Annotated in this window: 61 protein-coding genes, 1 tRNA gene and 1 other annotated feature (2 of these 63 running past the window's edge); of the genes, 49 read left to right on the top strand and 13 right to left on the bottom strand. The window is 33.0% G+C overall.

What is annotated here, in order from left to right; genetic code table 11:
- Together rpoB and rpoC are read left to right on the top strand one after the other, a co-directional pair.
- Nucleotides 1-1,107 carry the 3' portion of a DNA-directed RNA polymerase subunit beta gene (rpoB, locus tag H9L18_RS13435; RefSeq protein WP_126792891.1) on the top strand. 2,469 nt of this gene lie to the left of the window's left edge, so only the last 1,107 of its 3,576 coding nucleotides appear in the window; its start codon lies beyond the left edge, outside the window; the stop codon is at nt 1,105-1,107.
- 54 nt (nt 1,108-1,161) lie between these two features.
- On the top strand, nt 1,162-4,812 hold the full coding sequence (rpoC, locus tag H9L18_RS13430; RefSeq protein ID WP_126792889.1) for a DNA-directed RNA polymerase subunit beta': 3,651 nt from the start codon (nt 1,162-1,164) through the stop codon (nt 4,810-4,812).
- A gap of 44 nt (nt 4,813-4,856) precedes the next feature.
- Here the strand turns inward: rpoC and H9L18_RS13425 are convergent, their stop codons facing one another.
- Nucleotides 4,857-5,558, bottom strand: coding sequence for a prepilin peptidase (locus tag H9L18_RS13425; protein ID WP_126792887.1), 702 nt, complete (start codon nt 5,556-5,558; stop codon nt 4,857-4,859).
- A gap of 120 nt (nt 5,559-5,678) precedes the next feature.
- Here H9L18_RS13425 and H9L18_RS13420 point away from each other — a divergent pair, with 120 nt between their 5' ends.
- From H9L18_RS13420 to H9L18_RS13390, 7 genes are all read left to right on the top strand, one after another.
- Complete coding sequence (locus H9L18_RS13420) at nt 5,679-6,389, top strand: DUF5105 domain-containing protein (protein ID WP_126792885.1); 711 nt, start codon at nt 5,679-5,681, stop codon at nt 6,387-6,389.
- Between the two features lie 71 nt (nt 6,390-6,460).
- Nucleotides 6,461-6,922: a Dps family protein gene (locus H9L18_RS13415; protein WP_126792883.1), complete on the top strand. Its 462-nt coding sequence runs from the start codon at nt 6,461-6,463 to the stop codon at nt 6,920-6,922.
- Nucleotides 6,923-7,050: 128 nt separating this feature from the next.
- Nucleotides 7,051-7,869: a hypothetical protein gene (locus tag H9L18_RS13410; RefSeq protein ID WP_126792881.1), complete on the top strand. Its 819-nt coding sequence runs from the start codon at nt 7,051-7,053 to the stop codon at nt 7,867-7,869.
- Between the two features lie 143 nt (nt 7,870-8,012).
- Nucleotides 8,013-8,867, top strand: a complete 855-nt coding sequence (locus H9L18_RS13405) for a PRD domain-containing protein (RefSeq protein ID WP_126792879.1) — start codon at nt 8,013-8,015, stop codon at nt 8,865-8,867.
- Between the two features lie 128 nt (nt 8,868-8,995).
- On the top strand, nt 8,996-10,855 hold the full coding sequence (locus H9L18_RS13400) for a beta-glucoside-specific PTS transporter subunit IIABC (RefSeq protein ID WP_126792877.1): 1,860 nt from the start codon (nt 8,996-8,998) through the stop codon (nt 10,853-10,855).
- 45 nt (nt 10,856-10,900) lie between these two features.
- The gene (locus H9L18_RS13395; RefSeq protein ID WP_126792875.1) at nt 10,901-12,370 is read left to right on the top strand and encodes a glycoside hydrolase family 1 protein; all 1,470 of its coding nucleotides are present in this window, start codon (nt 10,901-10,903) and stop codon (nt 12,368-12,370) included.
- An 84-nt stretch (nt 12,371-12,454) separates the two neighbouring features.
- Nucleotides 12,455-13,300 carry an HAD family hydrolase gene (locus tag H9L18_RS13390; RefSeq protein ID WP_126792873.1) on the top strand — a complete coding sequence of 282 codons (846 nt, stop codon included), beginning with the start codon at nt 12,455-12,457 and terminating at the stop codon, nt 13,298-13,300.
- A gap of 47 nt (nt 13,301-13,347) precedes the next feature.
- Here the strand turns inward: H9L18_RS13390 and H9L18_RS13385 are convergent, their stop codons facing one another.
- Nucleotides 13,348-15,957, bottom strand: a complete 2,610-nt coding sequence (locus H9L18_RS13385) for a YfhO family protein (protein ID WP_260590286.1) — start codon at nt 15,955-15,957, stop codon at nt 13,348-13,350.
- Between the two features lie 272 nt (nt 15,958-16,229).
- Between H9L18_RS13385 and H9L18_RS13380 the strand changes: the two genes are divergently transcribed.
- From H9L18_RS13380 to H9L18_RS13310, 15 genes are all read left to right on the top strand, one after another.
- Nucleotides 16,230-16,625, top strand: a complete 396-nt coding sequence (locus H9L18_RS13380) for a YjdF family protein (protein WP_126792871.1) — start codon at nt 16,230-16,232, stop codon at nt 16,623-16,625.
- Nucleotides 16,626-16,740: 115 nt separating this feature from the next.
- Nucleotides 16,741-17,184, top strand: a complete 444-nt coding sequence (locus H9L18_RS13375) for a GNAT family N-acetyltransferase (RefSeq protein WP_126792868.1) — start codon at nt 16,741-16,743, stop codon at nt 17,182-17,184.
- 218 nt (nt 17,185-17,402) lie between these two features.
- A complete protein-coding gene (locus tag H9L18_RS13370) occupies nt 17,403-19,406 on the top strand; it encodes a KUP/HAK/KT family potassium transporter (protein ID WP_126793019.1) in 2,004 nt (667 codons plus the stop codon).
- 179 nt (nt 19,407-19,585) lie between these two features.
- Nucleotides 19,586-20,113, top strand: coding sequence for a dCTP deaminase/dUTPase family protein (locus tag H9L18_RS13365; protein ID WP_246433292.1), 528 nt, complete (start codon nt 19,586-19,588; stop codon nt 20,111-20,113).
- A gap of 128 nt (nt 20,114-20,241) precedes the next feature.
- Complete coding sequence (gene radA, locus H9L18_RS13360; RefSeq protein WP_126792864.1) at nt 20,242-21,612, top strand: DNA repair protein RadA; 1,371 nt, start codon at nt 20,242-20,244, stop codon at nt 21,610-21,612.
- A gap of 18 nt (nt 21,613-21,630) precedes the next feature.
- Complete coding sequence (locus tag H9L18_RS13355) at nt 21,631-22,728, top strand: PIN/TRAM domain-containing protein (protein ID WP_126792862.1); 1,098 nt, start codon at nt 21,631-21,633, stop codon at nt 22,726-22,728.
- A 107-nt stretch (nt 22,729-22,835) separates the two neighbouring features.
- Nucleotides 22,836-24,299, top strand: a complete 1,464-nt coding sequence (gltX, locus tag H9L18_RS13350; RefSeq protein ID WP_126792860.1) for a glutamate--tRNA ligase — start codon at nt 22,836-22,838, stop codon at nt 24,297-24,299.
- Nucleotides 24,296-24,514 (top strand) — a binding site (T-box leader). (Overlaps the previous gene by 4 nt.)
- Before the next feature lie 55 nt (nt 24,515-24,569).
- Complete coding sequence (gene epsC / locus H9L18_RS13345; protein ID WP_126792858.1) at nt 24,570-25,085, top strand: serine O-acetyltransferase EpsC; 516 nt, start codon at nt 24,570-24,572, stop codon at nt 25,083-25,085.
- Nucleotides 25,086-25,098: 13 nt separating this feature from the next.
- On the top strand, nt 25,099-26,505 hold the full coding sequence (cysS, locus tag H9L18_RS13340; RefSeq protein WP_126792855.1) for a cysteine--tRNA ligase: 1,407 nt from the start codon (nt 25,099-25,101) through the stop codon (nt 26,503-26,505).
- On the top strand, nt 26,505-26,912 hold the full coding sequence (locus tag H9L18_RS13335) for a Mini-ribonuclease 3 (protein WP_246433291.1): 408 nt from the start codon (nt 26,505-26,507) through the stop codon (nt 26,910-26,912). Before cysS ends, H9L18_RS13335 begins: the two co-directional genes overlap by 1 nt.
- Nucleotides 26,902-27,675, top strand: a complete 774-nt coding sequence (gene rlmB, locus H9L18_RS13330) for a 23S rRNA (guanosine(2251)-2'-O)-methyltransferase RlmB (protein ID WP_126792851.1) — start codon at nt 26,902-26,904, stop codon at nt 27,673-27,675. The genes H9L18_RS13335 and rlmB overlap by 11 nt, the downstream gene beginning before the upstream one ends.
- A gap of 17 nt (nt 27,676-27,692) precedes the next feature.
- Nucleotides 27,693-28,211, top strand: coding sequence for an NYN domain-containing protein (locus tag H9L18_RS13325; RefSeq protein ID WP_126792850.1), 519 nt, complete (start codon nt 27,693-27,695; stop codon nt 28,209-28,211).
- A gap of 107 nt (nt 28,212-28,318) precedes the next feature.
- The gene (locus tag H9L18_RS13320) at nt 28,319-28,900 is read left to right on the top strand and encodes a sigma-70 family RNA polymerase sigma factor (RefSeq protein WP_126792848.1); all 582 of its coding nucleotides are present in this window, start codon (nt 28,319-28,321) and stop codon (nt 28,898-28,900) included.
- 155 nt (nt 28,901-29,055) lie between these two features.
- Entirely contained in the window at nt 29,056-29,316 is a 261-nt protein-coding gene (locus H9L18_RS13315; RefSeq protein ID WP_126792846.1) for a Veg family protein, read from the top strand.
- Nucleotides 29,317-29,376: 60 nt separating this feature from the next.
- Nucleotides 29,377-29,850, top strand: coding sequence for a low molecular weight protein-tyrosine-phosphatase (locus tag H9L18_RS13310; protein WP_126792844.1), 474 nt, complete (start codon nt 29,377-29,379; stop codon nt 29,848-29,850).
- A gap of 47 nt (nt 29,851-29,897) precedes the next feature.
- On the opposite strand, the gene H9L18_RS13305 is transcribed toward H9L18_RS13310, so the two are convergent.
- The 3 genes from H9L18_RS13305 to H9L18_RS13295 all read right to left on the bottom strand — a co-directional run bounded on the left by H9L18_RS13305 (nt 29,898) and on the right by H9L18_RS13295 (nt 31,866).
- On the bottom strand, nt 29,898-30,902 hold the full coding sequence (locus H9L18_RS13305; RefSeq protein ID WP_126792842.1) for a peptidylprolyl isomerase: 1,005 nt from the start codon (nt 30,900-30,902) through the stop codon (nt 29,898-29,900).
- Between the two features lie 171 nt (nt 30,903-31,073).
- Nucleotides 31,074-31,442, bottom strand: coding sequence for a YtxH domain-containing protein (locus tag H9L18_RS13300; protein ID WP_126792840.1), 369 nt, complete (start codon nt 31,440-31,442; stop codon nt 31,074-31,076).
- 1 nt (nt 31,443) lies between these two features.
- The gene (locus tag H9L18_RS13295; protein WP_126792838.1) at nt 31,444-31,866 is read right to left on the bottom strand and encodes an HIT family protein; all 423 of its coding nucleotides are present in this window, start codon (nt 31,864-31,866) and stop codon (nt 31,444-31,446) included.
- Nucleotides 31,867-32,003: 137 nt separating this feature from the next.
- On the opposite strand from H9L18_RS13295, the gene H9L18_RS13290 reads away from it, so the two are divergent.
- The 4 genes from H9L18_RS13290 to trmB all read left to right on the top strand — a co-directional run bounded on the left by H9L18_RS13290 (nt 32,004) and on the right by trmB (nt 35,591).
- Nucleotides 32,004-32,738 (top strand): ABC transporter ATP-binding protein, encoded by a 735-nt coding sequence (locus tag H9L18_RS13290; protein WP_126792836.1) that lies wholly within the window; start codon nt 32,004-32,006, stop codon nt 32,736-32,738.
- Nucleotides 32,739-32,740: 2 nt separating this feature from the next.
- Nucleotides 32,741-33,967, top strand: a complete 1,227-nt coding sequence (locus H9L18_RS13285) for an ABC transporter permease (protein WP_185847448.1) — start codon at nt 32,741-32,743, stop codon at nt 33,965-33,967.
- A gap of 102 nt (nt 33,968-34,069) precedes the next feature.
- Nucleotides 34,070-34,849 (top strand): phosphotransferase family protein, encoded by a 780-nt coding sequence (locus H9L18_RS13280; RefSeq protein ID WP_126792832.1) that lies wholly within the window; start codon nt 34,070-34,072, stop codon nt 34,847-34,849.
- 88 nt (nt 34,850-34,937) lie between these two features.
- Complete coding sequence (gene trmB, locus H9L18_RS13275) at nt 34,938-35,591, top strand: tRNA (guanosine(46)-N7)-methyltransferase TrmB (RefSeq protein WP_126792830.1); 654 nt, start codon at nt 34,938-34,940, stop codon at nt 35,589-35,591.
- Here trmB and H9L18_RS13270 read toward each other — a convergent pair.
- On the bottom strand, nt 35,588-36,169 hold the full coding sequence (locus tag H9L18_RS13270; protein WP_126792828.1) for an LOG family protein: 582 nt from the start codon (nt 36,167-36,169) through the stop codon (nt 35,588-35,590). The genes trmB and H9L18_RS13270 overlap by 4 nt on opposite strands.
- A 65-nt stretch (nt 36,170-36,234) precedes the next feature.
- On the opposite strand from H9L18_RS13270, the gene H9L18_RS13265 reads away from it, so the two are divergent.
- Nucleotides 36,235-36,552 (top strand): MazG nucleotide pyrophosphohydrolase domain-containing protein, encoded by a 318-nt coding sequence (locus H9L18_RS13265; protein WP_126792826.1) that lies wholly within the window; start codon nt 36,235-36,237, stop codon nt 36,550-36,552.
- Between the two features lie 255 nt (nt 36,553-36,807).
- On the opposite strand, the gene H9L18_RS13260 is transcribed toward H9L18_RS13265, so the two are convergent.
- A complete protein-coding gene (locus H9L18_RS13260; protein WP_126792824.1) occupies nt 36,808-37,254 on the bottom strand; it encodes a universal stress protein in 447 nt (148 codons plus the stop codon).
- A 112-nt stretch (nt 37,255-37,366) separates the two neighbouring features.
- Here H9L18_RS13260 and H9L18_RS13255 point away from each other — a divergent pair, with 112 nt between their 5' ends.
- Together H9L18_RS13255 and mtnN are read left to right on the top strand one after the other, a co-directional pair.
- Nucleotides 37,367-37,858, top strand: a complete 492-nt coding sequence (locus tag H9L18_RS13255; protein WP_126792822.1) for a P-loop NTPase family protein — start codon at nt 37,367-37,369, stop codon at nt 37,856-37,858.
- A 534-nt stretch (nt 37,859-38,392) separates the two neighbouring features.
- On the top strand, nt 38,393-39,064 hold the full coding sequence (mtnN, locus tag H9L18_RS13250; RefSeq protein WP_185847447.1) for a 5'-methylthioadenosine/S-adenosylhomocysteine nucleosidase: 672 nt from the start codon (nt 38,393-38,395) through the stop codon (nt 39,062-39,064).
- Between the two features lie 67 nt (nt 39,065-39,131).
- Here mtnN and H9L18_RS13245 read toward each other — a convergent pair whose 3' ends face one another.
- Nucleotides 39,132-39,770 (bottom strand): helix-turn-helix domain-containing protein, encoded by a 639-nt coding sequence (locus tag H9L18_RS13245; RefSeq protein WP_126792818.1) that lies wholly within the window; start codon nt 39,768-39,770, stop codon nt 39,132-39,134.
- A gap of 169 nt (nt 39,771-39,939) precedes the next feature.
- Nucleotides 39,940-40,293, bottom strand: coding sequence for a PepSY domain-containing protein (locus H9L18_RS13240; protein WP_126792816.1), 354 nt, complete (start codon nt 40,291-40,293; stop codon nt 39,940-39,942).
- 165 nt (nt 40,294-40,458) lie between these two features.
- On the opposite strand from H9L18_RS13240, the gene pepA reads away from it, so the two are divergent.
- The 6 genes from pepA to ruvX all read left to right on the top strand — a co-directional run bounded on the left by pepA (nt 40,459) and on the right by ruvX (nt 43,795).
- A complete protein-coding gene (gene pepA / locus H9L18_RS13235) occupies nt 40,459-41,535 on the top strand; it encodes a glutamyl aminopeptidase (RefSeq protein ID WP_126792814.1) in 1,077 nt (358 codons plus the stop codon).
- Between the two features lie 8 nt (nt 41,536-41,543).
- Entirely contained in the window at nt 41,544-41,855 is a 312-nt protein-coding gene (locus H9L18_RS13230; protein WP_126792812.1) for a thioredoxin family protein, read from the top strand.
- Between the two features lie 18 nt (nt 41,856-41,873).
- Complete coding sequence (locus H9L18_RS13225) at nt 41,874-42,326, top strand: universal stress protein (RefSeq protein WP_126793017.1); 453 nt, start codon at nt 41,874-41,876, stop codon at nt 42,324-42,326.
- A gap of 65 nt (nt 42,327-42,391) precedes the next feature.
- Nucleotides 42,392-43,021 carry a YtpR family tRNA-binding protein gene (ytpR, locus tag H9L18_RS13220; RefSeq protein ID WP_126792810.1) on the top strand — a complete coding sequence of 210 codons (630 nt, stop codon included), beginning with the start codon at nt 42,392-42,394 and terminating at the stop codon, nt 43,019-43,021.
- Nucleotides 43,022-43,109: 88 nt separating this feature from the next.
- Nucleotides 43,110-43,376, top strand: a complete 267-nt coding sequence (locus H9L18_RS13215; protein ID WP_126792808.1) for an IreB family regulatory phosphoprotein — start codon at nt 43,110-43,112, stop codon at nt 43,374-43,376.
- The gene (gene ruvX / locus H9L18_RS13210) at nt 43,376-43,795 is read left to right on the top strand and encodes a Holliday junction resolvase RuvX (RefSeq protein ID WP_126793015.1); all 420 of its coding nucleotides are present in this window, start codon (nt 43,376-43,378) and stop codon (nt 43,793-43,795) included. Before H9L18_RS13215 ends, ruvX begins: the two co-directional genes overlap by 1 nt.
- A gap of 42 nt (nt 43,796-43,837) precedes the next feature.
- On the opposite strand, the gene H9L18_RS13205 is transcribed toward ruvX, so the two are convergent.
- Nucleotides 43,838-44,164: a DUF1292 domain-containing protein gene (locus tag H9L18_RS13205; RefSeq protein ID WP_126792805.1), complete on the bottom strand. Its 327-nt coding sequence runs from the start codon at nt 44,162-44,164 to the stop codon at nt 43,838-43,840.
- An 84-nt stretch (nt 44,165-44,248) separates the two neighbouring features.
- Nucleotides 44,249-45,178, bottom strand: a complete 930-nt coding sequence (gene rnhC / locus H9L18_RS13200) for a ribonuclease HIII (RefSeq protein ID WP_126792803.1) — start codon at nt 45,176-45,178, stop codon at nt 44,249-44,251.
- Nucleotides 45,179-45,364: 186 nt separating this feature from the next.
- Here rnhC and zapA point away from each other — a divergent pair, with 186 nt between their 5' ends.
- From zapA to H9L18_RS13145, 11 genes are all read left to right on the top strand, one after another.
- Complete coding sequence (zapA, locus tag H9L18_RS13195; protein WP_126792801.1) at nt 45,365-45,820, top strand: cell division protein ZapA; 456 nt, start codon at nt 45,365-45,367, stop codon at nt 45,818-45,820.
- 23 nt (nt 45,821-45,843) lie between these two features.
- The gene (locus tag H9L18_RS13190) at nt 45,844-46,392 is read left to right on the top strand and encodes a CvpA family protein (protein WP_126792799.1); all 549 of its coding nucleotides are present in this window, start codon (nt 45,844-45,846) and stop codon (nt 46,390-46,392) included.
- 114 nt (nt 46,393-46,506) lie between these two features.
- Entirely contained in the window at nt 46,507-48,879 is a 2,373-nt protein-coding gene (locus tag H9L18_RS13185; RefSeq protein ID WP_126792797.1) for an endonuclease MutS2, read from the top strand.
- A gap of 84 nt (nt 48,880-48,963) precedes the next feature.
- The gene (gene trxA / locus H9L18_RS13180; RefSeq protein ID WP_126792794.1) at nt 48,964-49,275 is read left to right on the top strand and encodes a thioredoxin; all 312 of its coding nucleotides are present in this window, start codon (nt 48,964-48,966) and stop codon (nt 49,273-49,275) included.
- A gap of 95 nt (nt 49,276-49,370) precedes the next feature.
- On the top strand, nt 49,371-51,155 hold the full coding sequence (uvrC, locus tag H9L18_RS13175; protein WP_126792792.1) for an excinuclease ABC subunit UvrC: 1,785 nt from the start codon (nt 49,371-49,373) through the stop codon (nt 51,153-51,155).
- Between the two features lie 68 nt (nt 51,156-51,223).
- Complete coding sequence (locus tag H9L18_RS13170; RefSeq protein ID WP_126792790.1) at nt 51,224-51,520, top strand: hypothetical protein; 297 nt, start codon at nt 51,224-51,226, stop codon at nt 51,518-51,520.
- A gap of 102 nt (nt 51,521-51,622) precedes the next feature.
- Nucleotides 51,623-52,828: an NAD(P)/FAD-dependent oxidoreductase gene (locus tag H9L18_RS13165; RefSeq protein WP_126792788.1), complete on the top strand. Its 1,206-nt coding sequence runs from the start codon at nt 51,623-51,625 to the stop codon at nt 52,826-52,828.
- 169 nt (nt 52,829-52,997) lie between these two features.
- A complete protein-coding gene (locus H9L18_RS13160; RefSeq protein WP_126792786.1) occupies nt 52,998-53,327 on the top strand; it encodes a PadR family transcriptional regulator in 330 nt (109 codons plus the stop codon).
- Nucleotides 53,311-54,000 carry a DUF2812 domain-containing protein gene (locus H9L18_RS13155; protein ID WP_126792784.1) on the top strand — a complete coding sequence of 230 codons (690 nt, stop codon included), beginning with the start codon at nt 53,311-53,313 and terminating at the stop codon, nt 53,998-54,000. Before H9L18_RS13160 ends, H9L18_RS13155 begins: the two co-directional genes overlap by 17 nt.
- Before the next feature lie 11 nt (nt 54,001-54,011).
- Entirely contained in the window at nt 54,012-54,914 is a 903-nt protein-coding gene (locus H9L18_RS13150) for an ABC transporter ATP-binding protein (RefSeq protein WP_126792782.1), read from the top strand.
- Nucleotides 54,907-56,151 (top strand): ABC transporter permease, encoded by a 1,245-nt coding sequence (locus H9L18_RS13145; RefSeq protein ID WP_126792780.1) that lies wholly within the window; start codon nt 54,907-54,909, stop codon nt 56,149-56,151. Before H9L18_RS13150 ends, H9L18_RS13145 begins: the two co-directional genes overlap by 8 nt.
- A 58-nt stretch (nt 56,152-56,209) precedes the next feature.
- Here H9L18_RS13145 and H9L18_RS13140 read toward each other — a convergent pair.
- Nucleotides 56,210-56,291, bottom strand: a tRNA-OTHER gene (locus H9L18_RS13140).
- Nucleotides 56,292-56,466: 175 nt separating this feature from the next.
- Nucleotides 56,467-57,078, bottom strand: coding sequence for a 30S ribosomal protein S4 (gene rpsD, locus H9L18_RS13135; protein WP_126792778.1), 612 nt, complete (start codon nt 57,076-57,078; stop codon nt 56,467-56,469).
- Between the two features lie 355 nt (nt 57,079-57,433).
- On the opposite strand from rpsD, the gene H9L18_RS13130 reads away from it, so the two are divergent.
- Nucleotides 57,434-57,671 carry the start of a formate/nitrite transporter family protein gene (locus H9L18_RS13130; protein ID WP_126792776.1) on the top strand. Its footprint extends 554 nt past the window's final position, so the window shows 238 of its 792 coding nt (coding positions 1-238); it begins with the start codon at nt 57,434-57,436; its stop codon lies beyond the right edge, outside the window.

Here is a 57,671-nt window from a genome sequence, read left to right as displayed (position 1 = left end):
GGTATTATCCGTATTGGTGCTGAAGTTAAAGATGGTGATTTATTAGTTGGTAAAGTAACTCCTAAAGGGGTAACAGAATTATCAGCTGAAGAACGTTTACTACATGCTATCTTTGGTGAAAAAGCGCGTGAAGTTCGTGATACTTCATTACGTGTACCACATGGTGGTGGCGGTATTGTTCATGATGTGAAAATCTTTACTCGTGAAGCAGGAGATGAGTTAGCACCTGGTGTTAACATGTTAGTCCGTGTTTATATCGTTCAAAAACGTAAAATTCATGAAGGTGACAAGATGGCCGGTCGTCATGGTAATAAAGGGGTAGTTTCTCGTATTATGCCAGAAGAAGATATGCCATTCTTACCAGACGGTACACCAGTTGATATCATGTTAAACCCATTAGGGGTACCTTCTCGTATGAATATTGGACAAGTACTTGAGCTACATTTAGGTATGGCAGCTCGTTCATTGAATATTCATGTAGCAACACCAGTATTTGATGGGGCAAATGAAGAGGATGTATGGAGTACTGTTGAGGAAGCTAACTTAGCTAAAGATGCTAAAACAATTCTTTATGACGGACGTACAGGTGAACCATTTGATAACCGTATTTCTGTTGGTGTTATGTACATGCTGAAATTAGCCCACATGGTTGATGATAAATTACATGCTAGATCTATTGGACCATACTCATTAGTAACGCAACAACCACTTGGAGGTAAAGCTCAATTTGGTGGACAACGTTTTGGTGAGATGGAGGTTTGGGCACTTGAAGCTTACGGTGCTGCTTACACATTACAAGAAATCTTAACTTACAAGTCAGATGACGTTGTAGGTCGTGTGAAAACTTATGAATCAATTGTTAAAGGTGAACCTATTCAAAAACCAGGTGTTCCAGAATCATTCCGAGTACTTGTTAAAGAGTTACAAGCACTAGGTTTAGATATGCGCGTACTTGACATTAATGATGAAGAGTTAGAATTACGTGACATGGATGATGAGGACGATGATTTGATTACAGTGGATGCTTTAGCTAAATACGCTAAAGAGCAAGCTGAAAAAGAACAAGCAGAAAAATCATTAAAAGATGCACAAGAAGGCAAGGAATAGTAAGAACTTGACCAATAGTTATTTCTGATAGATAAAGAAACGGAGGGACATCTTTTGATCGATGTAAATAAATTCGAAAGTATGCAAATCGGCTTAGCTTCTTCTGAAAAAATAAGAAGCTGGTCATACGGTGAGGTAAAAAAACCTGAGACAATTAACTACCGTACTTTAAAACCAGAACGCGATGGTCTTTTCTGTGAACGCATTTTCGGTCCTACTAAGGACTGGGAATGTGCTTGTGGAAAATATAAACGTATTCGTTATAAGGGAATCGTTTGTGACCGATGTGGCGTTGAGGTAACTCGCTCGAAAGTTCGTCGTGAGCGTATGGCTCATATTGAACTTGCAGCACCAGTTACTCATATCTGGTACTTTAAAGGGATTCCAAGTCGTATGGGTCTTGTATTAGACATGAGCCCACGTGCTTTAGAAGAAGTTATTTATTTTGCATCATACGTAGTAACAGATGCAGGGGATACTTCTTTAGAAACAAAACAATTATTAACAGAACGTGAATACCGTGAAAAACGTCAACAATATGGACAAGGTTTCCAAGCAGGTATGGGGGCAGAAGCCATCAAACGCCTTCTTGAAGATGTTAACTTGGAAAAAGAAGTTGTTGAATTAAAAGAAGAGTTGAAAACAGCTCAAGGACAAAAAAGAACACGTGCGATTCGTCGTTTAGATATTTTAGAAGCTTTCAGAACTTCTGGAAATGAACCAAGCTGGATGGTAATGGATGTTGTTCCTATCATTCCTCCTGATTTACGTCCAATGGTTCAATTAGAAGGTGGACGTTTTGCAACAAGTGATTTGAACGATTTATATCGTCGTGTGATTAACCGTAATAACCGTTTGAAACGATTATTAGACTTAAATGCACCGGGAATCATTGTTCAAAATGAGAAACGTATGTTACAAGAAGCTGTAGATGCTTTGATTGATAATGGTCGTCGTGGCCGTCCAGTAACTGGACCAGGTAACCGTCCACTTAAATCTTTATCTCACATGCTTAAAGGTAAACAAGGTCGTTTCCGTCAAAACTTACTTGGTAAACGTGTTGACTATTCAGGTCGTTCGGTTATCGTTGTTGGTCCATTCCTAAAAATGTACCAATGTGGTTTACCAAAAGAAATGGCAATTGAATTATTCAAACCATTCGTTATGCATGAATTAGTTAAACGTGAAATTGCAAGTAACATTAAAAATGCTAAACGCCAAATTGAACGTCAAGAAGACGCAGTTTGGGATGTATTAGAAGATGTTATTAAAGAACATCCTGTATTACTTAATAGAGCACCGACGCTACATAGACTTGGTATCCAAGCATTTGAGCCAGTTTTAGTTGAAGGTCGCGCGATTCGTCTTCACCCATTAGTTTGTGAGGCTTACAATGCCGATTTTGATGGGGATCAAATGGCGGTTCACGTTCCTTTAAGTGAAGAAGCACAAGCAGAAGCTCGTCTATTGATGTTAGCTGCTCAAAATATCTTGAACCCTAAAGATGGTAAACCAGTTGTTACTCCTTCTCAAGATATGGTTCTTGGTAACTACTATTTAACAATGGAAGAACCAGGACAAATCGGTGAAGGTATGATCTTTAGAAACTTAGATGAAGTTGTTTTAGCGTGGAGAAATGGCTACGTTCATTTACATTCTCGTATTGGTTTACAAACAAGCTCAATGCCTGAAAAACCATTTACTGAATGGCAACAAGATCGTATTTTAATTACAACTGCTGGTAAGGTTATTTTCAATGAAATTATGCCTCCAGAGTTCCCTTATTTAAATGAACCAACTGATTATAACTTAACAGTTCAAACACCAGATAAATACTTCGTAGAAGCAGGAACTGATATTCCAGCATTCATTAAAGAACAACCACAAATTGGACCGTTCAAGAAGAAAAATCTAGGTAATATCATTGCGGAAGTCTTCAAACGCTTCAAGATTACTGAAACTTCTAAAATGTTAGATAGAATGAAAGACTTAGGTTACAAACATTCTACTTATGCTGGTATGACAGTAGGGATTGCTGATATCGTTGTTTTACATGAAAAACAAGGTATGATTGAAGAAGCCCATAAACAAGTAGATGCTGTTACAAAACAATTCCGTCGTGGTTTAATTACTGATGATGAGCGTTATGAGCGAGTTATTGGTATTTGGAATGCAACAAAAGATGCTATCCAAGTTAAACTGATGGAAAGTTTAGATGATCGTAACCCAATCTTCATGATGTCAGACTCTGGTGCCCGTGGTAATATCTCCAACTTTACTCAGCTTGCTGGTATGCGTGGACTTATGGCCGCACCGAACGGACGAATCATGGAATTACCGATCGTATCTAACTTCCGTGAAGGATTAACAGTCTTAGAAATGTTTATCTCTACTCACGGTGCCCGTAAAGGTATGACGGATACGGCCCTTAAGACTGCCGATTCAGGTTACTTAACTCGTCGTTTAGTAGACGTTGCTCAAGATGTTATCATTCGTGAAACTGATTGTGGAACTGACCGTGGTTTAGATATTAGAGCTATTAAAGAAGGTAACGAAATTATTGAAACCCTTGAAGAACGTATGTTAGGACGTTATACTCGTAAAGCAGTGAAACATCCTGAAACAGGGGCAGTAATTATTGAAGCCGGAGATATTATAACTGAAGATATTTGTAAAGAAATTATTGATGCAGGTATTGAAGAAATTTCAATTCGTTCAGTCTTTACATGTAACACGAAACATGGTGTGTGTAAACACTGTTACGGACGTAACTTAGCAACAGGATCTGAGGTTGAAGTAGGAGAAGCAGTTGGTACAATTGCCGCTCAATCAATCGGAGAGCCTGGTACTCAGTTAACAATGCGTACTTTCCATACGGGTGGGGTTGCCGGAGATGATATCACTCAAGGTCTTCCTCGTATCCAAGAAATCTTTGAAGCTCGTAATCCTAAAGGGGTTGCGGTTATCTCAGAAGTGTCTGGTGAAGTTATTGAAATTACAGAAGATCCAGCTGATCGTACGAAAGAAGTTATTGTTAAAGGTAAAACTGATACAAGAACTTACAGTGTTCCTTACACAGCTCGTATGAAAGTAGCTGAAGGTGATACAATCAAACGTGGATTTGCGTTGACAGAAGGTTCTATTGAACCAAAACAATTATTAACTGTTACAGATGTGTTGACTGTTGAAAACTACTTACTTAAAGAGGTACAAAAAGTTTACCGTATGCAAGGGGTAGAAATTGGCGATAAACACGTTGAGGTTATGGTTCGTCAAATGTTACGTAAAGTTCGTGTTATGGATCCAGGTGATTCTGACATCTTACCAGGTACATTACTTGATATTAGTGAGTTTAAAGAACGTAACTACAATACTTTAGTAGCTGGTGGTACACCTGCAACAGGTCGTCCAGTGTTACTAGGTATTACAAAAGCGTCTCTTGAAACAAACAGTTTCTTATCTGCAGCTTCATTCCAGGAAACAACTCGTGTGTTAACTGATGCAGCAATCCGCGGTAAGAAAGACCACTTACTTGGACTTAAAGAAAATGTTATTATTGGTAAAATCATTCCAGCTGGTACTGGTATGGCTAAATACCGTAACATGGAACCAAAAGAAGTGGGCGTTGCTAGCGAAAATGTTTATAGTATTAGTGACATTGAAGCCCAAATGGCAGCAGCTGATGCATTAAAATCAAATGACTAAATAATAAAAAGTTGAGATTGGGTTTATCCTAATCTCAACTTTTTTTATTTGATAAAAAGAGTAACAACAACTAATCCAATGCTTAAGAATGGGACAAATGGTAATTTGTTTATTTGTTTTCTTGCTATAACATTCATAAGAATGATAAAAAGAATCCCCAGTAAGGAAGCGATGAATATGAGCCATAGTACTTGATGGCTACTTAAAAAGAATGACCAGATAATTAGTAATTTAATGTCTCCGCCGCCGATACTGTTTGGAACAATGGTTGTGAGTAATAAAAAAATTAATGATAAAAAAATAGGAGCAATGAGCAAATTAAGTTGCAGATTATGAGTAAAAAAGTAGAAACTTCCAGCTAGCAGACTGAAAGGGTAAAGTATTTTGGGTTCAACTAAGTAATAAAATAAATCAGTTAAGCTTAGAGTTAGAGCCATGAGCCATAAGATAAGTAAATAAATAGTATCAATTGTAAATGAAAAGTGTTCGTAAAATAATAAAAAAAGAAATGCAGTTATTAGTTCAAAAAGACTATGATAAATTGGAATTCTTTTTTGGCAGTAACGACATTTATTTTGATGGAATAATAAATTATAAAAAGGAATTAAATCAATTGTTTTCAGCGTGGTATGACAGGTTTCACATTGGGAGCGACTAGTTATATGATAATTATTTAAGGGAACGCGCTTAGCTATAACAGCTAAAAAAGATCCTGTTAAAACTCCTATGATAAAAATAAGGTACATTTAATAATCACCTCTCTCATATATAAATACGAAAAAAAGAGTACTTTCTTTAAAAAATCATAATATTTTCAATATTATATGGTATATTGTATTTGATTAATTTTAGGAGAATAGTATGAAATGAAGAAAAATAAAATAGTGTTGCTTTGTTTTTTTATTGGAATATTTATTTTTAGTGGATGTTCTAATAAAGGGTTGGACGAAAAAGAAGTTTCTAAAGTTTTTATAGAAGATTTCATTTATCATAAGGAAACTGAAAAATTTAAAGAAAACTTCGTAGAAGGTGATATTTTAAGTAAACAACTAACAATAATGACAACTGGTGTAGAAGATACTTTTTCAGGTGTATTTGATCCAATCACGGGGCCCTTATCTGAAAAAGAAAAGAAACAAATTTCAGATGGGTTAATGAAAAAAGTAAGAGAAACGAGTAGCTATAAGTATAAAGTTAAAGAAGGAAAGAAAAATCAAATTGAGGTAACTTATCAAATAAAAGGGTTTGACTACCCTCATTTGGTTGAACAAACATTAGATGGTGTCTTAGGAGAATTGATGAAAGAAACAGATATGAAAGCTTCGACATCTAAGCAAATGATTTTACATTCTTTTTCAGATGCATTGAGTAAGGGAAAAGAGAGTAAAAAATCAACAGAAGTAACGATTAAATTTGAAAAGGTAAAGAAACAGTGGCAAATTGTAGAAGGCCAAGATGATAAGTTAGAGTTGATCCTTTTAGCCTTTATTTCTGGTTATAATAACAAAAGTAATTATGAAAAAGAGATGAATACAATGCTTGAGAGCTCAATAAATAATGCTAAATCAAAATTGTGATTCATTTCATTTTAAACTTTTTGCAAGTAGTGTTACACTAAGAGTATCAATTGAGAAGGAGAGTTCTAATTATGAGTAATGTAAAAACACAAGAAGTACTTAACCAAGCAGTTGCAGATTTGAGTCAATTTTCAGTTGTTATCCACCAAGCCCATTGGTATATGAGAGGAAAAAGTTTCTTAACTTTACACCCTAAAATGGATGAATTTATGGATGGCATCAATGACCATTTAGATGTAGTTGCAGAACGATTGATTACAATTGGGGGTAGCCCTTATTCAACCTTAAAAGAATTTGCTGAACATACAAAAATTAAAGATCAACCTGGTAGTTATGAAAAAACAATGGATGATCACTTAAATAACTTATTAGAAGGATATCGCTATTTAAGAGAGTTATGTGCTAAAGGAATTGAAGTGACTGAAGAAGAAAATGATCATGTGTCACAAGATATTTTTATTGGTATGAAAGCTGATATCGAAAAAACAATCTGGATGTTGAGTGCAGAATTAGGAAAAGCACCAAACCTTTAAAATTTAAAGAAACTAAGAGTAGAGAAATGATAGATTCATTTCTCTACTCTTTTTTGTTATTTAATTATTCTCTAATAATAGCCGATATAGTTCAATAGGGGAAACTATTAGGGAATAGGGGAATGACAATGGGAAGAAATAAAAAAACATATTTTGTAGTAATTAGCTCACTTGTTAGTATTGGTTGTCTTTTTTTCGGATGGCAAATTTTTTCGCAGGCCTCAGCTGGTAAAAAAGAAGTAGCTGTAAAAACGGAAGAAACAACAACTAGCAAAGTAACTGTGTCAGAAGGTATTAAAGAACTATCTAGTAGTAAAAAAGAAAAGAAAAAAACTGAAGAGACGGCTTCTTCTGAATTAGTCGAATTAGAAGAAACATCAACAACAGTAGAAAATATAACAACAGAACCTATCAAAGTAGACAAACAAACAGAACCATCTATTGAAGAAACAACAACGATAGCCGTTGAAGAAAAAGCTGTAGAGCCAGATGTTAAAGAGGAAGTTGCTGTTAGTTATACACCTAATACAATTGGTATCAATGGTATATTTCAATCATTTTTATCATTGGGAAGTGAAAAAGATTTAGATGTTATTCAGTCTTATATTGATGGCGGTAATATTGTGACAACTATTTCTAGTTTTAATCCTCATGATAATCAAACCACTTATTTTGGTGGTCATAATCCTGGTATAATGGGATTTATGTCAGATAATTTAGCTATGGGAGCAGTTGTGACTGTAGTTGATGGTAGTGGGACACCTTATCGTTACCAAGCTAGTGACTATGCTATGGTGGATGTTTATGGTAAATCGACTTTAGGAACAATTGGGATGAGCGCAATTGATTTATTTGTTTCAGGAAGTTTTAGAGAGTCTATCGCTATTCAGTACTGTGTTTCTGGAAGTGAATCGATGATTATGTGGTATTTAACACCGCTTTTTTAATTTTAATGCTTGACAACGCTTTCTAAGGGTGATATTCTTTGTTTACATAAAACACGAGGAGTGTTACTGATACGATCAGGCACCACCAAGTCTTTAGTAGTCTATTTTTAGACCTGCTTTAGTTTGGTGTTTTTTTCTTTATAATGGGGAGTGGTCCTATTTATTCTACGGTGAAATCATTAAATAATAATTTAGTATTAGCCCATGATGAACAACAAGAAGAATATGTATTATTTGGTAAGGGAATTGGTTTTAAAAAGAAAAAGGGGGACGTCATTGATACCATTTTAGTAACGAAGATATTTCATGCAAAAGAGCATCAAAATATTTCAGCTATTATGGAAAATATTTCAGCAGATGTTTTATCCGTTACAGAGATTATAGTTGATGCAGGTGAAAAATTTTTAGATAAAAAATTAAACCCAAGTTTGTTAATCTCTTTAGCAGATCATATTCAAAACTCAATTAATCGGCAAAATGAAGGTGGAGAACTACCAAGCAGTACGCTTCAATGGGAAATTCCATTTCTTTATTTTAATGAATCACGAGTTGGAAAAAAGGCGTTAAAAATTATTGAAGAAAACTTAGATATTCAACTTCCTGAAATGGAAGCAGCGTTTATCGCCCTCCATTTTGTTAATGCACAAGACGGAATGGAATCGATGGATGAAACAATGCTCATTACAGAAATTACTAAAAGTATGGTAAAAACGATTCAGTCTTTGTTTGATGTTTCTTTAAATAAGGAGAGTATGAATTATTCGAGATTTGTCACACATATTCGCTACTTCATGAATCGACAATTACATAATCAGGATTTAGCAACAGAATCAAATGAAAAGTTATACCAAATTATTCAAGAACAATATCCAAAAAGCTACGCGTGTGGCTTAATGATTCGAGAGATGTTGAGTAAACAATATGGCTTATCAGTTAGTGATGATGAGATGATTTACTTAATTATACATATCGAACGAGTTGTTTCAGAAACTAAATAACAAATAGGTGTGTAACAGCATTAATGGCATTAACCTAAACAAAATCGTAAACTCTTTTTATTCAAAAAGAGCACGGGTTTGTTTAGGTTTTTTCTATGCCAAAAATAAAAAAATTGGAGTGAAAAAAGATGAACCATCGAGAGTTAGCTGAACAAATTATTGAAAAAATGGGTGGGTCGACCAATATCAGTCAGAGCTGGCATTGTATTACTAGATTAAGATTTAATATTGGAAGTAAAGATAAAATCAAAATAGATGATATTAAAGAGTTAGATGGTGTTATGGGAGCACAATTTCAAAGTGGGCAATTCCAAGTCATCATTGGAAGTGATGTGGCTGATGTTTACCAAGAGGTTAGTGATTTGCTAGAAGGAAAAGAAAAAGCAAAAGAAACAGGACAAGCTGGTAAACAAAATATGTTAGATTTTGTTTTTGATGTCATTTCGGGTATTTTTACACCGATATTAGCAGCTATTACAGGTAGCGGATTACTTAAAGGAATTATGGCACTACTTGTCTTTTTCAATCTTTTATCTGATACAAGTTCAACTTATATTGTTTTAAATGGGATTGCAGATGCGACGTTTCACTTTTTACCTTTCTTAGTCGGTTTTTCTGCAGCTAACAAATTTAAAACTAATCCATCGATTGCAGTAGCTTTGGCAGGAATTTTAATGTATCCAACCTTTATGGCAAATGCTGCAGGAGGTGAAATTACTAGTCTTAAATTTATCGGGTTAACAATTCCGATGAATAGTTACGCATCGACAGTTATTCCGATTATTCTAGGTGTTCTTTTATTAAGTTATGTTGAAAAATATGCGAAAAAAATTGTACCTAATTCATTGACGATTATTTTCGTACCTTTGATTAGTTTGCTTGTAACAGCACCAATCATGTTAGCTTTTATTGCTCCGTTAGGTAATTTGGTAGGAACTTATTTAGAAATGTTCTTTACAATGTTGTTTGATGTTGCTGGACCTTTAGCTGGAGCTTTGATGGGTGGATTAATGCCTTTAATTGTTATTACGGGTATGCATTATGCCTTTTTCCCAGGTACATTCGCTAGTTTAGATAAATTTGGCTACGACATTATGTTGTTACCGATGAATCTTGTTGCTAATCTAGCTCAAGCTGGTGCGACATTAGGTGTTTTCTTTAAAACAAAAGATCAAAAAATGAAACAAGTTGCTATTTCTGCTTTTATTCCTGCTTTATTTGGTATTACAGAACCGGCTATTTATGGTGTTACGATGAAATTAAAGAAACCTTTTTATGCCAGTATGATGGGCGGTGCAATTGGGGGAGCTATTTTCGGGACTTTTGCTGTTAAGAGTTTTAGTTTTGCTGTTCCAGGAGCTTTAGCTATTCCAACGTACTTAGAAAAAGGCTCAAACAACTTTATGTTTGCTTTAATTGGTATTTTAGCTAGTTTCATTGTGGGATTTGTTGCTACTTTAATTTTCAAATTTGATTTAGGAGAAGAAACAGAGCAGACACCTATCTCTTCAAAAGAAGTAAAAAAAGAAAGTAAAATTTTGTCTCCGTTAAGTGGAACTGTTAAGTCGTTAAAAGAATGCCCTGATGAAACGTTCGCTACTGAAATAGTTGGAAAAGGCTTGGGCGTTATACCAGAAGAAGGTCTTGTAGTTGCCCCATTTGATGGCACAATTACTATGACTACACCTACCAATCATGCAATTGGAATTGTTTCGGATACAGGTGTTGAAATGCTAGTTCATGTTGGAATCGATACGGTCAGTTTAGATGGTAATGGATTTGAGCGTCTAGTTGAAGAGGGACAAAAAGTGAGTGTAGGAGATTCTTTATTAACCTTTGATATTGAAGTCATTAAAAGACATCAATTAAGTTTATATTCACCAATTGTGATAACCAATACACCTAATTATTTGGATGTTGTTCCTTCTGTTAAAGAAAATGAACGAGTTAGCAGAGGAAAAGAAGAAGTATTAATGGTCGTTAACTAATTAAATTTAATATAAATTAGAAATATATTTTAGGAGGAATTATTTATGAAAGAATTACAAACAGGATTTCCAAAAGGTTTTTTATGGGGTGGTGCTACAGCAGCTAACCAGATAGAAGGAGCTTATAATGTAGGTGGAAAAGGAATGTCTACATCAGATTATGCAGCCTATAAAGACCCTTACGCAACAGGTAAAGTAGATAACTTTACTTTTAATGTAACATCAAAAGAATTAGCAGAATATAAAGAAAATGAGGCTAATTATTTATTCCCAAAACGTTGGGGAATCGACTTTTATAATCGCTATGCAGAAGATATTGCTTTGTTTGCAGAAATGGGCTTTAAAACATTCCGTTTATCTATTTCTTGGGCACGAATTTTCCCGACAGGGTTAGAAACTGAACCAAATGAAGAAGGATTAGCCTTTTATGACCGAGTATTTGATGAGTGTGCTAAATATGGAATTGAACCATTAGTAACGATGTCTCATTATGAAATGCCAATTGCTCTAACAGAAAAATACAATGGTTGGGCAAGTCGTGAATTAATTCCGTTATTTGATAAATATGCTCGTGTTCTATTCAATCGTTATAAATCAAAAGTAAAATATTGGATTACGTTTAACGAGATGAACATGAATTTAAATAGTTTATACACAGGAGCAGGTATTTTAGAAGATTTAATTGACCCTGAAAAAAAATTAGAGGTAACTTACCAAGCGAGTCATCATCAATTTTTAGCTAGTGCATTAGCTGTTAAAGCAGCTCGTGAGATTATGCCAGAAGCTCAAGTTGGATGTATGATTAATCAAATTGAATCATATGCTTTAACAACAAAACCTGAGGATCAACTACAAGCCTTAAAATCAAATCAGTTAAATATGTTTTATCCTGATGTTCAAGCTCGTGGAGAGTATCCAACATATATGGCTCGTTACTTTGCCGATAATGATATTCATGTAGTTATGGAAGATGGGGATGCTGAAATCCTTAAAGAAGGTAAAGTAGATTATGTAGCAATTAGTTACTACATGTCTCACGTAACAGAAGCTCGTGAAGATGCCTCTAAATTAGCAGGATCTTTTGATAGCCCGATTAAAAATGAGCATTTAGAATTATCACAATGGGACTGGCCAATTGATCCAATTGGTTTACGTATTTCATTAATGAAATTATACGATCGTTATGAATTGCCATTATTTGTTTGTGAGAATGGATTAGGTGCTAAAGATGAGTTAACAGAAGATGGAAAAATTCATGATGATTACCGAATTGATTACATCAAAAAACATGTGGAACAAATGAAAGAAGCTATTAAAGATGGAGTTGATTTAATGGGTTACACAACTTGGGGTTGTATTGATTTAATTAGTTGTGGAACTTCTCAAATGTCAAAACGTTATGGTTTCATTTATGTTGATCAAGATGATAAGGGTGAAGGTAGTCTAACTCGTTACCCTAAAGATTCATTTAACTGGTATAAAGAAGTGATTGCTTCAAATGGTGAGACACTTTAATAGTTAAAATCAAGAAAAAGTGTGGCAGAAATTTATTTTGTCACACTTCTTTTTTGAGGATTCTAATGAATTGAGGAAGAAAAAATGAGACGAATTGCTTTTTTTGATCTTGATGGGACACTCTGTAATAGTCATGGAAATGTGTTACCGACAAGTATAGAGGCTATAAGGAAATTTAGACATGAGGGTAACCTTGCTTTTATCTGTACAGGCCGTTCTAAACCGGAAATATTAGATAATATTTTATCTATTGGATTTGATGGCGTCATTGGAGCGGGTGGTGGTTTTATTACTATTAATAATGAGCTTGTTTTTCATCAAACACTGGATAAAGAAATTGTTTTTAGTATGATAGAATATTTTAAAGAAAATGATATTGGTTATTACATTGAATCAAATGATGGCCTCTTTGGAAGTGATAACTATGTTAGAAAAATACAAGAAGAGATCCAAAAAATTGCTACGAGAGAAGGTCGTTCTTTTGAAGAATTAAATCAACAGCTTACGTGGTTTTATGAATTAGTTAATCAATATGATAGCCACAAAATTGACTATAGTAACATAAATAAAATCTCTTTTATTAATAATACAGTGCCTTACGAAGTTATTAAGAAAAAATTTGGAGCTACCTGTCATTTGTATCATGGAACGGTTTCTTTATTTGGTCCAGAAAGTGGTGAGATTGCTGTTAAAGGTGTGGATAAAGAAAGGGCTGTTATGCAGGTGTTAGAATTATTAAAGATAGAAAAAGAAGCAGCTATTGCTTTTGGAGATGGTGATAATGATTTAGCGATGTTTGAAGCTGTAGGTTATAAAGTAGCAATGGGAAATGGAACAGAGAAACTTAAAAAAATGGCTGATGAAATAACAGATACAGCTGATAATAATGGTATTGCAACTAGTTTTGAACGAGGAAATTGGATAAAATAATAAATCAGCGTTAACTTATCAATATTTCGATAAGTTAACGCTGATTTTTAATTCTTTTTCTTATTTAAAATAAAGTAGTAGTAACCACTAAAGCTAGCAATCCCTAAAGCAAAGAGTAATGCTCCAATGGTTAAACCTGGAGGTAAGAAAGATAAAGTAATATCATGTTTACCCTTAGGTACATTGAAGGTTAAGAAGGCATCTTTGAAGTCTTTAGTAGGAACTTTTTTCCCATCGACTTTAACAGACCAACCTTTATCATAAGGAATAGTTGTCATAAGTACCTTATCTTCAGGTGTTTCAATAGTAGCTTCTGCTTTTCTACCGTGAACGTTAAAATCAACACCTTGGTTATTAATTTCTTTCATAGCGCTTTGGTATTTATTGGTATCCATCATAACTACAGGAGGGTCAATAAAATCTACTTCTTTTGTACCGTATAATTCAAGGCTAAATCGTAAAGTAGAATCTTTTTCAAAATAGCCTAAATTGTAATACTGACCAGTGATATTAATTTGGCTCTTATAACTAGTTCCTTGAGAAAGGACTGTAGCACTTGAGCTTTCAAGTTTTGAAAAATCTCCTGGGAATAAGCTAAGGTAAGCTTGATTACCAGCTGGAACAAAAACATCATAGGTGATTGTTTTTCCAATATTGGATTTTTGTTCTTTAAATAGCACATGGTTATTTGGTTTATTGATAATCTGAGTATTTTTTGTTTCGACAACAGTTGGTTTTGTAAAAGTAAAATAGGAATCTTCAAAATTTGATAATTGATTAATCAAGGCGGTTTGCGCACCTAAGTTATCATTTTTAGGAAATTTTGTTTTGTAAAGTGTATCATCTGTTAACACACCAAGAGGCATAGCTAAATCATTTTCATAAAGTTGGTATTTTCCAGCTTTTGCAACAGAAGTAAAACCATATTTGTTAACCTTTTGATCGCTGATGTTATGTTTTACACCAAGAAGGCTATCCATAAATAAAGTATTATTTTGATATCTGATATTTAGGCTTGTTCCTCTTGATCGATAGCCTAAGTCATTTAAAAAGGTAGAAGAATGTCGATTTCTAATAGAAGAGAACATACTAATTCCGCTATAACCATAACTGAAACTGTCATTGGATGAAATAGGTGCCAATGATTCTAGACGATAAAATTCATCTTTATTGGCTTTATCAGCTGTATCGGTTAACTTTTTATAGTTTGGATAGGGATCAGAATAAAGGCTTCTAGAAGCGTAATTCCAATCGTCTAAAATACCATTCAACATGTATGAGGTATTTAAAAAAGCTTCTCCTGAGACGATTAAAAGTAACAAAATAGCTAATCGTTTTCCAGGTAATTTTTTTAATTGATAAAAAATAATAGCAATTAGGTATAGAAAAACAAATAAGATACTCATTAGTACATGAGTTGAAGTGACAAAATCATAACTTGTTTTTGGCGCTGTTAATTTAGCTAATAAAAAGAGAACAGGGACTAATAATCCGATACCTACTAAGTAACCACCGTCGTCTTTTGAAAAATTTTCCCAACCGTAACCGGCCAGCATAATGACTAAAAATGAAAATAAAAAACTAAATCGGAATAAAAACATATTTGGTGCATGGAATCCATGCCAGAATAAATTAAGTGGTTCTAAATAGAAACTCGCAATGAGTAAAATAAAAAGAGAACCATAGGCAATTTTATTAACTGTTTTAATTTTTTTAGTGACAAAATAGAAAAGACAAAACAGTAGCGGCAAGATACCAACATAAATAAATGGAATAGAGCCATATTTGGTTGTATCAAAAACCCCAATCATATTTTTAATGATAATATCCCAAAAAGAAGTAGCCTCAGTTTTTAATCGAGTCATTTCACTTAATGTTTCACCATTAGTTTTAAGGTCTAAAACAGCTGGTAAAATCATAATCATGGAGCTGATTCCAGCAAATAGTGAAGTAGCAAAGTATGGTACGATTGCTTTTTTATAAGCTTTAGGATTCGTAGCAAGTCGAGCAAAGAAATACCCAACTGTGAAAACGCCAATCATAAAACCAAAGTAAAAATTAGAGATAAATAATAGTAAATAACTAACAAAAAGTAAAATAGATTTTCCCTTGTCCATTACTTGGTTGATACCAAGAACGATTAATGGTAAGTACATGAAAATATCTAACCACATGATCAATTCAGAATGAGCTGTAATAAATGACATGAGTGAGTAAGCAACACTCAAACTTATAATCGACCATTGAGAAAGCTTATAGGTATTTTTTCCAAAGTACCAAAAGGCAAGGCCGGCACTGCCAATTTTGATTAGAGTTAGTAAGTACAAAGCATCTGGAATGTTTTGATTGTTAAAAAAGAAAACAATCGGTGTAAAAATTCCTCCTAAATAATAGGAAATAAGTGACCAATAATTGAGTCCTAAAGAGGCATTCCAAGTATAGAAAATACTCTGTTTACCATGCATGACATTATTAAAACTCGCGTGAAAATTCGAAAATTGAGAGAAGGCATCACTTGCTAAAACACTTCGATCACTTCCCCAGTAGATGCCCAGGCTTAAGTAGACAAAAAACATGATGAAAAAGGGAATAAAAAAAGCAGCTAGTCCGTATTTTCCTTCTGCCTTAAAATATTTTTTTAGTTTATTAACATTCAATTGAGTGTTCCTCCGATATCTAGTAGATTAACTTCTTTATTTTATCATAGGTTGTTTGATAAATATAGAAAGAGGAAAAATGAGGAGACACATAATATAAAAAGATGAATATATAGAAAATACTCTTTTAATTGAAATTTATCTGGAAATCCTTTATTTTATAGGTAGAATAAAAAATCACATTTCGGTTGGTAGTCCGGAAACATTGTAAGTAACCTTCCCTCCCTGGGTCGTCCGTTATTCCAATCTTTTAATAAAGGGAGGAAATAAATATGTCTTTGACAATTTATTTTAATGGTCAGTATTGGTGTGGCTTGATTGAGTACTTTGATGAAAAAAATCAGTGGGTAGTCAGAGAGCATGTTTTTGGACCTGAGCCAAAAGCAGAAGAGGTTTTCAATTTTATTCATTATGTGTTACCTAATCTATTGAATGAAAAATGGTTAGCTAAAAATAATCAGATTCAAACAAGTAAAGAGAGAAGAAAGATAAATCCTAAGAGACTTCATCGAATGATTAACAAAGAGAAGCAACAAAAAGGAATGTCTTCTAAATCTCAAGAGGCGATTAGATTACAACATGAAGAGCGAAAAAAAGTGGCTAAGAAGAATAAAAGAGAACGTAAAGAATTGTATTTAAAAGAGCAGTTCGAAAAAAAAACAAGCTAAAAAACGTGAGAAACATAAAGGACACTAAATATTGACTTAGAAAGCTTAGAATATTCTAGGCTTTTTTTTATAAGTATCAAGATTTAATGATAATTAGTTGAAAGGAAGAGATAAGATGATTTTACGTCAGGTTACAAGTAAAGATTTTGATTGGATTGTTGAGAATTATATAGATGTGTTTTCTTCTGAACCTTGGAATGATGACCTTGAAGTTAAACAAATCGAAAATTATGTAAAAGAACTTTTTGAAATGAATACATTTAATGGATTTATAGCTGAAGTTGGTAATAATAGGATAGGTGCTTCTTTAGGTTATATTAAACCTTGGTATCAAGGTAAAGAGTATGCGTTAGACACATTTTTTATTTCAAAGAAATTTCATTCAAAGGGATTCGGGAGTCAGTTTCTTTCTTTGATTAAAAAAGAATTATTGAAAGAAAATATTCCTGCAATTATTTTAGATACAGATAGGGGAATGCCAGCGGAAATTTTTTATAAAAACAATGGATTTAAGGTATCTGAAGAATCAATTATTATGTTTTGTGATGTAAGTAAATAATAAGTTAAATGTACCAAAAGAATAATTTAAACGGTAGAATAATGAACTGGAAAAAATACGGAAAAAACTTAAGTTATTTTTGTTCAAAAAGGGTGTTGACATTTGCGATAAAGAGCATATAATTCATCTTGTTTGTATTTAGTAATTAATAAAAAATAGGAAATTGTTTTATTGAAAGAGAGGAATGAAAAGTGAGTCACAAGTTGACCCGAGAAAACATGGACACCTTTAAAGTTGGAGGTGCCTTAGTTGCAATGGGTGTTGTTTATGGAGATATTGGAACGAGCCCGCTTTATGTTATGAAGGCAATCATTGAAGGTAATGATGGGCTGGCCAATGTATCAACTGATTTTATTTTAGGTTCGGTATCCTTAATATTTTGGACACTAACACTACTTACAACGGTTAAGTATGTCATGATCGCGCTAAATGCGGATAATCATGGTGAGGGTGGTATTTTCTCTCTATACACGTTGGTTAAAAAATCTGGGAAGTTTTTACTGTTTCCGGCTATGATTGGTGGGGCTACATTACTAGCAGATGGGGTTCTGACACCAGCAGTAACTGTAACGACAGCCATTGAAGGTTTAAGAGGTATTCCGAGGTTTTATGATGCATTTGGTAATAATCAACATGTTATTGTTGTCATTACGATGGTTATTATTTTTGGGTTGTTTATGATTCAACGATTAGGAACACAAAAGGTAGGAACTGCTTTTGGACCAATCATGCTAGGTTGGTTTACTTTTTTAGGTGTTATGGGTGTCATTAATTTCGCTGATAATTTGAGTGTGCTAAAAGCATTGAATCCTTACTACGCTTTTCATTTGTTGGTATCAAGTGAAAATAAAGCGGGTATTTTTATTTTAGGTAGTGTCTTTCTAGCGACAACTGGAGCAGAAGCTCTTTATTCAGATTTAGGACATGCTGGAAGAAAAAATATTCGTGTTAGCTGGCCTTACATCAAAGTTTGTTTAACTCTAAATTATTTCGGACAAGCAGCTTGGCTGATTAGTGTCAAAGATAATCCAACATTTCAAAGTATTGAAATGTTAAATCCATTCTTTAGAATGATGCCTAAGTCACTCACAGTTGTTGGGGTTGTATTTGCGACGTTAGCTGCGATTATTGCGTCTCAATCTTTGATATCAGGTTCTTATACACTTGTATCAGAGGCAATAAAATTACGTTTGTTACCAAGAATGAAGATTGTTTATCCAACAGATCAAAAGGGTCAGCTTTATATTCCAGCTGTTAATACCTTGCTTATGATTGGTTGTTTAAGTATCGTCGTAACATTTAGAACGTCTGCTCATATGGAATCAGCTTATGGATTAGCGATTACGATTACTATGTTGATGACTACTTTATTATTACTATTCTACTTGTTACAACGAGGAGTACCAAAACTCTTATCGTACACAATCTTTATTTTCTTTGCAGTTATTGAAAGTATTTTCTTTATTTCAAGTGCTACTAAATTCTTGCATGGTGGTTATGTGGCTGTATTTATGGCGTTAGTTATTTTTGGTATCATGATGATTTGGCATCGTGGTAATATCATTCAAGAAAGAGAATCTGATAAAGTTTCTTTATGTGATTACAAAGAACAACTAAGAGAATTAAGTCAAGATACTGAATTGCCTGAATATCAAACGAACATTGTCTTTTTAACAACTAAAATTAAAGGTCATCGAGTTGGAAAAGAAATTATGTATTCTATTTTAGATAAACGACCAAAACGGGCGAAAGTTTATTGGTTCGTGAATGTGTTTGTAACAGATGAACCTTATACTAAAGAATACTATGTTGATATGATGGGAACAGATTATATCGTAAATGTTCAACTTCGTTTAGGTTTTAGAATGAACCAAGAAGTGAATGTTTACTTAAGACAAATTGTCCAAGAGTTAATGGAAGAAGGTAAGTTACCAAAACAACCTCAGAAATACTCTATTATGAAAGGACGCGAAGTCGGAGATTTTGCTTTTGTTTTAATTAGAGAAGAATTAACAAGGGTTACATCATTAAGTACAATTGACACGATGGTAATGCAAGCAAAATTAGCTATCAAGAAAATTGCATTTGATCCAGCTAGATGGTTTGGATTAGAATACAGCGATGTAATTGTTGAACATGTACCGCTTGTTATTGGTGAGAAGAAAAAAGCGAGTCATTTAACTCAAATTCAAGTAGATGATTTTGATGAAGATGATGACTAAAAGATAAATAAAGAAAACAGACTTTTATGTTTTTTCATAAGGTCTGTTTTTTTAGTGTGTTTCCATAAAAAAAGCATAAGGAGATGATAAAATAAGAAAAGATTCGACTTTAGCCCCTTTTTATTTATAGAGTTATCATGTAGGATAGAACAGATAAAGAAAAACGAAGGATGATGAATGTGGCAAAAATTCGAGGATTTGAAAAAGTAACAACATTTGAGGAAATTAATTTACCAAAGCGAGCTACTAAAGCAGCTGCAGGTTATGACTTTGAAGCAGCAAGTGATGTTATTATTCCCTCTATTTGGAAATCAGGTATTGCAACAGCTCTTAAAGTAGCTTTAAAGAAAGAAGAAATTTTTTTAGATGAAGAGATGATTAAGCAAGTGAAACCAGTTTTAGTTCCTACTGGAGTGAAAGCTTATATGGGAGAAGAGGAATTCTTACAGTTATGTAATCGTTCAAGTAATCCATTAAAGAACTTTTTACTTTTAGGAAATGGGGTTGGAGTGATTGATAGTGACTACTATAATAATGAAAACAATGAAGGTCATATCATGTTTCAATTTTTAAATTTTGGTTTGAGAGATGTGACGATTAAAAAAGGAGAACGAGTAGGTCAAGGGATCTTTTTACCTTTCTTAAAAGCCGATGAGGATAGTGCTACAACTGAGAGACAGGGCGGTTTTGGTTCTTCAGGTAAATAAAAATAAAGTTCTTTTAATAAAGAGGGTTTTCTTTCAAGAATCTTTTGTTTATGTGCTAAAATGTTAATGTACTTATGAAAATATTAACAAGAAATAAGTTGATTAATAACAGAGATAAGGATGATTTTGTGGCAAAAAAAAAGAAAAATGAGTTTGTTTGTCAATCATGTGGTTATATTTCGCCGAAGTATCTAGGAAGATGTCCAAATTGTGGTGAATGGAATACGCTTGTAGAAGAAATTATACAAGAAAAACCAACAAGACATAGCCGAGTAAGCTTAACAGGTGAAACAACGAAACCAGAAAAATTAGACAAAATTGTATTTAAAAAAGAAACGCGAGTTAAAACAGAATTAGATGAATTAAATCGAGTTCTAGGTGGTGGCGTTGTTCCTGGTTCCATGGTTTTAATTGGTGGAGATCCAGGTATTGGTAAGTCTACTTTACTTTTACAAGTTTCGCAGCAATTAAGTAAGATTGATGACAATGTACTTTACGTATCAGGAGAAGAAAGTGCTCAGCAAATAAAAATGAGAGCTGAACGTTTGAGTGAAACAGATAATCATTTTTATGTGTATGGTGAGACAGATATGGATTTGATTAAGCAAACCATAGAACAGCTTCGTCCTAATTATGTCGTAATCGACTCTATTCAAACGATGATTCACCCAGATATTACGAGTGCAGCAGGTAGTGTCAGTCAGGTTCGAGAAACTACGGCAGAATTAATGCAAATTGCCAAAACAAATCAGATTACTATTTTTATTGTAGGTCACGTGACTAAAGAAGGTTCTTTAGCAGGGCCTAGAATGCTAGAACACATGGTGGATACAGTTCTTTATTTTGAAGGAGATCGACATCATACGTTTAGAATTTTGAGAGCAGTAAAAAATAGGTTTGGCTCAACTAATGAAATAGGTATTTTCGAGATGAGACAAGAAGGATTAGTAGAAGTTAAAAATCCATCTGAAGCCTTTTTAGAAGAACGATTAGACGGGGCAACGGGCTCTGCTATTGTTTGTTCAATGGAAGGAACGAGACCAATTTTAGCAGAAATTCAAGCTCTGATTACACCATCAGTGTTTGGAAATGCTAATAGAACGGCTTCGGGATTAGATCGTCATCGTTTATCACTGATTATGGCTGTTTTAGAAAAAAGAGCAGGTTTACTCCTTCAAAATCAGGATGCGTATTTGAAAGCAGCTGGTGGAGTTAAGTTAGATGAACCGGCAATTGATTTAGCAATTGCTGTGAGTATTGCATCTAGTTATAATGACAAAGGAACCTCACCTCATGAGTGTTTTGTCGGTGAGATTGGTTTAACAGGTGAAGTTAGACGTGTGAACCGAATTGATCAACGTGTATCAGAGGCTAAAAAACTTGGCTTTAAAAAAATATATGTTCCTAAGAATAATTTGCAAGGTTGGAAAGTTCCAACTGGTATTGAAGTCGTGGGTGTTTCGACAGTCTCTGAAACTTTAAGGCAAGTATTCAAATAGGAAAGGAGGAATGTCTTTATGCAGAAAAAAATCTTTAATGTTGTGATGGCTATTGTTGGATTTAGTTTGGGTGTCACGTTAATGCCTCTTGTTTGGGGAATTTTTAATTTAAATAGTAATCAGTGGTTGAATAATGAAGTAACGAACGGTTTGATTGGTGCCATTATTTTTATTATTATTTCTATTTTTACCTTTCGTTATGTGGGCAGTGCCCTTAAAAAAGTGGAAAAAATTATTAGCGAACAGAGTTTACAAGATTTAGTATTTGGTAGTATTGGTGTGATTGTCGGCTTACTTTTAGGAGCGCTAGCATCTATTCCGTTATACTCCCTAAAAATAGCTTTACTAAATATTTTATTACCAGCACTAATAATGCTGACATTAGGATATTTTGGATTTAGAGTCGGGACAACTAAAACGGAAGAATGGCGAAAATTATTAACACCTAAACCCAAAAAAGGGGTCGAAGAGGTTTTAGAAAGAAAAATCACGGATAATTTCCATAAATACAAAATACTAGATACTAGTGTCATTATTGATGGAAGAATTTATGATGTTGCTAAAACAGGATTTATTGAAGGAACCTTATTAATCCCTAATTTTGTCTTGTATGAACTGCAATATATTGCTGATTCAGGCGATAGTTTGAAGCGAGTTAGAGGACGTAGAGGGTTAGATATTTTAAATGCTCTTCAAAAAGAAGAAAACATTTCTGTTGAGATGTATGAAGGTGACTTTGAGGATATACAAGAAGTTGATAGTAAATTGATTAAATTAGCTAAAATGTTAGATGGTATCGTTGTAACAAACGACTATAACTTAAATAAAGTTAGTGAGTTTCAGAATGTTCCAGTGTTTAATATTAACGCCTTGGCTAATGCGATAAAACCAGTTGTCATCCCTGGAGAAACAATGGATGTACTCGTGATGAAAGATGGGACTGAGCGCCAGCAAGGTGTAGCTTATCTGGATGATGGAACAATGGTTGTTGTAGAAGATGGTAAGCATTTTATGAATAAGAGAATCAATGTTATTGTGACTAGCGCTCTTCAAACAGCAGCCGGTCGAATGATTTTTGCTAAACCTTCTCATTCTCAAACAACGATTAATGATTAACAAAGCTTTAAATGAATCTAATCTGTACCTTTACTATTTAGTAAAATGAGGGTAAAATTTAGATATTATAGGTTAATACCGAAAAAGACAATAAGGAAGGTAATTTCATGACAAAAAAAGTTCGTGTAAGATACGCACCAAGCCCAACTGGACATTTACATATTGGGAACGCAAGAACAGCATTATTTAACTATTTATACGCAAGACATCACGATGGAGAATTTATTATCCGTATTGAAGATACGGATCAAAAACGTAACATTGAAGATGGCGAGAAAAGTCAGTTAGAGAACTTAGAATGGTTGAATATCGACTGGGATGAGTCTCCTGCTAAACCAGGTCAATACGGCCCTTATCGTCAATCTGAAAGAAAAGATATTTACTTACCACTTGTAGATCAATTATTAGCAAGTAACTTAGCGTACAAATGTTATTGTACAGAAGAAGAATTAGAAGAAGAGCGTGAAGCACAAAGAGCAAGAGGAGAAATCCCTCGTTATAATGGAAAGTGTGCTAACCTTTCAGCTCAAGAGCAAGCGCAAAAAGAAGCAGAAGGCATCACACCAGTGGTTCGTTTCCGCGTGCCTAAAAATAAATCATATAGCTTTGAAGACATGGTTAAAGGAAACATTACCTTTGAATCAGACAGTGTCGGTGGCGATTTCGTTATTTTAAAACGTGACGGTATGCCAACATATAACTTTGCTGTAGCAGTGGATGATTACATGATGAAAATCTCTCATGTTTTACGTGGTGATGATCATATTGCTAATACGCCAAAACAATTAATGATTTATGAAGCATTCGGCTGGGAAGCACCAGAATTTGGTCATATGACTTTAATCATTAATTCAGAAACAGGTAAAAAACTAAGTAAACGTGATGAAACAATCCTACAATTTATCGAGCAATATCGTGATTTAGGTTACCAACCAGAAGCGATGTTTAACTTTATCAGCCTTTTAGGTTGGTCACCAGTTGGAGAAGATGAAATTTTCTCTCAAGAAGAATTCATTAAAATTTTCGACGCAGATCGCTTAGGTAAATCACCAGCAGCCTTTGATAATAAAAAACTTGAGTGGATTAGTAATCAATACATGAAACAAATCGAAAGAAAAGAAATGGCTCAGTTAGCTTTACCTTACTTACAAGAAGCTAAATTAGTTGAAGAAAACTTAACGGATGAAAAATTAGCTTGGGTAGAAGAGTTAGTTTCATTGTATCAACCACAAATGAGTTATGCTGCCGAGATAGTTGAATTGTCAAATCTTTTCTTTAATGATACATTATCATTAAATGAAGAAGCTAAAGAAGTTTTAGCTGGAGAAACAGTACCTCAAGTATTAGAAGCTTTCTCTAAACAAATAGCAGATTTAGAAGAATTTGATGTAGCATCTATTAAAGCATCTATTAAGGCTGTTCAAAAAGAAACTGGCGTAAAAGGTAAAAATTTATTTATGCCGATTCGTGTTGCTGTTAGTGGCCAAATGCATGGTCCAGAATTAGCAGAAACAATTATGTTATTAGGTAAAGAAAAAGTATTAGACCATATTAAACAAGCAACAAACTAAATACGTTGAAAAGAAAAGTAAATGATTATTTGAATGAAAGAGAGCTCGTGGGTGGTGAAAACGAGAGTCAACTAATCATTGAAGTGCCTCTTTGAGTAGTTTTGGCGAAAAATTAGTAGTCAGAAACGAGTGATAATCGTTAACTTATCAAAAGGTTAAAGAAAGAATTTTTTCTTTGACGAAAAAAAGTGGAACCACGTGAAAACGTCTTTTAGCTCATATTCAGCTAAAAGACGTTTTTTTTATTACTCTAAAAAGAGAGGTGAAGTCATGGGAATTAGAGAAGATATAAAAAATGTTAGAGAGCACGATCCAGCAGCTAAGTCCAATCTAGAAGTTTTTTTTACTTATCCAGGACTTCACGCTATCTGGGCACATCGCGTTTCTCACTTTTTATATAATCGTAAATGTTACTTTTTGGCACGATGTCATTCTCAATTTTGGCGATTTATAACAGGTGTTGAAATCCATCCAGGAGCTCAAATTGGTAAACGTTTATTTATTGATCATGGCATGGGAATTGTTATTGGTGAAACGACAATTATTGAAGATGATGTGATGTTATTTCACGGTGTGACACTAGGTGGGACGGGTAATCATTGTGGTAAAAGACATCCAACTATTAGAAAAGGTGCGATGATTTCGGCTCAAGCTCAAATTTTAGGACCTGTTGAAATTGGAGAAAACGTAAAAATAGGCGCATCTTCAGTTGTTTTAAAAGATATCCCGAAAAATACGACAGCTGTAGGAATCCCTGCAAAAGTTGTTAAGATAAATAAAGAATAGGAGAGACAATCGTATGAAAATTTATAACACATTAACTCGAACAAAAGAAGAATTTAAAACGATAGAACCAGGGAAAGTTCGTATGTATCTGTGTGGTCCAACAGTTTATAATTACATTCATGTTGGTAATGCTAGAAGTACATCTGCTTTTGATACGGTGAGACGTTATTTAGAATACAAAGGTTATGAAGTGAATTATGTTTCTAATTTTACAGATGTGGATGATAAAATTATCGCCTCTGCTAAAGAAGAAGGTGTTTCGACTAAAGAGATTGCAGACAAGTACATTGCAGCTTTTAAAGAAGATACGGGTAAATTAAATGTAAAACCAGCTTGCCTACATCCACGAGTCATTGATCATATTGACGATATTATTGAATTTGTTGAAGTTTTAATTGAAAAAGGGTATGCTTATGAATCTCAAGGAGACGTTTATTATCGTGCTCGTCGCTTTAAAACATATGGTGAACTAAGCAATAAAAGTCTTGATGAACTTGAAGTTGGAGCAAGTCAACGGACAGGTGAAGAGCAAAATAAAAAAGAAGATCCTTTAGATTTTGCTTTATGGAAATCAGCCAAAGAAGGAGAAATTTCATGGGATTCTCCTTGGGGTGAGGGTCGTCCAGGCTGGCATATTGAATGTTCAGTTATGGCCACAAAACATTTAGGTGAAACAATTGATATTCATGCCGGTGGACAGGATTTAGAATTTCCTCATCATGAAAATGAAATTGCTCAAAGTGAAGCTAAAACAGGGAAAAAATTCGCTAACTATTGGATGCATAATGCTTATCTGACTGTTGGTGATTCCGGTGAAAAAATGAGTAAATCATTGAAAAACTTTGTGACAGCACATGATTTAATGCAAGAAGTCTCACCAGAAATTGTTCGTTTTGCTTTAGCAACAACTCATTATCGCCACCCAATGCCATTTAATGAAATTATTTTAAAAGAGGCAGAAACTAACCTAACACGTATTAAAGGAAGTTTTAATAATGTCATGTTCAGGATAGATAAAGCAGAAGAGACTCTCGAAGAGGATGATTCATATCTAAAAGAACTTGATTTAATAAAAGCTCAATTTGAAGAAGGCATGGATGATGATTTTAATACAGCAAATGGAATTACAGCCGTATATAGTCTAGTAAAATGGCTGAATGCTTATTTAGAAAAAAACAAAGTATCAAAAATAGTCTTAACAAAAGCTGTTGAATTGTTAAAAACTTTGATGACCGTTTTTGGAATCGAACTAGGAGAAGCAGAAGTTCTAGATGAGACAATCGAAGCTTTGATCGAAGAAAGAAATGAAGCGAGAAAAAATAAAGACTTTAAACGAAGTGATGAAATTCGAGATGAATTAAAAGAGCAAGGAATTATTCTTGAGGACACATCACAAGGAACGAGATGGAGCAGAAATTAATGAATGATAAAAAAGATTATTCTCTTTTAAGTGGACTTACTTTGGCTTATGTAGGGGATGCAATTTATGAAGTATATATCAGAGATTTTTTAATTCGTTCTGGTCAAACAAGACCAAACCAATTACATCGAATGGCTACCCACTATGTGTCGGCTAAAGCACAACACTATTTAATTGAAGCGATGATTGAAGCAGATATTTTAACAGACGATGAAAAAGCGGTGTATAAAAGAGGTAGAAATGCTAAGAGTCATACAAGTGCCAAGAATACTTCAATTTTTATTTATCGTGCCTCTACGGGATTTGAAGCCTTGATGGGTTACTTACACCTGACTGACCAAAAAGAGCGCTTAGAAGAACTGATAGGTTGGTCTATTAAGAAAATAGGAGAGAAGAATGAAAAATAAACGTGAGATGAAACAAGAGCGAAAAGAACCTGTCTCATTGGAAGATGTGGTTTTTGGACGACATGCAACAGTTGAGGCTCTTCAAGCAAGAAGAGGTAATAAACTGTTTATCCAAGAAGATTTAAAGAGTCATAGTATTGAAGAGTTAAAAGCGTTAGCTAAAGAGTTTTCAGTACCGATTATTTGGGCACCTAAGGCAAAACTTGATGAGATGACTAATAAAGAAAATCATCAAGGTATCGTGATGAAGATTACACCTTATGAATATTTATCTTTAGGTGAACTACTAGAAAACACAAAAGAGAAAGAGAATCGCTTTTTCTTAATTTTAGATAGCATAATGGATCCTCATAATTTAGGCTCAATTATGAGGACAGCTGATGCTGTTAATGTAGATGGAATTATTATTCCAAAGCATCGTGCGGTTGGAATTACACCAGTTGTGGTTAAAACATCAACTGGCGCTGTTGAGCATGTGCCTGTTGCAAGAGTAACTAACTTAAGTCAGACTATTAAAAAGTTAAAAGAAGATAATATCTGGATATTTGGAACAGATATGAATGGAACAGATTATACCAAATGGAATGTTGCTGGTGATATTGCACTTGTCATTGGTAATGAAGGAAAAGGAATGGGAGCAGCTCTGAAAAAAGAAATGGATGAGATGATTACTATTCCAATCGATGGACATGTACAAAGTTTAAATGCAAGTGTTGCAGCTGGGCTTTTAATGTACGAAGTTCATAGAAAAAGAAGAAGCTAAAAGAATGGAGAAAGTCAGTGAAACGTCAAGTACTATTTGTAGATGGTTATAATATGATTGGTGCTTGGCCCATTCTTGACCAATTAAAAAAACAAGACAAACTAGCAGATGCAAGAGATACATTGTTATCAATGCTATCAAATTATGCTAAGTACGAAGGTATTGAAGTGATTGTGGTTTTTGATGCTCAGTTTGTACCAGGAATCCAGCAAACGTATAATGAGTTTGGGGTAACAGTTATTTTTACAAAAGAAGAAGAAACAGCAGATACTTATATTGAACGAGAGGCAGCTGAGAGAATTAATCCGCTAACACATGTCAGAGTAGCAACAAGTGACATGGCAGAACAATGGATAATTTTTTCAAAAGGAGCCTTACGAGTATCTGCAAGAGAACTTTATAAAAATCTTAAAGAATCAGAAAAAAAAATTCGTTCTGATGCAGAAGACTATCAATTCCAGAGTTATCGGCGAAATAGTCCATGGTCTAATGACCAATTAAAAAAATTACAAGAGATATATAATGATTTGGATTAAATAACACGAGTTTGAACTAACGTTCTCTTTCGTGTTTTTTTGTTTAGTGATAATATTTTGAATCAAAGGATGAGGAAACGGTTTCTTTCGGGTCGAGGAGACTAAATATGTTAAACGAAAATGAACTGTTATTGACGCAAGCTAAAATCGGAAGTAGTGATGCTTTCGAAGAGCTATTCCAAAAGTATGTTCCAATAGTTTTAAGGCAAAGAAGTGCTTATTACTTAAGAGATTATGATTTAGATGACTGGTTACAAGAAGGTAGAATCGTGTGTTTTCAGTCATTGCAACGTTATAACATTAAACAAGATGTAACGTTTGGCTTGTTTTTTAAAATTAATTTCAAGCGTCGTATTGTAACCCTTTTAAGGCATCAAGAAGCCCAAAAACGACAAATTTATCATTACACAGAATCTTTAGAATCCAAAGTAGATCAACTAGGAGAAATTTTTAGTAAAGGTGTTGTAGATTACCGTGCAGGAACAAGTATAGACTATATTTTTATCCGAGAATCATTAGAAGATTTTTCAGAACAATTATCAAAATTTGAGATTAAAGTTTACATTTACTTGCTGTTAGGCGAAGGAGTAGAGAGTATCGCTAATATATTGAATGTCTCTGTTGTAAAAGTAACGAGTGGTTATAGTCGTCTAAGAAAGAAAATAAAAAAACAACTGATGGAAGAATAACTGAGCAAATTAATCCTCAATAGTTCAATTAACGTAAGAAAAAGAACAGAAATTTATAAATAAATTTGTGAAAATCTATTGCTAATATAGCGTTATTATGATAAAATTTGAAGTTTTTTGTCTATTATGTTATAATGGTATTTGAGGTGAGTTGGATGGCAGCGAGTATATTAACGATAAAAGAAGAATTGGAAAATAAAATCGGTAGTCGAATTACTTTAGTCGCTCAGACTGGAAGAAAACGACAAACAGAACGTAGTGGAATTTTATCAGAAACATATCCTTCCGTATTTATTGTCAATTTAGATCAGGATGAAAACGCATTTGAACGTGTATCTTATAGCTATACGGATATTTTAACTCGTGCAGTTGAAGTTCAATTTACTGATGATTTAGAAGAAGAGATAATAGGATAAAATGATAAAGAGAGGCTGACCTTTTTGGTGAGCTTCTTATTTTATTTGGAGGTAGAAGAAATGGTTAAAGTTTTATTTGTTTGTTTAGGTAATATTTGTCGTTCTACTATGGCAGAGGCAGTGTTTAGAGATAAAGTTGAAAAAGCAGGTTTATCATCTAGTATTATAGTATCTTCTGCTGCAACAGGTAGTTGGAATTTAGGAGACGCTCCGCATAAAGGAACTCAGGAAATTCTAAAAAGTAAAGGCGTTAATTTTGATGGTATTTATTCAACTAAAATAACTGATGAGGAATTTGAGCAAGTGGACTATATTATTGGGATGGATGAGAGTAATCTAACTAATTTGATGAAACTATCACCAAATAGTAAGTGGAATAATAAAATTCATTTACTTTTATCAGAAAGTATTGATGAGAAAAGACAAGAAGTTCCAGACCCGTATTATACAGGAGACTTTGATTTAACTTATGAGTTAGTTGATTTAGGAACTGATAAATGGTTAGAAAAAATAACTAAAGAAATACAAAAATAGCACTAAAAAAGAGGTTAACCACTTAGGTTAACCTCTTTTTGATGTTGTTATTTAGACTCAGTTGTTTCTTCTTTGTCTTCTTTTTTATCGTCTTTTTTGCTGTCTTCTTTTTTGTCATCTTTTTTAGCTTTTTCTTCTTTTTGAGGTAAGTAAGGAGCTAAAATATCTTTGAAATCGTCATCAGCAATTTTTACGTTAGCTTTTTCTAATTCTTCACCAACAATTTTTTGTTGGAAAGTAGGATCTTGTAATTTGTTTTGTTTAGTAATTTCTTTTAATTCTTTTTCAAATTTCTTGTAGTCGTTACCTTTTTTCTGGTTTTTAACCATCTTAACTAGGTAGAAACTATCAGCACCAGTTTGCATGTTTTGAGCAGTAACAACTTCTGATACTTTTCCATCTTCTAATTTATAAGCAGCTTCTTTTACTTGATCAGGCACATAAACCATTTCAGGTTTTGTTGTCATAGTTGAGTCAAATGTAACTTTACCGCCATCTTTTTTAGTTGTTTCATCTTTAGATTTTTCTTTAGCAACTTTAGTGAAATCTCCACCATCTTTAACTTCAGTTAATGCTTTATCAGCATCTTCTTTAGATTCAAACATCATAATTTGAGCGTCCACTTTAGGATGGAAAGTTGCCCAAGTTTCTTTTAAGTCTTTGTCTTCAATTTTAATGTTAGATTCTAACATTTTTTGGAAAGCAAGTTGACCTTTAATTGATTCTTTGTATGTTTTCACATCTAATTTATTTTGTTTTAATAATTCTTCAAATGGTTTTTTACCACCATTTTGTTCTTCAACTTTTTTATACTCTTTGTCTACATCAGCATCTTTTACATCTTTGCCATAAGCATTTTCAGTTACGTCTTTGATGATCATGTTAGTTAATACTGAAGCTGTTTGAGGATCTTTCTTTAATTCAGCATATAAATCGTCTTCTGAAATTTTAGAACCTTTCATAGAAGCAACTTCTTTACCACCTGAACATCCAGCAAGCGCTAGAATCCCTAAAAGAGATACTGCAGCCAATTTTAATGATTTTTTCTTCATTACTATTTGCACATCCTATTCTCAATAATTTGTTATAAATCTACATAATTGCATCACGAATATTACTATATCATACAATTCTTTCAAAAAATACAAAATTCAAAAAAATTTCATATAATAAACATAAGTTTGAACCTATAATACGAAAAAACGCTATTCTATCTAATTTTCTTATTCGTTTAAATTGTTAGAAAAATCGTTTATTTCAGTTTCAATTTTAGCGAGTTGTTTTTTTATGTCTTCTAAACGATATTTTGATTTAAATTTAAAGCGTTCAAGACTTTTCTCAGTTCCTTCAATAAAATCTGGAATTAATGTTTCAGCCAAGTCCTGAAGTTGGAAGGTGTTTGCCTGAACTTCTTCAGCACCATTTTTAACGTCCATGATTAATTGAAGTGTGTCATCAATCTCATCTTGAATTTTTTTACGTGTTTCTTTTCCAGAACGAGGAGCTAGTAAAAGTGCTGCAGATCCGCCAATAATACCACCAATAACTAATCCTTTAACAAATTTTTTGCCAGAAAATTTCTTTTTATCCATACTAGATGTTCTCCTTTATCGTTTTAGCCATTTCCGCCATTTCTTCTGATGTGTATTTGTCACCATTATTAGCAAATGTAATTGAAAAATCATCTTCTTTACTATATCTAGGAATCAGGTGGATATGCGAATGAAAAACAGATTGATAAGCTAATTCTTTGTTATTATTGATTAAATTCAAGCCTTCCATATCAGGGAAACTTTTTTCTAAAGCACGAGCGATTTTTGGAACCTTAGAAAAGAGTGTCGCTGCTAACTTTTCGTCATACTCAAAAATATCTGCTACGTGTTGTTTAGGGATAACCAGCGTGTGACCTTTTGTTGTTTGAGTAATATCTAAAAATGCGTAGACATCTTCATCTTCATAAACAGTATAACTTGGGATTTCTCGATTAATTATTTTACAAAAAATACAGTCTGTCATTAAAAAGACCTCCTTTAATTATAAAATAACCTTACCATAAAAGGATTCAAAAATGAATCTAATAATAGTAAAAAAGAAGAATTAGTCGGGTGAAGTTATGCTATAATTTATCATAGAATATAATGGAGGATTTATGTATGAGTTTAAAAATTGAACATTTAACTGGTGGTTATGGACATATTCCAGTATTAAAAGATATAAGTTTTGAAGTTAGTTCCGGAGAGATTGTAGGATTAATTGGATTAAATGGTGCAGGAAAAAGTACAACCATTAAACACATTATTGGTCTTTTAACAGAACAAAAAGGAAGTATCTCAGTAGATGGTAGAAAATTAAGAGAATCTCCAGAAGAATATCGTAAAACAATTGGTTATATACCTGAGACACCTATTTTATACGATGAATTAACATTAAGAGAGCATATTGAAATTACGGCGATGGCCTATGATATTCCAATGGATGAAGCAATGAAAAGAGCGGACAAGCTTCTAAAAACATTCCGTTTAGAAAATAAATTGGACTGGTTTCCAGCTCATTTTTCAAAGGGAATGAAGCAGAAAGTTATGGTTTTATGTGCTTTTTTAACTAAACCTAGTTTGTTTATTATCGATGAACCGTTTTTAGGGTTAGATCCATTAGCTATTAACGCGTTACTTGAGTTGATGAAAGAAATGCGAGACCAAGGATCAGCTATCTTGATGTCTACACATATTTTAGCAACTGCTGAAATATATTGTGATCGATTCGTGGTTTTACACGATGGTGAAATTAGAGCGATTGGCTCAATGCCTGAATTGCGTCAAGAATTTAATTTACCTGATTCTTCTTTAGATGATATCTATATCTCGCTCACTAAGGAAGAGGAGGTCTAATGATGACTCTTTTTTACAAAAATAGATTAGCAAAGCATCAAAAACATATGATGCGTTATATGAAATATGTGTTGAATGATCATTTCTTATTAGTGATGATTATTGCTTTAGGAGGTTTTGGTCTTTATTATTCTGATTTTATCAAAACACTGGATCAAGATTTCTCTTTAGGAAGAGTAGTTGTATTTATCTTGTTATTAGGAATTTTATTCGTTGGTAAAATAGCGACTCTTTTAAAAGAACCAGATATGATTTTTCTTCTGCCAAAAGAACGACAGATGACAAGCTATATGAAAAAAGCATTTCAACACTCAGTTTGGTTGCCCTTTATATTAATTGTTTTAGTGTCAGGAATAACAATGCCATTACTAGTAGCAACTAGTTCTTTAGAATTTAATGACTTTTATCCAATTGTCTTAAATTTATGGCTTTTAAAGCTAGTTCATCTTTTAATTCAGCTTCAATCTTTCTATTTGGATACGAAAAAAACAATTCAAAGTCAAACGGTTCTTTTTATAGTAGCTAGTTTATTAAGTATAGGTTTGAATTTGTATTTTAATCCTTGGAGTGGTATGATTGTTTCTTTCTTATGCCTAGGATTTAGCTTTATGATGACGAAAAAATCTTTAGCTAGCCATCCCTTAGATTGGGAAAAGGCGATTAATTTTGAACGGAAACGAATGAAAAAAATCTATTCGTTTATTAATTTGTTTACAGATGTTCCAGGTCTATCAAGTGATATTAAACGTCGAGTTTATATGGATCCTTGGCTAAATAGAATAAAAAAAGAACAAGGTCAAACCTTTACATATTTATATGCAAGAGTCTTTTTAAGAGGAACAGAATATAGTGGATTGGTCATACGATTAACAGTTATCGGCTCTTTTCTTTTATTTTTTAGTAATCAGCTTATTTTAAATGGGATTATCAGTGCATTATTCATTTACTTGATTGGTTTTCAATTATTACCAATTTATAATGAGTTTGATTATATGTTAATGACATTTTTATATCCAGTTGAAAAAGAGCAAAAAGTAAAAGCGGTTGAAAAATTAATTAAAATCATCTTAAGTGTCGTAATCACAATATTTAGTGTGTTACTCTTGGTTCGATTACAAGATAAAGTGGGTGCTTTAACAATCGTTGGAATATTGATTGCAGAAGGCATCGTTTTCACAAAGTTATATGCACCGAAACGGTTAAAAAAATTAGAGAAATCATTGATTTAAAAGGAAAGTCGCTAGATAATATGTTATACTATTCTTCGATTCCTTTTTTTAGAATCGCTACATTAGGTTACCTGAATTAATTTGGATGGGGAGACAACATAGATGTTTAAATTTGATAAAAATTGGAATCTCCAACCAATTAAAGGAGATACCGGAAAAGCGTATAAAGGGATGCGAGATAGTGAACGAGTTTTTATTAAAAGGAATTCGACGCCTTTTTTAGCAGCACTATCAAGAGAAGGTTTAACACCAAAACTTCTTTGGACTAAAAGAACAGGAGATGGGGATGTCTTAACCGCACAAGAATGGTTAGATGGTCGCCAATTAACACCTGTTGAGATGGGTGAAAGTCCTGAAGTCATCCGAATATTACGTCATTTACATGAATCTGATTCTTTAAAATCAATGTTAAAAAGAATGGATGGCAGAGAAAAATCAGCATTTGATTTCCTAAGTGATTATGCGTCAGATTTGCCAGAGGATTTAAAAAATAATCTGTATTTGATGCGAGTCTTTAGATATTTAGAAGATCATTTGCCGTCATTTCATTCCGTCTATTATACAGCGTGTCATGGGGATGCCATTCATAATAATTGGCTAATATCTCAAGAGAATGAAGTTTATTTAGTGGATTGGGATTTTTCTGTTTTAGCAGATCCTGCTTTAGATATGGGAACTATTCTTGGTCATTATGTTTCATTTGATTACTGGGAATATTGGGTGGAAGCTTATGGAGTTGAACCAGAAGAGAATTTAATGGATCGTATTTATTGGTATGCAGGAATTAATTTATTGTTACAAATTAAGCGTTGCTACTTAAAATACGAACGAGAGCAAATGAATGGTTATATAGCGCAATTAAAAAGAATTTATAAATATTAAATAGTTTTAAATAAGAGGTTGCGACAGGACAAAGATGGTTCTGCCTCAACCTTTTCTTTACGAATAAGGTTTTTAAAAGGAGAAAAACATGAGATTACGAAACAAACCAGGAGCAAAAGAAACTATTCTAAATCATCCAGAGTATATCTTAACAGATGCAAGTGATTGGCGCGGGCAGTGGCAAAAACGTTTTGAAAAAACGCAGCCTATTCATATTGAAGTAGGTAGTGGTAAGGGACAATTTATCGTTGAGATGGCTAAAGCCAATCCAGAAATTAACTATATTGGAATTGAGCTCCAAACAAATGCGATTATCTCTATTTTAGAAAAACAATTAGAAGAGAAATTACCGAACTTACAACTCTTATTAGTTAATGGGGCTGATTTAACAGATTATTTTGCAGATAGTGAAGTTGATTTAGTTTATTTAAACTTTTCAGATCCATGGCCAAAAACACGTCATGAGAAACGTCGCTTAACTTATCACACATTCTTAAAAACATATGAAACAATTGCTAAACCAAAAGCAGAACTTCATTTTAAAACAGATAACCAAGGTTTATTTGAATACTCACTTGCTAGTGTTACTTGGTATGGAATGACATTAAAACGAGTTTGGTTAGACTTGCATCATAGTGATTATGAAGGTAATATTATGACAGAGTATGAAGAGAAATTTTCTCAAAAAGGACAACCTATTTATCGTTTAGAAGCGGTATTTCATGAAAAGGACAAAGCTTAGTTAGCTTTGTCTTTTTTATATGTCCTAATAACAGGAGCTTTGTAGTTAATAATAAATTGTTCAATGTCATCAAGTGAATTAGAAAATAATATTTTTTGACGATCTTCTAAAGTTAGAAAATTAGTTTTAACCATTTGATCAAAAAATTCAGCAAGTGTGTCGTAATAGCCGTCTACATTGTAAAAAATACAAGGGTTTTGATGCTCACCAATCCTACCCCAAGAGATAACTTCAGAAATTTCCTCTAAAGTTCCAGGACCTCCAGGTAAAGCAATGAAGACATCGGCTAGGTCAATCATTTTTCGTTTTCTTTCATGCATATCTTGAACAATAATTAATTCATCTAGTCCATGATGGGCTAATTCTCTTTCAGAAAGAAAAGTAGGCATAACCCCAATAGTATGGCCCTGATTTTCAATAATAGTATCAGCAATAACTCCCATTAATCCGACTGCGCCACCGCCGTAAACTAGGCCATAATGATTTTTGACCATCCATTGTCCTAGTTCTTTTGTTTTTTCTTCATAAATATTTTTGTTACCAGTACTTGCACCACAATATATAGCGATTTTTTTCATTTTATACCTCCTAAGACTCAATATATGATACCATAGTGAAAATGTAATGGAAGGGGAACAAAGAAATGAATATTCAAAAATATCAGAGTTGGGTCAGTCAATTTTATAAGAAAAGAGGCTGGTATGAATTAAATCCATTCATTAGAGCTAATTTTTTAGCAGAAGAAACTGGAGAAGTAGCAAGAGCTGTTAGAAGCATTGAAATTGGGCGAGATAGACCAGATGAAGCAAAGAAGACAGAGAATGAATTAGTTGAAGATTTAAAGGAAGAGCTAGGGGATGTTCTTGATAATGTTTTTATTTTAGCTGATAAATATAATATCCAGTTAGACGATATTTTATCAAGCCATCAAAAAAAATTGATGAATCGTTTTGAAAATTAAAAACGTCTTAATTTTTCTTTTATAAAATTTCAACTAAAGTCAAAACCTCTATCACATAAAATTCACAATTAGAAGTTATTATATGAGTATACCAACAAAACAAACAACCCTAATAAACTTTTATTTACTCCTCCAAAGTAAATAAACAACTCCTTTTTACCACTAGTTTAAGCTAGTGGTTTTTTTATGAAATAATATAAAAAAGCCAAAGAGTTTTATGCTCTTTGGCTTTGAAAATTTTAATAGCAATTAGAATTATTTGACTACAAGAACGTTACATGGTGCATGGTTGACAACATATGATGTTGTAGAACCGATAAGAGCTCTTTCAATAGCTCCTTTACCAGTTGCTCCCATAATAACTAAATCAACTTTTTCTTCTTCTGCAAACTCAACAATGCGTCGTTTTGGATCAGCAATATCTGAAAAGACTTTTACTTCTTGAACACCCTCAGCTTTAGCTTGCTCCATTTTTTTATTCAACTCATCATCAGCAAGCTTTCTTTCATCTTCTAAGAAGTTAGGAAGTGCTCTAGAATAAGCGAACGAGGTAGTTTCCATGTTTATTACATTAATCACAAAAACAATTTCAAGAATACTGTTGTTTCTTTTGGCTGTATCCATAGCCTCTTCAAAAGCTTTATCCGCATGTTCCGATCCATCAACTGCCACTAAAATTTTTTTGTACTTACTTGTTAACATTTTTAATCTCCTCCTTTCTTTTAATATACCACAATAAAATAATTTTTGTTATTTAAGTTGTTAATTTATGCTATAAATAAATAGAAAAAATAAATTTAGGAGTAGAGTTATTATGTCAACTGTTATTTTAATACGAGGAAATTCAGTAAGTGGTAAGACTAGTGTAGCAAAGGAGCTACATGAAATACTAGGTGAAGGAAATTTACTAATTTCTCAAGATTATGTTAGACGCAGTATGCTTAGTGTGAAAGATGAGCCTATGAATTTAGCTATTGGCTTAATTGAAGTACAGATTGAATATGGAATTAAAAATTGTAAGTATACAATAGTTGAAGGAATATTGGGCGAAGCTAAATACGGAGATATGTTAAGAAACGTCATAGGAAAAGCTGATTTTGTTTATGCTTATTATTATGATTTGTCATTTGAAGAAACGTTAAAAAGACATCGAACTAAAAAAGGAGCAAGTTTTAGTGAAGAGAAGATGAGAAACTGGTTTTTAGAGTATGATGTTTTAGGGATTCAAGATGAGAAAGTGATTTTTGAAAATGTGACTAAAAAAGAAATGGTTAATCAAATATTGAATGATTTAAACAGGTTGTAGTAACGTTTAACTGATGAAGTAGATTATGTCTTAATCCTTTCTTAAAAAAAAATTCGTAGAAAAGAAATAGAGTAGAAGTGATATTTTCATAGTTTAACTGTACTATTTATGTGTATCAACGAAACAAACGATCCTAACAAACTTTTATGTTTATTTACTCCTCCAATGTAAATAAACAACTGCTTTTTACCACTAGTCTAAGCTAGTGGTTTTTTTCTAGTCATTTTAATTAAACTAAGTAGCCAGTTATTAAGATTTTTATTGAAATAAAAATTATTAGTTTGCTAAATATTTTGTTTGTGAGGTGGTTTTATTGACATTTTATTGATAAGCAAATTATAATTATCGAATAGATTGTATTGAAACTATTTTAATAAATAATGATGAATTTGAATATTTTTTAAAGAGATATTTGAATTTTTTATTAATATGTAAAGGTTATGTTTTTTTATTTATCGGATGATATTTTTATTTATGTAATGAGACGTTTGAACGACCACAATAGTAAAAAAAGGAATGGTGAAGGATATGAAGTTGGGGATTGTATCGGCGATGCCAATTGAAATTGAGTATGTTTTATCTAAGTGTAAGGAAGTCAAAGAAATTCAATTGAAACGTAACATTTATTATCAAGGAAACTATAATAATCACGAATTAATTATAGTTGCTAGTGGTGTTGGAAAGACGAATGCTTCTATTTATACTCAAATTATGGTTGATCATTTTAAACCAGATGGCATTATAAACATCGGTGTAGGTGGAGGATTATCTGATAGTTTAGAGCCTTTTGATGTTGTCTTGGGGAAAAGTTTTAGCTATCATGACGTTAGAGTTAAGCAAATGAAAAATATGTTTCCTTTTAGAACAGCTTTTAAGGGAGATAGTCACTTAGTTACTATTTTTGCAGAACATTTTGATGATGACAAACAAGGAAAAATTGTATCAGGTGAATCTTTTATTGGTAGTAGTCAAGATAAAAAAGAGATAATAAAAACTTATCATCCTCTTATCGTGGATATGGAGACTAGTAGTATAGCTCATTGCTGTTTTGTTAATGATATCCCATTTATCTCATTAAACGCTGTTACGGATTTAGCTGATGATGAAGCAGGAACTACTTATTATAAAAATGATAAAGAGGCTGCTGATTATGCAGGAGAAAAATTACTATCTATTCTAGAAATTGAAAAAGAAAGATTAATATAAAGAAAAAAGCATTCTAACTTTGAATGCTTTTTTTATTTTGATACAAGTTTTAAAGCTGAGATAAACTCTATAAATAAAAGGATTCAATATTTTTTAAGTTTGGTGCGGATTCTTTAATTTCTTTGAATATAATATTCATTTCATCGTTATTTTTAGCTTGAACAGTAAAATCAATCATGATATCTTGAGCCAACTTATTAGGTAAAAGTTGAAATTTAGAAATTCTATATTGGTTTTTTAATAAATTTTCCCACTCGGTAATTGTCTCTTCTGAAGTATTTGGTTCAAGTAAAACAACAATTTTATAACTATAAGTTCTATTTAATAATTCATTTTGTTTAGATGCTTTATTTTGTAATTTTTGAATCTGATTATCTTTTTCTTTGATTAAATTAATACCATAATAAATGTTTAGAGAAATAAATAAGAGGCAACCAATTACTAATAAAGAAATAAGTTTATTTTTGCTTAACTTTTTAGTATTTTGATTTTCTTCGGTTAGTTCCTCTAATAAGAGTAATTCAACAGAAATATTGAGAACATTAGCAATGTTGATCATATTTTTTTTACTAGGATAAGTGTGACCTAATTCCCATTTTGAAATACTTTTATCGCTGACATCTAACATTTCTGCTAATTCTTGTTGGGTCAGGTTATTTTCTCTTCTAAATTTTTTTAAGTTTATGCTTAAAATTGATTCACTCATTTTTATCACCTCTCCTTAAATTTATTATCCTTTAAATGAAAAGAATATTAAAGGAAGTTTAGCAAAATAGAGAGGAATATTTTGGAACTTTTGATAGAATTCCTTTATTTATTATAAATGAGTACATAAAAAAACCTCCAAACTAGTAAATAGTTTAAAGGTTTATATCTCATAGTCTATAAATATCTAAAATAGTACCTGTATAAGCATCAGCAACAAATTCATATTGTGCTAATTCACCGTCTTCAATACGAGAAATACCACCTGTGTAAACTTTAGATTTAATGGCAAATTTTTGAAGAGGTTCTTTTTTAAAATGAATCCATGAGCCTTCAATTGGGCCTTCTTGTAAAAAGTCAGCTTTTACTTTTTCTAAAATATCATCTGCTGATAATGTTTTTTTCTTTTTGTACCAGTAAGTCAGAGCGGCACCACTAATGGCACCAACTGTTAAACCAATTCCAATGCCTGTTGTTAATCCGTGTTGATAGAACTCTTTATTGTTTTTTTTATTTTTAATCATAATTCTACCTCCTTATGATAATTCATTGATTACATTGTAGCATAAAAGGATGAAAAGAAAAAAATAAAAATGATTGTAATAACTTTTTTATGGTTCTCTTTAATTATGTTATAATTAGATGTAGATAGAAAGAGAGGTGGATCTACTTTTTTAGTAGATAGGCAAATGGATGATAAATTATTTAACCGAATTAAACAACTAACAGAAATTCAAAGCACTAGTGGTTTTGAAGGAAATATGCGCGACGTGATGACAAAGGAAATGACTCCTTTAGTGGATAAAATTGAATACGACGGTTTAGGTGGCGTATTTGGTATTAAACAAAGCAAAGAAGAAAATGCGCCTCGTATTATGTTAGCCTCTCATATGGATGAAGTTGGCTTTATGTTGGCTCAAATTTTAGATAACGGCTTATTTAGAGTGGTTCCTTTAGGCGGTTGGAATCCGTATGTCGTTTCAGCACAACGCTTTACGTTACAAACTAAAAAAGGAAATTACCCAGTGATTTCTTCTTCTGTCCCACCTCATTTATTACGTGGAACAGATGGTCAAAGTAAAGTAGACGTAGCAGATATTTTATTTGATGCAGGATTTGTTTCAAAAGAAGAAGCAGAAGAATTTGGCGTAAGACCGGGTGACTCGATTGTACCTGACGTTGAAACAATTAAAACAGCTAACGGTAAACGAATTATTAGTAAAGCATGGGACAATCGTTATGGTTGTACACTTGTTTTAGATGTTTTAGAAGAGTTAAAAGGAAAAGAATTACCTAATACGTTGATTGCAGGAGCAAACGTTCAAGAAGAAGTAGGTTTACGTGGAGCAAAAGTTTCTACTAATAAATTTAAACCTGATTTATTCTTTGCGGTAGATTGTTCACCTGCCAATGATTTAGATGGTAAAAAAGATGCTAATGGCCGTTTAGATGGCGGTTTCTTATTACGTATTTTTGACCCAGGTATGATTATGTTAGGTCGTATGCGTGAATATATAGTAGAAACAGCAGATGCTCATGAAATTCCTTATCAAACTTTTGTTTCAAAAGGTGGAACGGATGCAGGAGCAGCTCACTTAGCAAATGATGGTGTACCAAGTGCAGTAATTGGTGTACCGGGTCGTTATATTCACACACATCAAACAATGTTTAGTGTGAAAGATTATGAAGCAGCTAAAGCGATGGTAATGAAACTATTAACATCTTTAGATAGAGAAACAGTAGATCAAATTATCTACGGAAAGTAGGGAGATAAATGCTTATACCAACATCTTTAGAAGAAATTGCGAATACAATGGAAACAAAGAAAACAATGCTCTTTTTTACGGCTGATTGGTGTGGTGATTGTGTCTTTATAAAACCTCACATGCCAGAAATTGAAAGTCTATTCCCAGAGTTTCAATTTATCCAAATTGACAGAGATGAATACATCGAATTGTGTCAAAAATGGGATGTATTTGGTATTCCAAGTTTTATCGCAGTAGAAAATGGTGAAGAATTAGGTCGTTTTGTCAGCAAAGACCGAAAAACCAAAGATGAGATTATTTCATTTATTAAAACATTATAGAAAGAGGATGAGCGTATGATAGAATCACAAGAGTATGATTCCATATTAGTCGGAACAGATGGTAGTGACCAAGCGAAATTGGCCTTTGAAAAAGCAATAGCGGTAGCAAAAAGAAACAATGCTAAAGTTGTCGTAGCTCACATTATTGAAAACAAACTTTATGGTGGTACCATGTCGTTTTCAACATTCACACCAGATTTAGTGCAAGCTGAATCAGATGAATCTCGAAAATTGTTAAACAGTTACGTTGAAGAAGCAAAAGAATTGGGCTATGATAATGTGGAAACTGTTTTAGAATATGGATCGCCAAAAGTCATGATGTCAAAAGATTTACCAGAAAAATTCAATACGGATTTAATTATGGTAGGTCAATCAGGTTTAAATGCTGTGGAACGTCTCGTGATGGGTAGTGTGAGTGATCATATTATTCGTACAGCTCCTTGCGATGTTTTAATTGTTAGACCAGAATAAATCGTGGAAAGTAAGTGCTTAAAACGGTGCTTACTTTCTTTACGTTAAAAGAAAGGAATTATTAGATGATTGTTAGTTATAACTTAAAAGGTGTAGGAGATACACTGTTAATCGTTGTTAAAAATAGTGAAGAAAAAGAAGTTGTTTCTGAAAGAAAAGGTGACGTAGCTCGCGTTACCATTAAGGAAACAGGCGAAGTTGTTGCTTGGAATGTTTTTATGGCTTCTGAAAAAATTTCTAAATTAGAAGGCAATGGACAGATTAACTTAACTGAAGAACAAGTCGATAAGTTAAATGAAGTGATTAAAGAGGCTGGATTTGATGCAACAGTTGAAGTGGATAATTCACCTAAATTTGTTGTTGGATTTGTTAAAGAGTGTAACAAACATGAAGATTCAGATCATTTAAATATCACTAAAATTGAAGTAGATAACGGCGAAGAACTACAAATTGTTTGTGGTGCAGCTAATATCAAACAAGGATTGAAAGTAGTTGTAGCTAAAGTTGGCGCAATGATGCCTGATGGTATGATTATTTGGCCAGGAGAACTTCGTGGGGTAGCAAGTTTTGGAATGGTTTGTTCCGCTCGTGAGTTGGGTTTACCCAATGCACCAGAAGTAAAAGGTATTTTAGAGTTACCTGAGTCAGCAGTAGTAGGTTCTGCATTTGACTTCAATATGGACGTAAACGCATAAAATGTCTACCAATAAAGGAAAAAGATTGTAGTTTTTTTAACTTTCTTGTAAAATAACTCTAAAGATACAATTAATAGGAGGTAAGATAATGAGCTTTACAGATGAAACAATGAGATTTGATTTCAATGATGATAATAAAAAAGAAGTAAGTGAAACTTTAGCAATTGTTTATCGTGCGCTTGAAGAAAAAGGGTATAATCCTATTAACCAAATCGTTGGTTACTTATTATCAGGAGACCCTGCGTATATTCCACGCTATCAAGATGCTCGTAACCTAATTCGCCGTCATGAACGTGACGAAATAATGGAAGAATTAGTAAAAGAGTACCTTTCTCATTACGGAATTAACGGATGATGCGAACAATGGGGCTTGATGTCGGATCTAAAACAGTTGGCGTTGCTGTAAGTGATCCTTTAGGTTGGACAGCACAAGGTGTTGAAATCATAAAAATTGATGAAGAAAATGGTGTTTTTGGAATTGAGCGTGTTGCTGAATTAGTAAAAGAATACCAAGTAAGTCAATTTGTGGTTGGTCTACCTAAAAATATGAATAACACGATTGGGCCAAGAGCTGAAGCTTCGATGGCTTATGGAGATTTATTAAAAGAAGAATTTGGCTTACCCATTGTCTATCAAGATGAGAGATTAACGACAGTTCAAGCAGAGCGTATGTTAGTAGAACAAGCTAATACCTCTCGAGCTAAACGTAAGAAAGTCATTGATAAACTAGCTGCTGTAATGATTCTTCAAAATTATTTAGATCAAAAAATGTAAAAAAAGTTGTGAGAACTATCAAGGTTCTCACAACTTTTTTGATTAGTCTAATTCTTCAGCTTCAAATGTATTGAAAACTTCTTCAATCATTTCCCATTCAGCTTCAGTTTCAATTTCCATTAAGCGACCTTCAGCTTCGCCGTCTTCTTGTTCATAAGCATAAGCTAACAATTCAACTTCTTCGCCTTCTGGTGTGCTTGCTTCATAAAGTAAAACATAGTCTTTACCGAATTCTTCTTGTCCATCAATTGTTAAGTGGATACGGAATAGGACTTCATTTCCTTCATCATCTACTAATGTAATTAAATCATCTACATCATGAATATCTTCATGGTCATGATTGTGATCATGGTTATGTGTATCTGTCATTTTGCATTCCTCATTTCTTTTCGTTTAACTTCACTTCACATTATACAAAAAAATTGAATAAAAGGCTATTAAACATCATATGAATTATCTAAAAGCAATTTTTTTCGCTTTTTCGGTGTTAGCAAAGTGTAGTTTGGCATAGTTTTCTAATAGTGGAAGACCGCCCTTTTTCAAAATTTTAGCAGCAGCTTGGTCTGATTTAGTACCAGCTCCAGATGGAACAGTTATTCCGAGTTCTTTACTTGCTTTGTCTAATTCTTCTAAAAAGGTAGCCCGGCAAATAATAGAGGCTGCAGCAACAGATAAATGATATTGTTCTCCTTTGGTTTTGAAGTACAAATTAGAAGTTACTTGATTTGGTTCTTGTCTTAAATAAGAACGATAATTTTTTTCAGTTGTGAACTGGTCAATTAAAATTCCTTCAGGTTTTTCTGGTAGCAAATCATTTAAAAGAAGGTGAATTGCCTGATTATGTAAGGCAACCTTCATTCGGTTTACATTATAGTTTGGTTGGATTTCATTATATTTCTTGGGTGTTACAATTAGCTGACGAAAAGGAATAACAAGCTTTAAATCTTTAGCAATTTTCTTAATCATAGGATCTGTTAGCATCTTAGAGTCTTTAACACCTAACTCTTTTAAAAGTGGTAATTGCTCTTTTTTAGCATAAGTAGCACAAACAACAACAGGACCTAGATAACTTCCATTACCAACTTCGTCACTACCAACAACAGACCAGTTAGAGAAACCAGAGGGCAAAGAATCTTCTTTTGATGTAGTTGTATTTTTTGTCCCTTTTTTAGAAGTTTCGGGTTCTCCCCATTTGCTTGCTTCTTTTTCAGCATTTACTCCTTGGAACAATACTTTTCCAGAATTATAAGCAGTAACAGTTACTCCAGGTAGTTTGGCAGAAAATACAGCATAGGGAGGCACTTTAGTTAATGATTGTTGGTAAGTAGTGTTCATTTTATTAATAACGTCTTTATGACATTTTAAAGTAATTGATTGACTCATATTTTACTATCCATCCATTCTTTTTTTTACAGTGAATTAAGTATAACAGTAAAAAAAAGAGAAAGAAATGTGTTGGAAGAAAAACTTAAGTGGAGATTGACGGATAAAATTGTCATTTGGCGGAAAGTCTTATATAATTAATCTAAGAATAATTGGGTTGTCCCTAAACGGTGAGGAGGATAAGTCGTGGTTCAAGAAGAAAAGAAAAGATATAAGGCTAAAATTGCAGGAAGTACCTATACAATCATCGGAAATGAAAGTCACTACCATATGGATATTGTCAATGATTTAGCAAATGAACAACTAGAGCTTATCATGGGACAAGCGCCAACTTTAACAAGAGAACAAGCTTCTGTTCTTCTAGCAATTAACACACTATCAGTTCAAGTAAAACAACAGGAAGTAATCTTAGATCAACGTGATGAAATTTTAGCGTTGAAAAAAGAGATTGAAAAAGTTGCTGAGCTGGAGGAGCGTTTAAGTAAAATAGAAGAACGTGAAAAAGAGGCAAGAAAAGCTGTGATTAACGAAAATAGACAATTAACAGAAGAAGAGATGCTAAATCATATCGAAGTTCAAAAAGTGTTGAATCAACAAGTTAAAGAAAAAATCCAAAGAAACAACAATCAGAAGAAAAAATAAATCAATAAGTTAGGTTAGAAAATATGTTAACAATCTTAATATTAGTTTTTTTAGCAACAGGTTTTTATGCAGGATATAGACGAGGTCTTATGCTACAGCTGGTCTACAGTGTAGGATATCTTTTATCGTTTATTGTTGCAAAATCCTACTATAAACCCCTTGGGAAAAAATTTGAATTACTTATTCCATATCCTGCACCAACTCCTAAAACATCGTTGGTGTTATTTGATAAAAGCTTAATTTTCGACTTAGACAAAGCGTTTTATGCTGGCTTTGCTTTTGTTGTGATTTTGTTTTTTGGATGGTTACTAACTAAATTTATTGGGATGATTTGTTATGGTCTAACATTTAAACCATTAATGAGGCAAGGAAATGAAGTTGCTGGTGGTATTTTAAATGCTCTATTTACATTAGTTGCTTTAACCATTGTCTTAACGTTAATGTCGATGGTACCAATTGATTTCATTCAAAATTTATTTAGAAAAAGTTCTTTTGCTAGAGCTTTAGTAGAGGCAACACCTCTTGTTTCTAGTTGGTTAAATGATTGGTGGATCACTAAAATTATTTTATAAGAGCAACAGAAGAGAATTTAACTGTTGATTATGTCGTGTTTATGTCAGTAAAAAGAGGTGGACATTTATTGTCGGCCTCTTGTTTATATGGCGTAGATCATAAAGGAGTACAATATGAATAAAAAAATATTACAAACGTTAGAGTTTGATAAAGTAAAACAAATGTTATCGTCACATATTGTGACGAAACTGGGTGAAGAACATCTTCAACAATTAGCTCCTCTAACAGACTATGACAAGATAGAGGAATATTTAATTGAAACAGAAGACGCGGTAAAAGTATTAAGATTAAGAGGTGGAATTCCGATTCCAGTTCTTGAAAATATAAAGCCGCATATGAAGCGAATTGAAATTGGAGCCATGCTAAATGGCTTAGAGTTAGCACAAGTAGGTCGTGTACTAAGAACTGTTACTGAATTACAACAATTCTTTGAAGATTTAAGAGAAGCAGAAATTGAATTAGAACGTTTATACGAGTGGAGCGATAAAATGGTCGCTTTACCAGAACTTGCAAAAGTTATACGTATTTCTGTAGATGAAGATGGTCATGTGACTGATGAAGCTTCATCAGAATTAAAAGGAATTCGTCAAAGTATTAGGCGAGCTGAGCAGGGTGTTAGGGAGCAGTTAGATGGTATTTTACGTGGCGGTAATAGTAAGTATTTAAGTGATACAATTGTTACTATGAGAAATGACCGCTATGTTATTCCGGTAAAAAGTGAGTACCGCTCTCATTTTGGTGGTGTTGTTCACGATCAAAGTGCTTCTGGTCAAACTGTTTTTGTTGAACCAAGACAGGTAGTTGAATTAAATAATAAGCTAAGACAACATCAAATTGCTGAAAGAAAAGAAATTGAACGAATTTTAGCGGAATTATCAAATGAATTAGAGCCGTTCCGTCAAGATATTTTGCAAAATGCCTTTGTTTTAGGAAAGCTTGATTTTATCAATAGTAAAGCAGTCTTTGGTAAAACTATTAAAGGTATTGTTCCTGCGTTAAGTAAAGAGAAACATGTGTCGTTAAAACAAGCGAGACATCCTCTAATTGCTCCTGAAAAAGTCGTTGCCAATGATATCATTTTAGGGGAAGCTTACCAAGCGATTGTTATTACAGGACCTAATACAGGGGGTAAAACAATTACCCTTAAAACATTAGGTTTACTCCAGTTGATGGGACAAGCAGGCTTACCAATTCCAGCTCATGAAGATAGTGTGATTGGTGTGTTCTCAGAAGTTTACGCAGATATTGGTGATGAGCAGTCTATTGAGCAAAATTTGAGTACCTTCTCTTCTCATATGACAAACATTGTGGATATATTGAAACATTTAGATAAAGATAGCTTAGTTCTTTTTGATGAACTTGGAGCAGGTACTGACCCTCAAGAAGGTGCGGCTTTAGCTATTTCAATTTTAGATCAAGTAGGACAAATTGGTGCCTTTGTTATGGCAACTACGCATTATCCTGAACTAAAAGTTTATGGTTATAATCGTAGTGGTACGATTAATGCCAGTATGGAATTTGATGTGGATACGTTAAGTCCGACTTATCATTTATTAATTGGTATTCCAGGACGTAGTAATGCTTTTGATATTTCTAAGCGTTTAGGCCTATCGTCTAGTATCATTGAGCAATCAAAACAAATCATTGATGGCGAGAGCCAAGATCTGAATGAGATGATTTCCGATTTAGAAAATCAACGAAAAATGACAGAAACTGAGTATCTAGAAATGCGTCATTATGTAGATGAGTCAGAAAGTCTTCATCATGATTTAAAAGAAGCTTATGAGCTGTTCTTTGAAGAAAGAGAAAAAGAGCTCAATAAAGCAAAAGCAAAAGCTAATGAAATTATTGAAGAAGCCCAAGCAAAAGCTGAAGGAATCATTTCAGATATCAGACAAATGCAATTAAGAAGTAGCTCATCAAGTAATGTGAAGGAACATGAATTGATTGATGTGAAAACACAATTGTCTGATTTAAAACATGAGGAAACTCATCTAGCTAAGAATAAAGTGTTACAAAAAGCAAAAGTGAAGAAGACATTCAAAGTTGGCGATGATGTCATGGTTGAAACGTTTGGTCAACGTGGTACGCTCATTAATAAAGTAGGCAATAAAGAATGGCAAGTTCAATTAGGAATTCTAAAAATGAATGTGTCAGAAGATAATATGACACTACTTGCTCCTGAAAAAGAACCAGTTAGACGCATGACTTCAGTTAGAAGTGATTCAGGTGGAAGTAGAAGTTCAGTTAAAACACAACTTGATTTAAGAGGTAAACGATTTGAAGAAGCCGTTGCTGAAGTGGATCAATACATTGATGCAGCCCTTTTAGCAGGATATCCTCAAGTAACCATTGTTCATGGACGTGGTACAGGTGCGTTGAAAAAAGGGGTTCAGGATTACTTAAAAAATAATCGTCGTGTGAAAAAATATGAATATGCCCCACCTAATCAAGGTGGAGATGGCGCAACGATTGTTAGTTTTTAAATCTAAGCAAATTACTAGTAGTAAATTACCCCCTTTGGTATAATTCCATTGTAAGCAATAAGTGATTAGGAGAGTGTATATAGTATGTTGTTAAATATTACAGATCAAAATTTTACAGAAGAAACAAGTGAAGGTTTAGTATTAGTTGATTTTTGGGCACCATGGTGTGGTCCTTGTCGTATGCAAACACCAATTTTAGAACAATTATCAGAAGAATATACAGACCGTGTTAAAATTGTTAAAGTAAACGTGGATGAAAATCCTGGAACAAGCCAACAATTCGGTATCATGAGTATTCCAAACATGTTATTGTTTAAAGATGGTCAAGTAGTAGAAAATATTGTGGGTGTTCACCAAAAAGCCCAATTAGCACCAATTTTTGATAAACATTTATAAAAATGAATCATTCAGTTGTTCGAAAAGAACTGCTGAATGATTTTTTTTTTACGACTTGGTATACTAGGAAAGGAATGTCTAAGGAGTGAGACGAGATGAATGAGCAAATTAAAAATAAACTAGCTTTACTACCTGATCAACCAGGTTGTTACTTAATGAAAGATAAAAATAAAACCATTATATATGTCGGTAAAGCTAAAATACTAAAAAATCGTGTTCGCTCTTATTTTACAGGAAGTCACGATACGAAGACAGAACGTTTAGTGAGTGAAATTGTTGATTTTGAATATATTGTGACAGAGTCAAATACAGAAGCATTGCTATTAGAAATTAATTTAATTCAAAAAAATATGCCCAAGTACAATATCATGTTAAAAGATGATAAGTCCTATCCTTTTATAAAAATTACTAATGAGAAGGCACCAAGGCTTCTTATTACTAGAAAAGTTTTGAAGGATAATGCTACTTATTTTGGTCCCTATCCTGATGTACGAGCGGCAAATGAAACAAAAAAAATGTTAGACCGGATGTATCCTCTTAGAAAATGTAAAAATCTTCCTAACGAGGTTTGTTTGTATTACCATATGGGACAATGTTTAGGACCGTGTATTAATCCAATTGTGGAAGAAAAATACAAGAAAATGGTTGAAGAAATAAAACATTTCTTAAATGGTGGTGGTTATGTTTCGGTTCAAAAAGAATTAGAAGAAAAAATGGAAAAAGCAGCAGTCAACATGGAATTTGAAAGAGCGGCTGAATACCGAGATCAGATTCAAGCGATTCAGTCTATTATGACGAAACAAAAGATGACCAATGCTGATTTTATAGACCGAGATGTATTTGGTTATGCTGTAGATAAAGGTTGGATGGTTGTTCAAGTTTTCTTTGTTAGACAGGGAAAATTGATTGAGCGTCGTGTCTTTGACTTTCCTTTTTATAATGAAGCTGAAGAAGATTTCTTAACATTTATTGGTCAATTTTATCAAGAGAACCAACATTTTATTCCAAAAGAAATCTTGATTCCAAAAGATATTTCAAAAGAAGATGTAGCCGCAATTGTTGATACAAAAGTTCTTCAACCAATGCGTGGTGAAAAGAAAAAATTAGTTGAATTAGCTAGTAAAAATGCGAATATTTATTTAACAGAGCAATTTAATTTAATTGAAAGAAAAGAAGAACGGACAATAGGTGCGATACAAAAACTAGGTGATGCGATGGGAATCCCAACACCAGGACGAATAGAGGCCTTTGATAATTCGAATATTATGGGAACTGATCCAGTATCAGCAATGGTTGTTTATGTTGATGGAAAACCTTCCAAAAGAGATTACCGGAAGTTTAAAATAAAATCGGTTGAAGGTCCAGATGACTATGCATCGATGAAAGAAGTTATTTATAGACGCTATTCAAGGGTACTAAAAGAAGATTTGCCTTTACCAGATTTAATCTTAATAGATGGAGGAAAGGGACAAGTTCACGCAGCACAAGAAGTTTTAGATAATCAATTAGGATTAGATATCCCTATTGCAGGTCTAGCTAAAAATGATAAGCATAAAACAAGTGAGTTACTATTTGGCCCAGAATTAGAAATTATTCCTTTAAAAAGAAGTTCGCCAGAATTTTTCTTACTTCAACGGATTCAAGATGAAGTTCACCGTTTTGCTATTACATTCCATCGAGAAACAAGAAGTAAAACAAGCTTTTCATCACAACTAGATGGAATTGAGGGACTAGGTCCTAAACGTAAGAAAGAATTACTAAAAAACTTTAAGTCTGTCAAAAATATTAAAGAGGCAACTATTGAGGAAATTATTCAAAAGGGAATGCCAAAGAATGTAGCAGAAAACATCTATCAACATTTCCAAAAAGGGAATGAATAGTTTTTTCAGAAAAAAAGTGGTACAATTAAAAAGCGTTTTTTAAACTTAATAATTAAAGGGGAAATATCGTGTCATTAATAATTAATATTACATCGATTGTTGTTATCCTAGTTTCCATGTTTTACTATTACAGAAAAGTAATTGCTGCTAAAACGTCTGTGTTGGCTCAAAAAGTATTGGCTAATGCTAGTCAATTAACAATGAGTGCTTATATGCTTGGTCTTGCAGTTATTTTGATTGAATTGAATGCCTTTGGTTTGTCGCGTACAAAATTTGTTAATCACTTATTAATTTATGGTGGTTTTGTTAGTTTAGTAAACAGTTTCAGTTTATGGTATTTTTCACGAACTTTAAAAGAAGATTAAAAGTGTTTTTAGTAGTTGCTTATCTAGAATAGTTCTAAATAATTGACATTTAAGTAAAATAAACCTATAGTGAAAAGGAAAGAATCACTGGAGGGAAAAAAGATGAGTCAACCAAAAATTGTTGTACTAGGTGCTGGATATGCTGGATTAAAAACTGTGAAACAGCTGCAGAAAAAGAATGTGAATGCTGAAATTATTCTGGTGAATAAAAATGATTACCATTATGAATCAACACAATTACATGAAGTTGCAGCTGGAACAGAACCTGCTGGAAAGATTACATTTAAAGTAGAAGACGTGTTAGATAAGAATAAAGTTACATTTATTGAAGACACGGTTACGCTTGTGAAAAAAGACGAAAAGAAAGTAGTATTAGCTAAAAAAGGTGAAATCAGCTATGATTATTTAGTGATTGCTTTAGGCTTTGAATCGGAGACATTTGGTATCCCTGGAGTGAATGAATTCTCAAAACCATTAGTTGATATTAAAACAGCAGAAAGTTGCCGAGCTTATTTAGATAATAATTTAGCTAACTATGCAAAATCAAAAGATGAAGCAGATTTATCAATTGCTGTTTGTGGTGCAGGTTTTACGAGTATTGAATACTTAGGCGAAATTACAAATCGTATTCCTAAGCTAGCAGAAAAATTGAATTTTCCAAAAGATAAAATTAAAATAACATGTATTGAAGCAATGCCTACACTTTTACCAATGTTCTCAGAAAAACTAGGAACTTATGGTATTGATATTCTGAAAAAACGTGGTGTTAACTTTATCGTTGGAACACCAATTAAAGAAATAAAAGAAAATACAGTTGTTTATGAACAAGATGGTGAGTTAAAAGAGTTAACTGCGAATACTGTTATCTGGACAACTGGAGTTCGAGGCAGTGCGGTTGTTGGTAAGTCTGGTTTTGATGAACGACGTGGTCGTGTAGTCGTTCAAGATGATTTAACAGTTGCCGACTACCCAGAAATTTTCATGATTGGTGATGTTAGTGCGGTAATGGATAAAGAATCAAATCGTCCATTCCCAACAACTGCTCAGATTGCACTTCAACAAGGTATCTACGTTGGAAATGCATTAGCTGCAAAATTATCTAATCAGTCAATTGATGCCTTTACCTATAAACCATTAGGAACAGTAGCTTCTATTGGTAATAATGTTGGTTTAGGTAATGTGATGGGTAAAGAAGTTAAAGGATATATTGGTTCTATTATGAAGAAAAATATTATCAACAAATCCCTAGTAACTACTGGAGGAACTAAGACACTTCTTAAAAAAGGTCGTTTTGATTACTACCATTAAAATAAAAATATTAAAAAGCATGACTTTCTATTTATCGTTAAATAGAAAGTCATGCTTTTTTTATTTTGAAAAGATATTGACAATTAATATATATTTTATTAATATATCATTAAGTGATATATCACCTAACGATATATTGTTGAGTGATATAGTTTTAGGGGGAGAAAAAATGGATGAACCATTGACAGATTCAAATTATTTGATATTGCTAGCATTGTTAGAACCTAAGCATGGTTATGCCATTATGAAACAAATTACTGAGATTACAGAGGGACGAGTTAGTATTGGGCCTGCAAGTATGTATACTATTTTAAAAAAATTATTAAAAAGTGAATTCATCGCATTAGAACAAGATGATGATCGGAAAAAAGTTTATTTAATTACAGAATCGGGGATTGAAAAATTAGAAGAGGAAGTTGAAAGACGGAGGCTATTTTATCTTGCAGGAGAAAGTCTTTTGTCCGAGAGAAAAGGTGGAGCTAATGAAAATAGGAAATAAAAAAATTATCTATTCAAAAGGATTAGCTTTTTACGCAGAGTTAGAGGGGCAACGTTTAGCAAAAGAGTTGGCTGAGGGTTGGGAGATTGAATCGATTAACTGGTTTGGCTTTTATAAGTTAAAACCAGTCCCAAAAGAAAATTGCCAAGTGACAATTGACTTTTATCCTGGAAAAAAAGCTGATATTCCGGAGTATTTAGAAATTTATGAAGCAGCTGGTTGGGAAGAGATAACGCGATATCGAAATCGTTATTTCATATTTAAGGCACCAGAAGAAATTGAAAGTGTTTATACTGACGAGGAAAGTTTTTCTACTAGAATAAAAAGAGAACATACATGGGTTTTACTTAATTCATTTATTCCTTTTCTTATTGGTTTGTTAGCTATTTTAATTTTGAAAAATCCACTTTTTACTTCTTTTTTTGGTAAACATGTGGCTCTATCGTTCAGTGTGAATGCAATGGTTTTATTTACTTTAATGTTTCCTTTAGGTTGTATTTTGGCAATTGTTTATTACAAATCAATTTATTTAAAGAGAAGTTCTTATTTTAAACAACCTCAGAAATTTGCCATCAAACAACGATTCAAACGAGATGTTGTTTTGTCTTTAACGCTAGGTGGTGTAGTTGGGGGAATTATAGGCTTTGTTTTTGGTTATTTTAACTTATTTTAAGGAGGATTCGTATGTTAAAAGTTGAAGGGTTAACAAAATCATTTGGAGATATGACAGCTGTTGATAATGTCACGTTTGAAATTCCAAATGGAAAAATTTTAGGTTTAATTGGACAAAATGGAGCTGGAAAATCAACAACATTTCGTTTGATTTTAAATTTTATTGAACAAGATAAGGGAATTATTTTATGGGATGGACAACCAATTAAAGAAGAGGATTATAACATAATTGGTTATTTGCCAGAAGAAAGAGGTCTATATCCTAAAGTAACAATTGAAGACCAATTAATTTATTTTGGGAAACTAAGAGGGAAAACAAAAAAAGAAATTGTTCCGTTAATTGATAAATGGATGGATAAATTTCAAGTAAAGGGAAAGAAAACTGATAAAGTTAAATCTCTTTCCAAAGGGAACCAACAAAAAGTTCAGTTAATCGCAACACTAATTCACGAACCTAAATTAGTCATTTTAGATGAACCATTTAGTGGGTTAGACCCAGTGAATGCAGAGCTTTTAAAACAAGGAATTATTGAGTTAAAAGATCAGGGATCATGTGTTATTTTTTCAAGTCACAATATGGAAAATGTGGAACAAATTTGTGATCATCTGGTAATGCTTAGAAATGGAGAAATGGTGTTAGACGGTAAAGTTCAAGATATAAGAGAACAGTTTGGACGTACTAAACTAGAAATAGAAACCAAGTTATCTCCAGAAGAATTAACAGCTATACATGGTGTTTTGAAGATAGAAAAAAGAAGAGAGCATGTTTATGTCTTACAATTAGAAAATCCAGAAGTTGGTCATATCGTTTTTGAAGAAGCGTTAAAACAAGAAAATTACTTACCAGTATTTAATCAACAACCGCCAACTTTAGAAGAAATATTTAGAATGAAAGTAGGCGAAATCAATGAATAAATTTTGGGTAGTAACGCTAGAAACTTATAAAAAACACGTCAAATCGGCTAGTTTTGTGACGATGATCATAGGCCCTATTGTAATGATTGGTTTAATTTATGGGATAAATTTTATGAGTAGTAAGTTTTCTCATACTAATGAAATTGCTGTGGTAAGTGAAACAAGTGAATTATCAACTGCTTTTATGACACAAACCAAAAAGGATTTTGATTTTAATAAAAAAATTAAAACAGAAGAAGAGGCTAAAAAATCTTTAGAAAAAGAAGAGATAGATGGTTATCTAGTGATTAAATCAAAAGATATGAAAATAGATGGCCAATATATCGGTAAAAAAACTCTAGGAACTGAAGATACAATGCTAATTCAGCAAAATTTAAATCAAATACAAATAGGAATGAACAGTAGTCAGTTAAAATTATCTCAAGCTGAATTAGGTTCTTTACTTTCTCCGGCTGGATATTCTGAACGACAAGTTGAGTTTGTAGATGGAAAAATGAAAGATAATGAGAATAATAGAATGATTATGACGCTAGTCGGAATGGGAGTTTTATTTGCTATCTATACAATAGTGTTGACTTATTCTTCTATTACAGCTCAAGAAGTAGCGTCAGAAAAAGGAACACGTATTATGGAAGTTATTCTCTCTAGTACAACGGCAGCGAAACACTTTTATGGTAAGGTAACAGGAATTGCTTTTGTTATTCTAACTCAAGTTGGAATTTATATTGCAACAGGAGCTGTAGCTTACCTATTTGTAAAAGATATGACAGTCGTAAAATCCTTCTTTGAAGAAAACTCTTTTTCAGCATTGCTTAAGGGACTGCTAGGTTATAATATGTTGTACTTATTACTAGGAGTATTGATTTATACGATATTATCAGCCTTTACAGGATCATTAGTAAGTAAAGTTGAAGATGTATCTAAGGCAGTAGCCCCTGTTATGTATATAGTAATGGCTGGTTTTATACCAAGTGCTTCTCTAGGTTTTTCTAATCCTCAAAGTGTTGTATTAAAAGTTCTTTCTTATATTCCGTTCTTATCCTCATTTGCAATGCCGTTAAGAATAGCGAATGATGAAGCAACTAACCCAGAAATTTGGATTTCATTGGGATTATTGGTAGTAGCTATTGTCTTACTTTTAAAATTATCAGCTAAAGCTTATAAGTCAACTGTATTAATTTATAGCGATAAGAGCATGATGAATGTTTTTAAGGATGCTATGAAATTTTCAAAATAATAGATAAAAATAAGCGTTAGAACAAATGAGTTCTAGCGCTTTTTTTCTTTAGATTCAACGTGGACGGTAGGATTCGAACCTACACCTTACATATAGGAAAAACCATTCAGCTATACAAGTATAACACCAAGTTCATCCACTAATTAAGTATGTATATACTATAAAACAAACACTTTAAGAAAAGGTAAAGTAAGTTTGAAGAAACAGCAAATTAAGTATAAATTGTTATAGAACTTATTGAAGTTTAAGTAAAGATACAAATTAGGCAAAAGAAAAAACCAAAACTTGAAGTAAGTTTTGGTTTTTTTGAATATCTTAAAGTAATTTGTTGTAGAATTCAACTACGAATGACTCATCAATATCTTGTGATAACTCTTCACGTTCTGGTAAACGAGTTAAGCTACCTTCTAATTTTTCAGCGTCAAAGCTTACAAATGCAGGACGACCTAATGTAGATTCTACTGCTTCTTTGATGAATGCTAAATCTTTAGATTTTTCGCGAACTGAGATCACTTGACCTGGTTCTACACGGTAAGATGGGATATCTACGCGTTTACCGTCAACTAAAATGTGACCATGGTTAACAAATTGACGTGCTTGACGACGAGTAGTTGCTAAACCTAAACGGAAAACTACGTTATCTAAACGTTGTTCTAGTAAGATCATGAAGTTAACACCATGTTTACCTTCAGTAATGTTACCAGCAGCCATAAATAAGTTACGGAATTGACGCTCAGTTAAGCCGTAAGTATGACGTAATTTTTGTTTTTCAGTTAATTGTAAACCGTACTCAGATTTGTTTCTTCTTTGGTTAGGTCCGTGTTGACCTGGTGCGTAAGGACGACGAGCTAATTCTTTACCAGTTCCTGATAATGAAATGCCTAAACGTCTTGAGATTTTCCAACTTGGTCCAGTATAACGTGACATGAATAATTCCTCCAATAAATTTCGTTTGTATTTGGAGTAAAATAATTTCTTAAAAATATTAACATTCGCTTAGTTTATTTTTCAATCTTCACCCTTGCAGCCGTGGCTACTCAATTGAACCTAGATAGGCAAACAAACTAATGACGAGCTGCTTATTTTTTAGCTGCATTATTTTACACAATAGTTATTATACAATGAATTGATGCAGCTCGTCAACATTAAATTAGAATAAGCTAAACTTTGTTTTTTTGACGTATTTTTTTGCTATTATCATATAATGAAGGTTGTATTTGTGATAAATTATATGAAGTAAAAAACAAAGGAATGTTTATTAAGTGAAAAGAGGGATTGGAAGATGGAATATACATCAGAATTAATGAAAAAAATTGATGGGTCGATTCGAAAGAAGAATGAGCTCATTGATAAACACTTTGGTAAATATGCAGTACGTTCATTATTAGCAACACTTTATTTAAGTTTAGGTTCTGCGATTGCTTTAGGATTAGGGTTAAAGTTTGAAGAACCAGTAGGAAAAATGCTTTATGCTTTTACATTTGGACTAGGTTTGGCACTAATTATCTTTTTAAATGCAG

Origin of the sequence: Vagococcus carniphilus (assembly GCF_014397115.1) — a bacterium.
Taxonomy (GTDB): Bacteria; Bacillota; Bacilli; order Lactobacillales; family Vagococcaceae; genus Vagococcus; species Vagococcus carniphilus.
Note: the sequence above shows the minus strand (reverse complement) of the source record. Positions and strands in the feature narration are given on the sequence as shown.

What these genes read in the sequence shown, in the direction of transcription:
- H9L18_RS13425 (WP_126792887.1), bottom strand. Translation starts at nt 5,558, where the DNA reads ATGTACCTTATTTTTATCATAGGAGTTTTAACAGGATCTTTTTTAGCT.
- H9L18_RS13420 (WP_126792885.1), top strand. Translation starts at nt 5,679, where the DNA reads ATGAAGAAAAATAAAATAGTGTTGCTTTGTTTTTTTATTGGAATATTT.
- H9L18_RS13415 (WP_126792883.1), top strand. Translation starts at nt 6,461, where the DNA reads ATGAGTAATGTAAAAACACAAGAAGTACTTAACCAAGCAGTTGCAGAT.
- H9L18_RS13410 (WP_126792881.1), top strand. Translation starts at nt 7,051, where the DNA reads ATGGGAAGAAATAAAAAAACATATTTTGTAGTAATTAGCTCACTTGTT.
- H9L18_RS13405 (WP_126792879.1), top strand. Translation starts at nt 8,013, where the DNA reads ATGGGGAGTGGTCCTATTTATTCTACGGTGAAATCATTAAATAATAAT.
- H9L18_RS13400 (WP_126792877.1), top strand. Translation starts at nt 8,996, where the DNA reads ATGAACCATCGAGAGTTAGCTGAACAAATTATTGAAAAAATGGGTGGG.
- H9L18_RS13395 (WP_126792875.1), top strand. Translation starts at nt 10,901, where the DNA reads ATGAAAGAATTACAAACAGGATTTCCAAAAGGTTTTTTATGGGGTGGT.
- H9L18_RS13390 (WP_126792873.1), top strand. Translation starts at nt 12,455, where the DNA reads ATGAGACGAATTGCTTTTTTTGATCTTGATGGGACACTCTGTAATAGT.
- H9L18_RS13380 (WP_126792871.1), top strand. Translation starts at nt 16,230, where the DNA reads ATGTCTTTGACAATTTATTTTAATGGTCAGTATTGGTGTGGCTTGATT.
- H9L18_RS13375 (WP_126792868.1), top strand. Translation starts at nt 16,741, where the DNA reads ATGATTTTACGTCAGGTTACAAGTAAAGATTTTGATTGGATTGTTGAG.
- H9L18_RS13370 (WP_126793019.1), top strand. Translation starts at nt 17,403, where the DNA reads ATGGACACCTTTAAAGTTGGAGGTGCCTTAGTTGCAATGGGTGTTGTT.
- H9L18_RS13355 (WP_126792862.1), top strand. Translation starts at nt 21,631, where the DNA reads ATGCAGAAAAAAATCTTTAATGTTGTGATGGCTATTGTTGGATTTAGT.
- gltX (WP_126792860.1), top strand. Translation starts at nt 22,836, where the DNA reads ATGACAAAAAAAGTTCGTGTAAGATACGCACCAAGCCCAACTGGACAT.
- epsC (WP_126792858.1), top strand. Translation starts at nt 24,570, where the DNA reads ATGGGAATTAGAGAAGATATAAAAAATGTTAGAGAGCACGATCCAGCA.
- cysS (WP_126792855.1), top strand. Translation starts at nt 25,099, where the DNA reads ATGAAAATTTATAACACATTAACTCGAACAAAAGAAGAATTTAAAACG.
- H9L18_RS13335 (WP_246433291.1), top strand. Translation starts at nt 26,505, where the DNA reads ATGAATGATAAAAAAGATTATTCTCTTTTAAGTGGACTTACTTTGGCT.
- rlmB (WP_126792851.1), top strand. Translation starts at nt 26,902, where the DNA reads ATGAAAAATAAACGTGAGATGAAACAAGAGCGAAAAGAACCTGTCTCA.
- H9L18_RS13320 (WP_126792848.1), top strand. Translation starts at nt 28,319, where the DNA reads ATGTTAAACGAAAATGAACTGTTATTGACGCAAGCTAAAATCGGAAGT.
- H9L18_RS13315 (WP_126792846.1), top strand. Translation starts at nt 29,056, where the DNA reads ATGGCAGCGAGTATATTAACGATAAAAGAAGAATTGGAAAATAAAATC.
- H9L18_RS13310 (WP_126792844.1), top strand. Translation starts at nt 29,377, where the DNA reads ATGGTTAAAGTTTTATTTGTTTGTTTAGGTAATATTTGTCGTTCTACT.
- H9L18_RS13305 (WP_126792842.1), bottom strand. Translation starts at nt 30,902, where the DNA reads ATGAAGAAAAAATCATTAAAATTGGCTGCAGTATCTCTTTTAGGGATT.
- H9L18_RS13300 (WP_126792840.1), bottom strand. Translation starts at nt 31,442, where the DNA reads ATGGATAAAAAGAAATTTTCTGGCAAAAAATTTGTTAAAGGATTAGTT.
- H9L18_RS13295 (WP_126792838.1), bottom strand. Translation starts at nt 31,866, where the DNA reads ATGACAGACTGTATTTTTTGTAAAATAATTAATCGAGAAATCCCAAGT.
- H9L18_RS13290 (WP_126792836.1), top strand. Translation starts at nt 32,004, where the DNA reads ATGAGTTTAAAAATTGAACATTTAACTGGTGGTTATGGACATATTCCA.
- H9L18_RS13285 (WP_185847448.1), top strand. Translation starts at nt 32,741, where the DNA reads ATGACTCTTTTTTACAAAAATAGATTAGCAAAGCATCAAAAACATATG.
- H9L18_RS13280 (WP_126792832.1), top strand. Translation starts at nt 34,070, where the DNA reads ATGTTTAAATTTGATAAAAATTGGAATCTCCAACCAATTAAAGGAGAT.
- trmB (WP_126792830.1), top strand. Translation starts at nt 34,938, where the DNA reads ATGAGATTACGAAACAAACCAGGAGCAAAAGAAACTATTCTAAATCAT.
- H9L18_RS13270 (WP_126792828.1), bottom strand. Translation starts at nt 36,169, where the DNA reads ATGAAAAAAATCGCTATATATTGTGGTGCAAGTACTGGTAACAAAAAT.
- H9L18_RS13265 (WP_126792826.1), top strand. Translation starts at nt 36,235, where the DNA reads ATGAATATTCAAAAATATCAGAGTTGGGTCAGTCAATTTTATAAGAAA.
- H9L18_RS13260 (WP_126792824.1), bottom strand. Translation starts at nt 37,254, where the DNA reads ATGTTAACAAGTAAGTACAAAAAAATTTTAGTGGCAGTTGATGGATCG.
- H9L18_RS13255 (WP_126792822.1), top strand. Translation starts at nt 37,367, where the DNA reads ATGTCAACTGTTATTTTAATACGAGGAAATTCAGTAAGTGGTAAGACT.
- H9L18_RS13245 (WP_126792818.1), bottom strand. Translation starts at nt 39,770, where the DNA reads ATGAGTGAATCAATTTTAAGCATAAACTTAAAAAAATTTAGAAGAGAA.
- H9L18_RS13240 (WP_126792816.1), bottom strand. Translation starts at nt 40,293, where the DNA reads ATGATTAAAAATAAAAAAAACAATAAAGAGTTCTATCAACACGGATTA.
- pepA (WP_126792814.1), top strand. Translation starts at nt 40,459, where the DNA reads ATGGATGATAAATTATTTAACCGAATTAAACAACTAACAGAAATTCAA.
- H9L18_RS13230 (WP_126792812.1), top strand. Translation starts at nt 41,544, where the DNA reads ATGCTTATACCAACATCTTTAGAAGAAATTGCGAATACAATGGAAACA.
- ytpR (WP_126792810.1), top strand. Translation starts at nt 42,392, where the DNA reads ATGATTGTTAGTTATAACTTAAAAGGTGTAGGAGATACACTGTTAATC.
- H9L18_RS13215 (WP_126792808.1), top strand. Translation starts at nt 43,110, where the DNA reads ATGAGCTTTACAGATGAAACAATGAGATTTGATTTCAATGATGATAAT.
- ruvX (WP_126793015.1), top strand. Translation starts at nt 43,376, where the DNA reads ATGCGAACAATGGGGCTTGATGTCGGATCTAAAACAGTTGGCGTTGCT.
- H9L18_RS13205 (WP_126792805.1), bottom strand. Translation starts at nt 44,164, where the DNA reads ATGACAGATACACATAACCATGATCACAATCATGACCATGAAGATATT.
- rnhC (WP_126792803.1), bottom strand. Translation starts at nt 45,178, where the DNA reads ATGAGTCAATCAATTACTTTAAAATGTCATAAAGACGTTATTAATAAA.
- H9L18_RS13190 (WP_126792799.1), top strand. Translation starts at nt 45,844, where the DNA reads ATGTTAACAATCTTAATATTAGTTTTTTTAGCAACAGGTTTTTATGCA.
- H9L18_RS13185 (WP_126792797.1), top strand. Translation starts at nt 46,507, where the DNA reads ATGAATAAAAAAATATTACAAACGTTAGAGTTTGATAAAGTAAAACAA.
- trxA (WP_126792794.1), top strand. Translation starts at nt 48,964, where the DNA reads ATGTTGTTAAATATTACAGATCAAAATTTTACAGAAGAAACAAGTGAA.
- uvrC (WP_126792792.1), top strand. Translation starts at nt 49,371, where the DNA reads ATGAATGAGCAAATTAAAAATAAACTAGCTTTACTACCTGATCAACCA.
- H9L18_RS13165 (WP_126792788.1), top strand. Translation starts at nt 51,623, where the DNA reads ATGAGTCAACCAAAAATTGTTGTACTAGGTGCTGGATATGCTGGATTA.
- H9L18_RS13160 (WP_126792786.1), top strand. Translation starts at nt 52,998, where the DNA reads ATGGATGAACCATTGACAGATTCAAATTATTTGATATTGCTAGCATTG.
- H9L18_RS13155 (WP_126792784.1), top strand. Translation starts at nt 53,311, where the DNA reads ATGAAAATAGGAAATAAAAAAATTATCTATTCAAAAGGATTAGCTTTT.
- H9L18_RS13150 (WP_126792782.1), top strand. Translation starts at nt 54,012, where the DNA reads ATGTTAAAAGTTGAAGGGTTAACAAAATCATTTGGAGATATGACAGCT.
- H9L18_RS13145 (WP_126792780.1), top strand. Translation starts at nt 54,907, where the DNA reads ATGAATAAATTTTGGGTAGTAACGCTAGAAACTTATAAAAAACACGTC.
- rpsD (WP_126792778.1), bottom strand. Translation starts at nt 57,078, where the DNA reads ATGTCACGTTATACTGGACCAAGTTGGAAAATCTCAAGACGTTTAGGC.